This is a genomic window from Marinobacter sp. C2H3, from assembly GCF_037080155.1.
Taxonomy (GTDB): domain Bacteria; phylum Pseudomonadota; class Gammaproteobacteria; order Pseudomonadales; family Oleiphilaceae; genus Marinobacter.
The window spans coordinates 688,770-734,716 of record NZ_JBBBNZ010000003.1 but is presented as its reverse complement, the minus strand read 5'-3'; the positions used below and the strand labels follow the sequence as shown (position 1 = coordinate 734,716).

Genomic DNA, 45,947 nt, shown 5'->3' with positions numbered 1-45,947 from the left:
TACCATGATCAAAAACCAGGAATCATGGCGGGGTGAAATGGCTTAATTTATGGAATTGACACCACAGTCACTTGTTAGCTGACTACCTGTTGAGTGTGGGCGTGAAGTAAGCAATGAGAAAGTGCTCCATAAAACGCCGAATTTGCTCATTTGGCACTTGCACAAAACGAACAAAGCAATGTTCTTCCAAATATTTACGTGCTTCCGGATTGTCAGCACAAACGCCAGTTTCCATGAGGCCCTTCTTTATCCTTGCACTAGATGGCGCCCCAGAAAGGTGATATGAGGTGAGCCTTGCTCGGAGATTACCAGTGGTCGTTCGGCCTACGTAAATTACCACGGGTTCTTCGTTCACATGATCGGTAACTACATAAACACCTGGTACCTCTGGAATATTTGGAGCTGACTCCTTGCGCATAGGTAGCGCCTTCATACCGTTAATGGTGCGCACAGCCGCTAGATATTCGTTTTTATATTTCATGCGCCGACCTTTCAGCTAACGCCTGCGGTAACCGGCGCCGGAGCGCCAGCGGAGGGAACCAAAAGCGCCACGCTTTTGGCGTCCGGTTGACTGCCTTGTTAGTGGCTTAGGCAACATCCACCTCTTTGATCCCTGGCTCTTGGTCAAAGAGCCCTTTGAAAAATAGAAAGCAATCGTCGGTATCAGTCATCTTGTTCTGACCAAGCAGCTTCTCTTTCAGGCTACGGTGCTTATGGACCTGAAAGACCCACTCGATTTCTGATGTCGGATCTTCACCTTTCTCGAAAAACGCACAGGCGCCGATCAGGTAATTGTTGCCTTCATATTCGAGCTCACTAAACCAGCCCCAATCCTCTGCATCGGGCTCCGTAATATCCATCCTGCCTTCGAGCTTTTTCCTCAACCATTCCAGAAGTGAAAGCCCATATATCGGGTTTATGGGATTCTCCTTCTCCTTTGAGACATCAAACATCGATGTTTTGAAATGGATTGCCTTGTTCATAGCTCTCCTTGGCCACTAACGCCTGAATAAGCCGCCAATTTGGAGCGGCAGCGGAAAATTGGTCGGCTTAATTCACTGGTTAACTGTTTACTCTGCTTCTTCGTCGTAGATTCTTGAGAAATCGCCAAACTCCGTGCCTTTCAGGTCCTTTTCTATTACTTCTTTGGCGATTTCGAAGTCGACTACAAAACAACAAACCTCCATTGTCCCACTCCCAATACTGCCGCCATCGCAATTTCCCAGGCCAGTCCAACCTAAGGTTTCATTCATCCTGTCCTCGAGGCGATGGCGCTTCTCCACATCCTCCTTCGATCCCATGCCATCGACCGGATACTCTATAAGAAGCGTGAACTCTTCATCTGCCGGTCTAAACCCGGCAGCGACCCTTTCATCCACTTCTTTCTGGATCATGGTTTCAGGCTTCTTGAGCAGCCCGCCTTTGATCTCTTTGCTTTGGCCATGGGTTCCCAACTTACCCCAGTGGACAGTGTGGGTGCCGTCTCCGTTGTCCCATGTTTCCCAATAATCCTTTTTTGACCCGGCTAATCTATAAAGCTTTAGCACTTTGCTTCCTTTTACAGTTAACATTTGTATATGAGTCTCCAAGACCATTTCTCCGATGACTCATATCTCAATTTCCGATCCTTCCAAAACTAGGCAGAAAACCCCGACAGGTCAAACACTTCCTCCAGTTTTGCCACCTCGTTCCAAAAATAAAAACAATCATTAAGACGCCTATCTCAAACCCCGCCGATGGCACCTATCTACCTGTTTTACCGAAATAATTTACCAATTTGGCAAAGTGCTCCCAGTTAATGGTCACTTTGATCGCTTTTCCATTGCACCCAAGCTAACCTGAACATAGACTGTACATTCATACAGTATTTAGAAAAGGCCACCGTCATGGACGACATCCCAACGCCCCTACCGGCAACTCCCGTTCGCTTCATGGACCGCTTTCGCGCGTTTATCCGTGCCCGCCAGCTGGCGTACCGCACGGAGAAAACCTACTGCTTGTGGGTTCGGGAGTTCATTCGCTTTCACGGCTCCCGCCACCCAGAAACGATGGGGCCGGAGGAAGTGAACGCCTGGCTGAGCCATCTGGCCAATAATCGCAATGTGTCTGTGAACACACAGAAAACCGCCCTGAACGCGGTGGTGTTTCTGTACCACCAGTTCCTGGGGCGGGAGCTTGGCAAGCTGCAGTTTGCCAACACCACCCAGCCTCGCCGGCTGCCCACGGTGTTCAGCCACGATGAGGCCATGGCGGTGTTGGGGAACATGCAAGGGGTTAGCAAGCTGGTGGCCAGCCTGATGTACGGTTCCGGGCTGCGGGTGATGGAGGCCACGCGGCTGCGGGTTCAGGATGTGGACTTTTCGGAGCAGTGCCTGTTTGTTCGGGAGGCCAAGGGCGATAAATGGCGCAGAACGCTGCTGCCAGCCGCGCTGACCGAAGGCTTACGGAACCAGGTAGCCTTCGCGCTCGCATTGCATCAGCAGGACCTGGACGACGGCTTTGGGGAGGTGTATCTGCCGAACGCGTTGTCTAAGAAGTACCCGAACGCGGCCCGCAATCCGGCCTGGCAGTATGTGTTTCCGGCCTCTCGTCTGTCGGTGGATCCGCGCTCCGGAGTGCACCGCCGGCATCATCTGGGGGAGCAGCAGGTTCGGCGCTCGGTGAACGCCGCCATCCGGGCGGCGGGCATTCGCAAGAAGGCCAGTTGCCACACGTTCCGCCATAGTTTTGCGACCAACCTGCTGAAAGGCGGTACAGACATCCGCAGTATTCAGGAGTTACTGGGCCACAACGATATTTCCACCACGCAGATCTATACCCATGTGATCGGCACGCATCAGCGGGGTATCAGCAGTCCGCTGGATGCCTGACTATCCCTCGGGCCGGGCTTGCCTGGAGACACCGTAAGCCACCGCCGGCCTACCCTTCCGATCTTCGCAGCGCCGTCCCCAACGATTGGAAATACCCCTGAAACGCCGCGTTGATGCGCGTCCGTTCTTCGCCCTGGGGGTAGAGCCCCAGCCGGGCTTCCTCCGTTTCTTTGGTGCCTTTCACCAGAAAGGCGTTCTTGCAGGGCGCGTCCTGGATGAAGGCTTCGAAGGCGCGGGCACAGAGTTCTTCGGGTTGGCTGTAGTAGTGCACGCCGGCGGCTTTGTCGGCGCTGGCGGAGGCTCGGAACAGGTCGCTGGGCTGGTTGCCGGTGGCGTCCAGCAGGACGGCGCGGTAGCAGGCCTGCAGGCGGTCGTTAAGGGGGTGGCTGATGGGGTCTTCGCGGGTCAGCCAGAGGCGGGAGCCGAAGTCGCCCTTGGCGACGCCGGGGAACAGTTTGTCGGCGATGTAGTGGTCGAAGGCGTGGAACCATTCGTGGGCGATGCTGCCTGGGCCGGCGTTCTTGGCCAGGGCGAAGCTGCGGGTGGCGGGCGTGTAGTGGGCGGAGACGCCCGGTCGGCCGCCGATACCGTATTGCAGGGCCAGGGTGCCCCGCAGGGAGATCAGTGGTTCGGTGCCGCCGAGGTTGGTCATCAGGTCGCACAAGGCGTCGTAGAACAGCCCGGCGCTGCGCTGCTTTTCCGGTTCGGTCACCCAGCGGCCGATTTCCACGCTGCGGAAATTGAACCGGCGGCGCACGTCCAGAAAGGTGGCGGGGGCGCCGGCGCGGTGGTCCGGGCCCCGTCGGTAGAAGGTGGTTGGCATGGCTGCCAGTTTACCACTCCAGCTGCGCCCCGGTCTGATACTCGATCACCCGGGTCTCGAAGAAGTTCTTCTCCTTGCGCATCGTCGCCTGCTCGTCCAGCCAGGGGGAGACGTTCTTCGCTCCCGGGAACGGCTCTTCCAGGCCCACGGTGCGGGCCCGGCGGTTAGCGACGAAGCGGAACTGTTCGCTGTGGTACTCGGCGGAGTAGCCGAGGATGGGGTCCCGCAGGATGTAGTGGGCGTAGGCGGTTTCGGCGGCTTCCGATTCGTCCCACATCTCGCGCACGGCTTTCGGGTCGAAGGTGATGTTTTCTTCCTCGACGATCTGGTTGACCACTTTCAGGCCGAAGGAGAAGTGCATGGCTTCGTCCCGCAGGATGTACTGCAGCTGTTCGCCGGTGCCGCGCATCAGGCCCCGGCGCTGCAGGGCGAAGATGGGGCTGAAGCCGTTGTAGAACCAGGTGCCTTCGAACACCGCGGCGAAGAACAGGTAGCTCATGATGAACTGCTGCAGGTCGTCGCGGTTGCGCAGGTTCATGTCCGGGCGCATGGCGGCGTCCAGGCGGCGGTTGGCGATCTGGATCTTGCCGTTGATGGCGGGCACCACGCGGTAGCGGTTGTAGATTTCGCTCTGGTCCAGGTTGAGGGTTTCGATGCAGTGCTGGTAGGCCCAGGTGTGCATGGCTTCTTCGTACACCTGGCGGGCCTGGTAGATCTGCAGTTCCGGGGCGCTCATTTTTTCCATCACGGCCAGGCCGATGTTGCGCATGGCGAGGATGTCGGAGGTGGTGAGGTAGGCCAGGACGTTTTCGTACACGTGTTTTTCCGCCGGGGTAAGGCGGTGATGGTAATCCGAGACGTCCTGGGCCATGTTCACGTCCAGGGGGGTCCAGTGGTTTTTGTTGGCGTTCATGAAGTACTCCCAGGCCCAGGGGTACTTGAACGGCGCCAGCTGGTTGATGTCGGTCTCGCCGTTGATGACGCGCTTGTCGTCCACGTTCACCGGGGCGGGGCCCTGGTGGTTGGTGGTTTTGGTTTCGGTGGTTGGTTCGTCGTCCCAATCGAGCATTTTTTTGCCTCCGCGTTCTTTGTTTCACAGCCTGCCTGGCTTGAGGGTGGAACCTGTCTGGTACACCCTCCCGAAAAACGCCCGTGAATACGTCCCTGTAGGGCTTGGCTGTGGCCATCCATGGCCACAGACATTTTCGGGAGGGTGTACCAGCCCGGTTCTGCAGGCTGGGGAGTTATCGTTCGTTGGTCGGATGATGGCTTCATCTGATCCGACCTGCCTTTACCGCTGCGTTACTGGCACGCCTCGCAGTCTGGATTGTCGATGCTGCAGACCTGCGGTTGCGGGGCCGCCACCGGGGTGGTTTTTTCAGCGCCGGTGGCGCCGAGGGAGCGGAGGTAGTAGGTGGTTTTCAGCCCCCGCTCCCAGGCCAACTGGTACAGCGCGTCCAGTTTCTTGCCGCTGGGTTCGGCCATGTAGAGGTTGAGGCTCTGGGCCTGGTCGAGCCATTTCTGGCGCCGGGCGGCGGCTTCCACCAGCCAGCGTGGGTCGATTTCGAACGCGGTGGCGTAGCGTGCCTTCAGCGGCGCCGGGATGCGCTCGATCTGCTGTACGCTGCCGTCGTAGTACTTGAGGTCGTTGACCATCACCGTGTCCCACAGGCCTTCGGCTTTCAGGTCCCGCACCAGGGCCGGGTTGACCACGGTGAACTCGCCGGAGAGGTTCGATTTCACGAACAGGTTCTGGTACGCCGGTTCGATGGACTGGGACACGCCGACGATGTTGGAGATGGTCGCCGTGGGGGCGATGGCCATCACGTTGCTGTTGCGCATGCCGTTCTGGGCAATCAGCTCGCGCACCGGGGCCCAGTCCAGGCGGGCGTTGGTGTTTACCGCCAGGTCGCCTTCCCGCCGGGCGTCCTGCAGCAGCGAGATGGAATCGATGGGCAGGATGCCCTGCTGCCAGAGGGAGCCTTCGTAGCTGTCATAGGCGCCGCGTTCGCCGGCCAGGGTGGCGCTGGCGCGCAGGGCGAAGTAGCTGAGCTGCTCCATGGCCACGTCCGCGAACTCCACCGCTTCCGGGCAGGAATACGGCAGGCCGAGGGCGTAGAGCGCGTCCTGGAAGCCCATCAGGCCCAGGCCCACCGGGCGGTGCTTCAGGTTCGAGTTCCGGGCCTGGGGCACGGCGTAGTAGTTGATGTCGATGACGTTATCGAGCATGCGCACGGCGGTGGTCACGGTGCGCTCGAGCCGCTGCACGTCCAGTTCGCCGTCTTTGATGTGGGCCGCCAGGTTCACGGAGCCCAGGTTGCACACGGCGATTTCGTCGGCGCTGGTGTTGAGGGTGATTTCGGTGCACAGGTTGGAGCTGTGCACCACACCCCGGTGCTGCTGGGGTGAGCGCAGGTTGCAAGGGTCCTTGAAGGTGATCCAGGGGTGGCCGGTCTCGAACAGCACGGTGAGCATCTTGCGCCAGAGCTGTTTGGCCGGAATCGTTTTGAACAGCGTGATCTTGCCCTGGGCCGCCAGGGCTTCGTAGTGCTCGTAGCGTTCCCGGAAGGCGTTGCCGTACAGGTCGTGCAGGTCCGGCACGTCGCTGGGGGAGAACAGGGTCCAGTCCCGGTCTTCGCGCATGCGTTCGATCAGCAGGTCCGGCACCCAGTTGGCGGTGTTCATGTCGTGGGTGCGGCGGCGCTCGTCGCCGGTGTTCTTGCGCAGCTCCAGGAATTCCTCAATGTCCAGGTGCCAGCTTTCCAGGTAGGCGCACACCGCGCCCTTGCGCTTGCCGCCCTGGTTCACCGCCACGGCGGTGTCGTTGACCACTTTCAGGAAGGGCACCACGCCCTGGCTCTGGCCGTTGGTGCCTTTGATGTGGGAGCCCAGGGCGCGCACCGGCGTCCAGTCGTTGCCCAGGCCGCCGGCCCATTTGCTGAGCAGGGCGTTGTCTTTGATGGCGCCGTAGATGCCTTCCAGATCGTCCTGCACGGTGGTCAGGTAGCAGGAGGACAGCTGGGAGTGGCGGGTGCCGCTGTTGAACAGCGTGGGCGTGCTGGCCATGTAGTCGAAGCTGGAGAGCAGGTTGTAGAACTCGATGGCGCGGGCATTGGGATCGTCTTCCCGCAGCGCCAGGCCCATGGCCACGCGCATGAAGAACACCTGGGGCAGTTCCAGGCGGGCCTGGTTCCAGTGCAGGAAGTAGCGGTCGTAGAGGGTTTGCAGGCCCAGGAAGCCGAACTGGTGGTCCCGCTCGGGTTTCAGGGCGGCGCCCAGCCGGTCCAGATCGAAGGCGGCCAGGGCTTCGTCCAGCAGGTCGTAGCGGATGCCCGCGTGAATAAAAGCGCTCAGGGCCTGGGGGTAAAGGTCCGCCAGCGGCTCATGGCGGGGCAGCGCCAGCGCGGTCGCGGTTTCCAGGCGCAGTTGTTCCAGCAGCAGGCGGGCAGTCACGGCGCTGTAGTCCGGCTCCCGTTCGATGCGGCCCCGGGCGGTCATCACCAGGGCGGAGAGCACGTCGGTCTCGGCGATGCCGTCGTAGAGGTTGCGCAGGGCGTCTTCGACCAGGGATTCGCCTTCGATGCCCTCCAGGCCGGCGGCGGCCTGCTCCACCTGCTGTTTCATCAGGCCGAGGTCCAGGGGGGCCACGGTGCCGTCGGCTTTTTTCACGGTCAGGTGCGGGTGGGCTTCCATCGGCTCGTCGATGGCCCGCTGGCGGGCGTGCGCCTCCCGGTACAGCACGTAGGCACGGGCGACTTTCTGTTCCTCGGCCCGCATCAGGGCCAGTTCCACCTGGTCCTGGATGTCTTCGATGTGCACTTTGCCGCCGGCCTGCAGGCGCCGGCGGATGGCCTGCACCACCTGGTCGGTGACCTGGCGCACGGCGCCGTTAAGGCGGGCGGAGCCGGCAGCCTGGTCGCCTTCCACCGCCAGGAAGGCCTTGGTAACGGCGACGGAAATCTTGGACGGGTCAAAGCCAACGAGGGTGCCGTTGCGTTTGATCACCTGCAGGGATTCGGTATCGGTGTGAGCGGTCGGCCGGGGTTCGGCCAGGGCAGAGGCGGACATGGGGCGTTCTCCTGAATACGCGTTGGGTTCCTTTCACCTTCGCATACGCAGGACGAACCGGCGGCACAGGGCCAGGGAAACTGGCAGGCGTGCGTGGCCATGTTCGTTTGCTGCTCACCTTGATGGGCCGAATGCAGGCGCCTGAGTCGCGAAGGTGCAGTCGCGCTGGCTCCGGTTGGCTGGAACCAGCACGTCCCTGGCAGGTCTTCGGACTCAGGGGCGTGGATCGTTCGATCCGGCCTTGCGTGGCGACTTCCCGGCGCTGTTGATCGCCAGTGTCATCATTGCCACGCTCGTTCCCCAATACCGCTGCGCGTCAGTTCCGGAGTCTCACCGGATTCCCGTCTACCGTGGGTGTGGTTACAAAACCATCACAACATCTGGTAGTTGACCAAGGACCAAAACACTATATACACGATACTCCGCGAGAACAAGCCGCCCATAAAAAAGGCCCCTCGCGGGGCCAAACACGTGACAACAGATCGGGGCGGCGGCCCCGGCGCCTAGTGGCTGATCATCCAGGGCCGCATGGACGGGAACATCTTCTTCCCGTCGGCGGTGTAGAACAGCATGTGCTTGCCGTCCGACGGCTTCTTGCAGCCGCAGCGCTGGCGGTGCTCAGCGTCCCGGGCCCGCTGGTCGGCAGTGGAGACGATCGGCTCGTGCCGAGCCTTTTCATTGCGAGCCTCCGCCTGCCGGCGGGCCGGGTCCATACCCAGCACCTGGGGCGGCAGCGCAATCACCCGGGCCGAGAGCGCCTTGCAGGTGGGGCACTCGGCGGGCTTGCCCGGCTCCGCCATGGTGCCCAGCTCCTGAAACAGGCCGTGGTCGCGGCACTTGTAGTCGTACAGGGGCATGGATTACTCCTTGTCCGGGGACAGCGGAACGTCGGTGCCCGGGGTGACCTTTTTAGTCGGTCCTTCCGCCGTCGGGTTGATGTCGAAATCGAAGATCTCGGTAGGCAGCCAGAGGGTCGCGCAGGCGTTGGGCACGTCCACCACCCCGCTGATGTGGCCCTCCACCGGCGCACAGCCGAGCAACGCGTAGCCCTGGGCCTTGGTGTAGCCGAACTTGGTGAGGTACTCGATGGCGTTCAGGCAGGCCTGGCGGTAGGCCACCTGCACGTCCAGGTAGTGCTGCTTGCCCTGCTCGTCCACGGAAATGCCTTCGAAGATCACGTAGTCCTCGTAGCGCGGCTTGATGGTGCTGGGCTTGAACACCGGGTTCTTGATGCCGTATTTGGCCACGCCGTCCTTGATCAGGTTGACCCGCAGGTGAATCCAGCCGGCCATTTCGATGGCGCCGCAGAAGGTGATTTCGCCGTCACCCTGGCTGAAGTGCAGGTCGCCCACGGACAGGCCCGCGCCTTTCACGTACACCGGGAAGTACACCTTGGAGCCGCGGCTCAGGTCCTTGATGTCACAGTTGCCGCCGTGCTCCCGGGGCGGCACGGTGCGGGCAGCCTCACCGGCGGCGGCCTTGGCCGCCTCGCCCGCCAGCTTGCCCAGGTGCGCGGTGTCGGCGAACGGCAGGTTGGCCAGGCCCGGTACACGCTCCGGATCGGTATCAAACAGTTCTTTCTCCCGCTTGTTCCACTCCGCCAGCATCTCCCTGGAAGGCAGGCAGCCGATCAGGCCCGGGTGAATCATGCCGGCGAATTCCACGTTCGGGATGTGACGAGACTTGGTGAACATGCCGTTGAAGTCCCAGATGGACTTCTGGGCCTCGGGGAAGTGCTCGGTCAGGAAACCGCCGCCGTTCTTCTTGGAGAAAAAGCCGTTGAAGCCCCACTGGCTCTCCTGGAACGCGCCGATGTCGAGGATGTCCACCTCCAGCAGGTCGCCGGGCTCGGCGCCTTCCACGCCCACAGGGCCGGTCAGGAAGTGCACCTGGGTCAGATCCACGTCGCGCACGTCGTCGGCGCTGTCGTTGTTCTTGATCTGCCCGCCGGTCCAGTCGTAGCACTCGAGGATGAAATCGTCCCCCGGCTTGACGGTCACGGCCATCGGAATGTCCGGGTGCCAGCGGTTGTGGATGTGCTCGTTCTCGTACGCGGATTTGCTCAAATCGATCTTGATGAGTGTTTCGGCCATGGCGGTCGCTCCTCGGTTCTTGGCGTTCGGCGTCTGTGCGATAAAGCGCAGAGCCGGGCGGCCGCTGCGCTGACGGAATTCACTATCAACCATCCCCCGGCGCCGGGGTATTCGCGAAATGCCCCCGGCGCCTACGTCATTCGACGTAGGGCCCAACCACCTCACCACGGATCGCGACGCCACAAACAAAAACCGGGCCTGAGGCGGCCCGGTTCTGTTCAATGGATTCCCGGTTGGCTTCCAGCCGTTCATTGATAAACGGCATCAACGCCTCCCGGGCTTACGCCCCCGCGGATTTTTCCTTGCCGTCGAACGGCAGCTCCCCCACCGGGCATTCGGCGGTGCCCACGGTCTTGCGGGTCATCGCCTCCACGTTCTCCTGCGCCTTCTGCGCGTCCATCACCCAGGTGCGATAGAACTCGAACGGACAGTCCGCCACGCCCTTGTCGCCATCGCCGGACGCGTGCACCCCGGTGTACCCCCGGTGCAGCAGCTTGAACAGGTGATTCTGGGACTGATCGTTGGCGCGGGCATCGCGAATCTGGCTCACGGACAGCTGCGCGTACTGCACGCCCATGTCCTCCTCGCCGCACTCCCCCAGCGTCCGGCCGTCAAAGCCGATGATCGCCGAGTGGCCAAAGTACGAGTACACCCCATCAAACCCGGACGCGTTGGCCACCGCCACATAACAGTTGTTCGCCCAGGCCATGCTCTTGGCCATCATGATCTGCTGCTCCTTGGCGGGATACATGTAGCCCTGGCAGCGCACAATCAGCTCCGCCCCCTTCATGGCGCAGTCCCGCCAGATCTCCGGGTAGTTCCCGTCGTCGCAGATGATCAGGCTGATCTTCATGCCCTTCGGCCCTTCGGTCACGTAGGTGGTATCGCCCGGATACCAGCCCTCGATCGGACACCAGGGAATGCACTTCCGGTACTTCTGGACAATCTCGCCCTCGTTGTTGATCAACACCAGCGTGTTATAAGGCGCCTTGTTCGGATGGTCCTCGTGGCGCTCCCCGGTCAGGGAAAACACCCCCCAGGTATTCGCCTCGCGACAGGCGGCAGAGAAAATGGCGGTCTCATCGCCTGGCACCGTGGCGGCGGTCTCCATCATCTCGGCGTTGTCGTACATGATCCCCATGGTGCTGTATTCCGGGAACACCACCAGATCCATCCCCGGCAGTCCCACCTTCATACCCTTGATCATGTCCGCAATCTTGCGGGCGTTATCCAACACCTCGGCCTTGGTATGCAACCGCGGCATCTTGTAGTTCACCACCGCCACGCCGACGGTATCGTTACTGCTGGAAATATCACCGTGTCTCATAAGAAGCTCCCAGGAAGGTCTACTCAGAAGTTCGGGCCTGAGCAGCGGGGGCGGTCTCTCGAAACCGTATGCGCCAGGGATGGCGCATCCGAGCCTACATGGACGTATTCACGGCGTGTTTCGAGAGACCGCCCCCGCTGTTCAGGCGTGCACCAAAGTCAAACAGCCAGATATCGAGCGATTTCCTCTTGGTTGGCCGTTTTCCCGTCCTCTTCATGCACAATCGCGCCCTTTTCGATCACCATCACTCGATCGGCCACCGCCATCGCGAAGCTCAACACCTGCTCCGACACCACAATGCTGATCTTCCGCATCTGCTTGATCTCATTCAGGTTCTTGGCCAACTGCTTGATGATCGACGGCTGAATGCCCTCCGTCGGCTCATCCAGCAGCAACACCTTCGGATCCGCCGCCAGCGCCCGCCCAATGGCCAGCTGCTGCTGTTGCCCCCCGGACAGGTTGCCCGCCTTCCGATGCCGCATGTCGTGCAGCACCGGGAACAGATCGTAAATATCCTGCGGAATCTTCCGGGCCCCGGTCGCCTCCAGGCCCGTGGCAATGTTCTCCTCCACCGTCAGCGTCGGAAACACCAGCCGACCCTGGGGCACATAGGCAATCCCCCGCTTCACCCGCTGGTACGGCTTGGCCGCCGACACGTCCTCGCCCCCCAGGGTGATCTGCCCCTGGCAGGGCAACACCCCGATCAACGACTTGAACAGCGTGGTCTTGCCCATGCCATTGCGGCCCATGATGGTCAGCGTCTCGTTCTCGCCCACGTCCAGCGACACCCCGTGAATGACCTCACTCATGCCATAGCTGACGCGCAAATCCCTGGTACTGAGCATGTTCTGATCTCCTGCGCCGGCGGCGCCGTTAGTGCCCCAGATAAACCTCAATCACCCGCTCGTTCTTCTGAACGTCCTCCATCTTGCCCTCCGCCAGCAGCTTGCCCTGGTGGAGCACCGTCACCTTGTGGGCGATGTCCTTCACAAAATCCATGTCATGCTCGATCACCAGCACCGACCGGTTCTGGCTGATGGTTTTCAACAGCTCCGCGGTGCGCTCCCGCTCCACCACGCTCATCCCCGCCACCGGCTCATCCAGCATCAGCAGCTCCGGGTCCTGGATCAGCAGCATGCCGATCTCCAGCCACTGCTTCTGGCCGTGGCTGAGCAGCCCGGCGCTCTTGTCCAGGTCCTCGTCCAGATAGATCTGCCGGGCGATGTCCCGCACCCGCTCGGTCACCGCACGGGTGCGCCGGAAGAACAGGCTGCCAAACACCGTGCGCCCGGCCGGGTACGACAGCTCCAGGTTCTGGGCCACGGTCAGGTTCTCGTAGATGGACGGGGTCTGGAACTTGCGGCCCACGCCCCGGTGCACAATCTGGTTCTCCGCCAGTTTGGTCAGCTCGATGTCCTTGAACTTGATGGAACCACCGGTGGCCCGGGTCTTGCCGCAGATCAGGTCGAGCAGCGTGGTCTTGCCGGCGCCGTTCGGGCCGATCACCACCCGCACTTCATTGCGCTCCACGTACAGCGAGAGCCCGTCCACCGCCTTGAAGCCGTCAAACGACACGGTCAGGTCTTCCACCGCCAACAGAATGGGTGTGTTCATCCGTGGGTCTCCTGTGCAGAGCCAACGGCCACGTCCTTACGGGTGGCCGGCTGGCGGGTTTCCGGGGCCGCGGGTGCCGGCACGGGCTCCGGGTTGGACGGTGCCTTGCGGCCAAAGCGGCTCGCCAGGCGCTCGCGCAGGGGGGCGGCGTAATCCGACACCAGGCCCGCCAGGCCCCGCGGGAACAGCATCACCACCGCGATGAACAGGGCGCCCATGGCCACCACCCACAGCTGCGGGAAACTCTCCGAGAGCGAGCTCTTCGCCAGGTTGACCAGGAAGGCACCGTAAGCGGCACCGATCAGCGACAGGCGACCGCCCACCGCGCAGAAAATCACCATCTCAATGGACGCCACCGTGCCCACGAAGGACGGCGACATGAAGCCCACCTGCAGGGTGAAGAAGGCGCCGCCAATGGCCGAGAACACCGAGGCCACCACGAACACGAAGATCTTGATGTTGGCCACGTCGTAGCCCGAGAACCGCACCCGGTCCTCCTGGTCGCGCATGGCAATCAACAGTTGCCCGTACCGGCTGTTCAGGATGAACTGTCCCACCAGCAGGCACAGGATCAAGCCGCCGCAGCAGGCGAAATACAGCACGTACTTGGCAAAGTCGGTCTGGATGCTCCAGCCCATCAGCGTGCGCAGGTCGGTAATGCCGTTGATGCCGCCGGTGTAACCCTGCTGGCCGATGATCAGGATGGTCATGATCGAGGCAATCGCCTGGGTGATGATGGCGAAGTACACCCCGCCCACCCGGCGCTTGAACATGGCAAAGCCGATCAGGAAGGCGAACAGCGCCGGCACCGCCACGATCAGCAGCAGCGTGGCCGTAAAGCTGTGGAACGGCTGCCAGAACCAGGGCAGCTCGGTGAGCTGGTTCCAGTCCATGAAGTCCGGAATGCCCGGGGTACTCTGAATCGCCGTGTTCTCCGGCGACGAGGCCTCCAGCTTCAGGAACATGGCCATGCAGTAGCCGCCCAGGCCAAAGAAAATCCCCTGCCCCAGGCTCAGGATGCCGCCGTAGCCCCAGCACAGCACCAGGCCCGCCGCCACAAAGGCGTAGGTGAGGTACTTGCCGTAGAGATTCAGGCGGAAGATGTCCGCCACCATGGGCAACACGCCCAGGATCAGGACCCCGATGATCAGGATCTGGATCAGTTTTCCCCGGCCGCCGAACTTGTCCATCCAGCTGGCCTTGACTGCGGGTTGAGTGCTCATTGTCATCTCCTCGTATCAGCCGCGCTCAGCGCCGGACCTTGCTGGCGAACAGGCCCTGGGGCCGGAACATCAGGATGCCCACCACCGTCATCAGGGTGAGGACCTTGGCCATGGAGCCGGACAGGAAGAACGACAGGATGGACTGGGCCTGCGCGATGCCGAAGGCCGAGGCCACGGTGCCCAGCAGGCTGGCCGCACCGCCGAAGACCACCACCAGGAAGGTGTCCACGATGTACAGGGAGCCGGTGGTCGGGCCGGTGGAGGCGATGGTGGTGAAGGCCGCGCCGGCGACGCCGGCAATGCCGCAGCCCAGGGCAAAGGTGAGCCGGTCCACCCGCTCGGTGTTGATGCCGGCCGCGTTGGCCATGGTCCGGTTCTGGGTGGTGGCCCGCACCTTGATGCCCCAGCGGGACTTGTACAGCAGAATGAACACACCGACCGTCAGCACCAGGGTGATGCCCACCACCAGCAGCCCGTTCAGGGGAATGTCCACCATGTCCGTGGCCTGGTAGGAGCCCATCAGCCAGTCCGGCATGACCACGCTCTTCTCCCGCGGGCCGAACACGGAGCGGAACACCTGCTGCAGGATCAGCCCGAGGCCCCAGGTGGCCAGCAGAGTGTCCAGCGGGCGGTTGTAGAGGTAGCGGATCAGGAACCGTTCCACCAGGTAACCCAGCACGAAGGCCCCGAGAAACGCCAGGATGATGGCCACGGGAAAGTAGTAATCGAGAAAGGACGGCCAGACATCGGACGCCAGGTACGACACCAGGTAGGTGATGTAGGCACCCAGTGTCAGGAATTCGCCGTGGGCCATGTTGATCACGCCCATCTGGCCAAAAATGATGGCCAGTCCAAGGGCCATCAGCAGGAACACGCAGAACAGACTCAGGCCGCTGAAGCCCTGCATCAGAAAGATTGCGGTGAGTTCCTCTCCGGAATAACCACCCATGATCAGTCCTCCCTCGGACCCGGCGCCCGGCTATCCGGGCGCCCTGCTCGTTGTTACCGGTTGCGAAAGGTGTCGTGTTGAAACAATCGGGATGCCAGGGGCGGGACCGCCCGGCGGGGGCCGGGCGGCTCCGGCCTTACTGGTAACCTTCCGGGAACGGGTTCGGCTTGATCACATCCGATTCCCAGACCACGTCGGCCTGGCCGTCCGCCTTCCACTTGCCGATGCGGGTGCGCATCCACAGGTGGTGGTTCTCATCCACTTTCAGGTAGCCGTGGGGGGAGTCTTTCCACTCCATGTTCGGAGAGGCGGCCACCACCTTGTCCACGTCGAAGCTGCCGGCGGCTTCCACCGCACGCTTCCACAGCCAGGGGCCGAGGTAGGCAGATTCGGTAACGTCACCGATGACGGCGTCTTCGCCGTACTTCGCCTTGAAGGCGTCAACGAAGGCCTTGTTGCCCGGCAGGTCGAGGCTCTGGAAGTACTTCATGGAGGAGTACAGGCCTTCGACGTTCTCGCCGCCGATGCCCAGCACTTCATCCTCGGTCACGGAGATGGTCAGCATGGGCTGCTTCTTGAAGGTCAGGCCGGCGGCGTTGAGCTGCTTGAACCAGGCCACGTTGGAACCGCCCACCACGGCGCCGAACACCAGGTCCGGCTTCTTCAGCTTGATCTTGTTGATCAGCGAACCGAACTGGGTGCTGCCCAGCGGGTAGTACTCTTCACCCACGACCTTGCCGTGCAGCACGTTCTCGATGTGCTTGCGAGCGATTTTCATGGAGGTGCGCGGCCAGATGTAGTCCGAACCCACCAGGTAGAAGGTCTTCGCGCCCAGCTCCTTGCTGGCCCAGTTCAGGCCCGCAAGAATCTGTTGGGTGGCTTCCTGGCCGGTGTAGAACACGTTGTGGGACTGCTCCAGCCCCTCGTAGAAGGTCGGGTAGTACAGCAGGCCGTTGTCCTTCTCGAACACCGGAAGCACGGCTTTCCGGGACGCGGAAGTCCAACAGCCGAACACCGCCGCCACCTTGTCCCGCTCCAGCAGCTTGTGGGACTTCTCGGCGAAGGTCGGCCAGTCCGAGGCGCCGTCTTCCTGAATGATCTTGATCTGCCGGCCCAATATGCCGCCCTGGGCGTTGATCTGCTCGATGGCCAGCTTCTCCGCCTGCACCGAGCCGGTTTCGCTGATCGCCATCGTGCCGGTCAGGGAGTGAAGAATGCCGACGGTGACGGTGTCGTCCGTCACCGCGAGCCCGGTGGTGTTCACCTCCGCCGCGTTGGCGGTGGAGGCCATCATCACCGATGCGGCCAGAGTCATCAGGCTCCGACGGAGCCCAGCGCGTTTGCCCGTGTGCCGCCATCCGGCGGCGTTCGTTGTGGTTCCCATGGTCGTTCCTCGCAGAGTTGGATAGCCGGAGCGGGCCTGTCGATCAGGACCCATTGCCCACCGTTGCATTCTGTCGAGGCCCGGGAACGGCGCCCATTCGGCAATCACCCCACCGGACTACGTTATTTGACGCATGGTGGTGGGCCGCCCCCACCGGTACAACGCAGGCAGGGCCGGGCGGATCGGCACACCCCGTGGCACGATCCTTGAAGATGGATTGGAGGGATCTCCCAAAGACGGTGCGCCCGGGTTTTGACGCACCACGCCGGTGCACAATCAACGCAGGGCTTGCCGTTGTGGCCACGAAACAGACCATTTTCCGAGTGCGGCGCCGGTACAATCAGTGGGTGGCCAACCAGACGCTGGAAGACTTCGCCCTGCGCTTCACCGCCCAGCGGGCGCGGCGCTGGTCCGCCGGACGGGTCGCGCTCACGGCGCTCGGCGCCATATCCTTCCTGGCCCTGGAAGCCATCGGTGGCACCATCACCCTGCACTACGGCGTGACCAACGCGGTACTGGCCATTGTGGCCGTGGGGCTGGTCATCTTCCTGACCGCCATCCCCATCAGCTACTACGCCGCCCGTTACGGCGTCGATATCGATCTGCTGACCCGGGGCGCGGGATTCGGCTACCTCGGGTCCACGATCACCTCGCTGATCTACGCGTCGTTCACCTTCATCTTTTTTGCCCTGGAATCGGCCATCATGGCGATGGCCCTGGGGCTGCTGTTCGGCATTCCCCTGGTGCTGGGCTACCTGCTCTGCGCCCTGGTGATCATTCCCCTGGTCACCCACGGCATCACCACCATCAGCCGCTTCCAGGTCTGGAGCCAGCCGCTGTTCCTGGTGCTGCAGTTGCTGCCGTTCGTGTTCATTCTCTACACCAACGCCGCCGCCATCACCGATTGGCAACAGTTCTCCGGCGCGCTCGAGACCGACCCCGGCCACTTTGACGTGCTGCTGTTCGGCGCCGCCGCCGGGGTCGTGTTCTCGCTGATCGCCCAGGTGGGCGAGCAGGTGGATTTCCTGCGATTCCTGCCCGCCCCGACCACGCCGGGCCAGCGCCGGCGCTGGTGGGCCGCCGTACTGGCGGGCGGACCCGGCTGGATTCTGGTGGGCATGCTGAAGATTCTGGCGGGCTCCTTCCTGGCGGTGCTGGCCCTGAACCAGGGCGTGGCCAGCGCCGACGCGGCGGACCCGACCCGGATGTACATCGTCGCTTTCAACTACCTCACTCACTCCCCGGAGGTGTCCCTGGCGGTGGCCGGGCTGTTCGTCATCCTTTGCCAGATCAAGATCAACGTGACCAACGCCTACGCCGGCTCCATCGCCTGGTCCAATTTCTTTTCCCGGCTCACCCGCAGCCACCCCGGGCGGGTGGTCTGGCTGTTTTTCAACGTGGCCATTGCCCTGCTGGTGATGGAGCTGGGGGTTTACCAGGCGCTCGAGCAGACCCTCGGCTTCTACGGCATTGTCGCCATTGCCTGGGTGGGCACCCTGGTCGCGGACCTGGTGATCGCCAAACCCCTGGGCTGGAGCCCCGCTTACATCGAGTTCAAGCGGGCGCACCTGTACGACATTAACCCGGTGGGTGTAGGCGCCATGCTGATCGCCTCGGTGGCGGGCATCGCCTGCCAGGCGGGGCTTTGGGGGCCCCTGCCCCAGGCCCTGGCCCACTTCATCACCCTGGGCGTGGCGCTGGTGGCAGCGCCCGCCATCGCCCGGCTGACCCGGGGCCGGTATTACATCGCCCGCCCGTTCGAGCTGCTGGCCAGCGACCACCAGCCATTGGCCTGCGCCATCTGCGAAAACGCCTTCGAACCGGAGGACATGACCCACTGCCCGGCCTACGACGGCGCCATCTGCTCGCTCTGCTGCTCCCTGGACGCCCGCTGCCACGATCAGTGCAAGCCCGGCGCCAGCTACCAGGAGCAACTGGGCACGGTGCTGGGGAGGGTGATTCCCCACCGGATTCTCGGGCTGTTCCGGTCCCGGCTCGGGCATTTTCTGACGCTGCTGGTGCTGATCAACGGCATCAGCGGCCTGATGCTCACGCTGATCTACCACCAGACCCTGGTGGCCTCGCCGGAGGAATCGGTGCTGCTGGCGGTCACCCTGTGGAAGGTGTTCTCGGTGCTGGTCATCATCACCGGCGTGGTCTGCTGGCTGTTCGTGCTGGCCCATGAGAGCCGGCGCATGGCGGAAGACGAATCCCAGAACCAGACCCAGCTGCTGATGGCGGAAATTGACGCCCACGAGCGCACCGACCAGGCGCTGCAGGCGGCCAAGGAGCAGGCGGAAGCCGCCAACGGCGCGAAAAGCCGCTACCTGACCGGCATCAGCCACGAACTCCGCTCGCCCCTGAACGCGATCCTGGGCTACGCCCAGCTCATGGAAAACGACGCCGCCCTGCCGCCACACCGGCAGGAAGCGGTGGGGGTGATTCGTCGCAGCGGGGAATACCTGGCGGACCTGATCGAGGGCTTGCTGGACATTTCCAAGATCGAGGCCGGCCGGCTTGACCTGCACCGGGACCAGGTGCGCATCGGCCTGCTGATGGAGCAGATCGTCACCATGTTCCGCCTGCAGGCGGAGGAAAAGGGGCTGGCGTTCGAGTACCACTGCCCGAACCCGCTGCCGGCGGTGGTCACCACCGATGAGAAGCGGCTCCGGCAGATCCTCATCAACCTGCTGTCCAACGCCATCAAGTACACCGACCAGGGCCGGGTGAGCCTGACCCTGCGCTACCGCAACCAGGTGGCGGAATTCACCGTGCAGGACACCGGTGAAGGCATTGAGGCAGCGCACCTGGAGCGCATCTTCCGCCCCTTCGAGCGCATCCGCCGGCCCGGCCAGAGCCGGGTGGGCACCGGGCTGGGGCTGACCATCACCCGCCTGCTCACCGACATCATGGGCGGCGACATCTCGGTCACCAGCGAGCCGGGCCAGGGGAGCGTGTTCCGGGTGTCGCTGATGCTCTCCAGCCTCCATGGCGCCGCACCCCGGTCGCCGGCGGCGCCCCGGCGGCGCATCTACGGCTACCACGGGCCGCGCCGGAAACTGCTGGTGGTGGACGACGACGATTCCCACCGTCAGGTCATCCGGGCGCTGCTGGCCCCGCTGGGGTTTGAGATTGTGGACCTGAACAACCCGTTGGAGGTGACCGCAGCGCTGGAGCAGCACCGGCCGGACCTGATGCTGCTGGACGTGTCCATGCCCGGCCGGGACGGCTGGGAGGTGCTGGAAGAGGTGCGCGCCCGCAAATCGGCGTTGCCGGTGGTGATGGTGTCCGCCGACGCCCAGGAAGGCCAGCACGGCCCGGACACGCCCCGCCATCACGACGACTACCTGATCAAACCGGTACGCCTGGATGCCCTGCTGGACAGCCTGGCCCGGTTGCTGGCCCTGACCTGGCGGTTTGAGAAAAGCCCGGACCCTCTGGCCCGGCCGCCGGTGCCCACCGCCGGTGAGCTGGCCCTGCCGGGCCCCGACATCTGCGCCCGCCTGGCCAGCCTGGCCCGCATTGGCCATCGCAAGGGGCTGCTCGAGGTGCTTGACGAGCTGCGGCAACAGCCCGATGCCCCGACGGCCTTCCTGGAGGCGGTCACCCGCCTGACCAACGATTTCCAGTTCGACCGGATACTCCGATTACTTGAGGTAGAGGACTATGAAGTCTCCTGACAACCAGCAGACCGTGGTGCTGGTGGTGGACGACGCCATCGACTCCATCCGCATGATCAGCGACGCCCTGGAAGCGGCCGGCATGACCGTACTGGTGGCCCTGGACGGCGGCCAGGCGCTGACCATCAGCCAGAACATCACCCCGGACGTGGTGCTGATGGACGCGCTGATGCCCAACATGGACGGGTTCGAGACCTGCCGCCGGCTGAAGGAAGTACCGGCGTTTACCGACGTTCCCATCCTGTTCATGACCGGGCTCTCGGACACCGAGCACGTGGTCATGGGCCTGAACGCCGGCGGCGTCGACTACGTCACCAAGCCCATCAACACCGCCGAGCTGCTGGCCCGCATTGACGTGCACCTGACCAACGCCCGCATGGCCCGCAGCGCCCGCTCGGCCCTGGATTCGGCGGGCCAGAACCTGTTCGCGGTGGACCGCCAGGGCCAGCTCCTGTGGGCCACACCCCAGGTCAGCCGTTGCCTGCCGCCCACGCCGTCCAACGAGGCCGAGGGCCTGCGGAACCAGCTCGGCCAGTGGCTGGACCACGCCCCGGAGCCGGGCCACAGCCTGCCGCTGACCCTCGACGGCACGCCCCGGTCGGTGGAGTTCCTGTCCCTGGTGGACCACCGGGAGTACCTGCTGCGACTGAAAACGCCACAGAACCAGAACAGTTCGGCGGCCCGGCTGCGGGACCGGTTCCAGCTCACCCTGCGGGAATCCGATGTGCTGCTGTGGATCGCCAACGGCAAGACCAACCGGGAGATCGGGCAGATCCTGGACATGAGCCCGCGCACCGTGAACAAACACCTGGAGCAGGTGTTCCGCAAACTGGGCGTGGAGAATCGCACGGCGGCGGCCGCCATCGCCATCCGGTTGCTTGCGGTTGCCTGAGCTTCGTGTCAGCGTTGAGCCCTGTTCCTGACGTCCCACGGAGACACCCCATGACCCGGACCCAACGCGCCGTTCTGTGTCTCGGCCTGTCCCTCAGTGCGCTGGCGCTGGCGGCGCCGGCCGTTATCCCGCCCTTCTCGGAGCTCACCGAACTGACCGGCAAGGACAGCGGCTGGGAGCCCCTGGAGTTTCCCAACATTTCCAAACACACCCGCTATGCCCTGGTCACCGAAGGCGATCAGCAGGTGGTCCGGGCCGAGGCCAACGGCGGCGCGTCCGGGCTTATTGCGCGGTTGTCCCTGGCCCCTGGGGACACACTCACCCTGTCCTGGCGCTGGAAGGTCTCGAACGTGTTCGAGAAGGGGGATGCCCGCACGAAATCCGGGGACGATTACCCGGCACGGGTGTACGTGGCGTTCGAGTTTGAACCGGACAAGGCGGGCTTTTTCGAGCGGGCCAAGCGCAAGGCAGCGGAGGTGCTGTTCGGGGAAACCCTGCCGGGCAAGGCGCTGAATTACGTCTGGGCCAACACACTGCCCAAGGGCACGTTTGTGCCCAACGCCTACACGGAGGACACCATGATGGTGGCGGTGGAATCCGGCGGCGATCAGGCCGGCCAGTGGCGCACCGAATCCCGGGATCTGGTGGCGGATTACCGGAAGGCGTTTGGCGAGGCACCGCCAAACATTGTGGGGGTGGCCATCATGACCGATTCGGACAACACCGGGGAAACCGCCACCGCCTGGTACGGCGATCTGTCCCTGGGCCAGTAACCGGCCCGCGCTAGCGGTAGGCCGGCGGGAAGCCGGGAATACTGTAACCCGGCCCGGCCACCCGGTTGGGCGGGATCTCGCCCTTCTGAACCAGCCGCAGGAAAGCGTCGTCGAACGCCTCCCGCAGAATCGCCGCCCGGGGGCTCGCGAGGGAATACAGCCAGGCCGCGTCCCGCTCGCGGATGCGCACTTCCTGCAGGCCCCGGGCCGGCTCGGCGCTGAGAATCTCGCGCACCGGCTCCCGGTAATCCAGCACATAGTCGCCCCGACCCCGCTTCAGCATGTCCATGGCGGAGCGGTGATTGGGCGCCTCTGTCACCCGGACCTGCTGGTTCTCCACCAGCCATTGCAGCAACCCGCCGTAGGTGTAGCCGCCAATCACGATCAGTGTTCGCCCCCTCAGGTCCCCCAGCTGCGCCGGTGCCGGCGTGCCCTGCTCAAACCAGGCGCTCAACTGCACGGTCAGCGGGCTGGCCCAGCTCTCCAGCACCTGCCCCTCCAGCTCCGGGATGTTGGTCAGGCCCGGCCACAGGTCGATGGTGCCGTTCTTCAGGTACAGGTAGATGCGGCTCACCGGCAGCAGCTCGAACCGGGGTTCGTAGCCGGCCTCCCGGGCCACTTTACGGGTCAGCTCAATGATGGAGCCGGCGGCCTGGCCGTGCTGATCCTGGTACTCGATGGGGGGGAACTGGGTGTAGGCAATGCGAACCACCGGGCGGCCGTTGACGGTCTCGGTTTCAGCGGCCGCCGCCCATTCCGTCGCCAGGGCCAGCAATACCGCCAGCACCAGGCATGGCCAGGCCGCCCGGCGTCGCGGGCGACACGGGGAAACGGAACGGACCGTGGCGCACAGAAACTTCATCGATAGCGGCTCAGCAGTGGATAAGTGCCTTACAGACAGAATATCAGACCCTTGCCAACCTGCACGGCGGCGATGTCACACCTTGGGGCAATTCAGGCCATTTCCGTCCATATCGGGGCGGTTTCCGGCGCCAGCCCGATCACACGGCGCTGGTCACCAGGTACAGACCCAGTCCGCCCATCACCAGGGTGTAGGGCAGCGCCATCCACACCATACGCCCGTAGGACAACCGGATCAGCGGCGCGACCGCCGAGGTCAGCAGGAACAGGAACGCGGCCTGGCCGTTGGGGGTAGCCACGCTGGGCAGGTTGGTGCCGGTGTTGATGGCCACCGCAAGGGCCTCGAAGTGATCCCGGCTGATGGCCCCGGCGTCCAGCGCCTGCTTGACCTCGCTGATGTACACCGTGGCCACGAACACGTTGTCGCTGATCATCGAGAGCAGGCCATTGGCCAGGAAGAACATGCCAGGCTGCTCGTCGGTGGGCAGGGTCAGGACATAGTCGATGATGGGCACAAACAGATGCTGCTCGTGAATCACCGCCACCACCGCGAAAAACACCACCAGCAGTGAGGTGAAGGGCAGGGATTCCTCGAACGCGTGGCCAATCTGGCCCTCGTCGGTGATGCCGTTGAACGAGGTGATCAGGATGATCACCAGCAGGCCGATCAGACCCACTTCGGCCAGGTGGAACGCCAGCCCGATCACCAGGATCACCGCAGCCACCGCCTGAACCCACAATTCTGCCGTCTGCGCCTTGGTGCGCTTGGCCTGTTCGTCCCGGGCGTAATCCTTGAGCACCTGGCGCACCGGAACCGGCAGCTTGCCGCCGTAGCCAAACCAGCCCAGGGTTTCCAGGGCCCAGCAGGTGGCCAGCCCGGCAAACAGCACGGGCACGCTCACCGGCGCCATACTCAGGAAAAACTCGCCGAAATTCCAGCCCACCACCTTGGCAATCAGCAGGTTCTGCGGCTCCCCGACCATGGTGGTCACGCCGCCCAGGGCGGTGCCGACCGCGCCGTGCATCAGCAGGCTGCGCAGGAACGCCCGGAACTGCTCCAGATCCTCCCGGTGCAGCCCGATCACGCCGTCGTCGTCCTGGGTGTTATGGCCGTCGTGGTGGTAGCCCTTACCAGAGGCGACCTTGTGGTACACGGAGTAAAAGCCCACCGCCACGGTGATGATCACCGCCGTTACCGTCAGCGCGTCCAGGAACGCCGACAGCAAGGCCGCCACCGCCGAGAACATCATCGACAGCACCGCTTTCGAGCGGATGCCCAGCAGGATGCGGGTAAAGGTGACCAGAAGCAGGTCCTGCATGAAGTAGATCCCCGCCACCATGAACATCAGCAGCAGGATCACCGGGAAATTGTTCAGTACCTCGTTATAGACCGCGTCCGCCGAGGTCAGGCCGATCAGCAGGGCCTCCACCGCCAGCAGGCCGCCGGGCAGCAGCGGGTAGCACTTGAGCGCCATGGCCAGGGTGAAGATGAATTCGCCGATCAGCACCCAGCCGGCGGTGACCGGCCCGAGGGTGTACAGAATCAGGGGATTGATCACCAGGAACAGCACGATCGCGCGCTTGTACCAGATGGGGGCATGGCCCAGGAAATTGTGTCCGAAACTTGCCAGTACGGTGTTGGGCATCGTGGGTGCCTTTTTTTCTCGTGATGTTCGTGTGTTCCAACAGAGCGCGAGGGCAGTGTACCCGATTCTGGCGATGGGCGTCGGGCATGGTGGCGGGCCCCATGCCCGGCGGAGGCGCCGCGTACATTTTAATAGCAACATATTGACATAATATTCAAAGCGGGACTAGATTGAAAACAGGCGTAACACGGCCTTCATTTCAAGTTATAACCAAATACAACGCAGAAATCGGGTTTAAGGAGGAAAAATACTATGGAAACGGCCATGATCCTGCCCGGAGCGCGACGCAACGCCATGGTGGCTATCGGCGCCTGGAAAGACAACATCATTACCGATTATTTGAAGGCCGCCCTGGACAACCACCCCGACCGCCCGGCGGTGGTGAGCTACCAGGTCGCCACCGACACCCGAACGGTACTGACGTACCGGGAGCTGGACCAGACCGCCACCCGCATGGCGGTGGCCCTGGCCAGCCTCGGCATTGAGCGCGGCGATGTGGTGGCCTGCCAGTTGCCGAACGGCTGGCAGATCACCGCCCTGCACCTGGCCTGTGTGCGCATTGGCGCCATCCTGAACCCGCTGATGCCGATCTTCCGGGAGCGGGAGCTGCGCTTCATGCTGGCGCATTCCGAGGCCCGGCTGCTGGTGATCCCCAAAGTGTTCCGGGGGTTTGATTACGAGGCCATGGTAGACGGCCTGCGGCCGGAGCTGACGGGACTGGAAACGGTTCTGGTGATTGGCGGTGATGGCGAGCGGGACTTCCAGCGCCGGCTGCTCAACGACGCCTGGGAAGAGACCGTGGATACTGACGCCCTGTTCCGGGAGCGGCAGCTCGGGCCGGACGACGTGGTGCAGATTCTGTACACCTCCGGCACCACCGGCGAGCCCAAGGGCGTGATGCACACCGCCAACACCCTGTTCGCCAACGTGGGCCCCTACGCCGACCGGCTGCATCTGACCGCCGACGACTCGGTGCTGATGGCGTCCCCACTGGCCCACCAGACCGGCTTTCTGTACGGCCTGATGATGCCCATTTACCTTGGCTCCACCGCCATCCTTCAAGACATCTGGGACGCGGACTACGTGTGCCGGGTGATCGCCCGGGAAAAACCCGCCTTCACCATGGCGGCCACGCCGTTCCTGGCGGACCTGGTAAAAACCGCCCCCAAACACGAGGGCGAGCTGGATTCCCTGCGCCTGTTCGTGTCCGCCGGCGCGCCCATTCCCAGCGCCGTGGTGGAACAGGCCGGCCGGGTGCTCAAGACCCGGGTGCTGTCCGCCTGGGGCATGACCGAAAACGGCGCCGTCACCCTCACTTGCCCGGAGGATCCGCCGGCCCGGGCCAGCCAGTCCGACGGCCGGGTGCTGCCGTTCATGGAACTGCGCATCGCCGATTTTGAGGGCCATGCCCTGCCCGCGGGCGAAGAGGGCAACCTGTGGGTGCGCGGCGCCAGCCAGTTTGTGGGTTACCTGAAGCGCCCGGACCTCTACAGCACCGACGCCGACGGCTGGTTCGCCACCGGCGACCTGGCCCGGATGGATGAAGACGGCTACATCCGCATCACCGGCCGCACCAAGGACGTGGTCATCCGCGGCGGTGAGAACATTCCCATCGTCGAGGTGGAAAACCTGCTGTACCAGTACCCCGGGGTTGCCGACGTGGCGCTGGTGGGTTGCCCGGACGACCGTCTCGGGGAACGGGTGTGCGCCTACGTCACCCTGAGTGCCGAGGCCCCGGACCTGACCCTGGCGCAAGTCAACCGCTTCCTGCTCGACCAGAAACTGTCCAAAAGCTATCTGCCGGAATACCTGGAAGTGATCGAGGCCATGCCCCGCACCGCCTCCGGCAAGATCCAGAAATTCAAGCTGCGGGAGCAGGCCAAAGACCTGCGCCTGGCCCCGGCCAAACGCGGCTGACGACCACCCCAACGCAACAGGAGGACGCCCGATGAGAGGCCTGACTGGAAAAACCGTGATCGTCACCGGGGGCGGCGGCGGCATCGGCCGCGCCGTCAGCCGGCGCTTTGCTGAGGAAGGCAGCCGCGTGGCGGTGCTCGACCGTGACGCGGGCGCGGCCCAGGCCACCGTGGACGCCATCACCGGCGCCGGTGGCGAAGCCCGGGCCTACGCCGCGGACATTACCGATTACGCCGCCGTTGCCGAGACCGTCGCCGCTATCGAACGCGACCTGGGCGTGCCGACGGTGCTGGTCAACAATGCTGGCTTCGACCGCTTCATGCCGTTCCTGAAAACGGAGCCCGCGCTCTGGGACCAGCTGATCGCCATCAACCTGACCGGCGCCCTGAACATGCACCACGTGGTGCTACCAAAAATGGTGGCCGCCGGCGGCGGCAAGGTGATCAACGTGGCCTCCGACGCCGCCCGGGTCGGCTCCTCCGGGGAGGCCGTCTACGCCGCCTGCAAGGCCGGTCTGGTGGGCTTCAGCAAAACCGTCGCGCGGGAGCTGGCCACCAAAAACGTGTGCCTGAACGTGGTCTGCCCCGGCCCCACGGACACCGCCCTGCTCAAGGGCGTGGCGGACACGGCGCCGAACCCGGAGAAGCTGCTGGAGGCGTTTCGCAACGCGGTGCCCATGAAACGCCTGGCCCAGCCGGAGGACTACCCCGGCGTCATCGCCCTGCTCGCCAGCGACGATGCGAACTTCATAACCGGCCAGGTGATCAGCGTGTCCGGCGGCCTGACCATGGCCGGCTGATCGCCGGCCCTCACCCGACAGGAGATTCCCATGACCTACGACGACATCCTCTACGACGAAACCGACGGCGTGGCCACCATCACCATCAACCGGCCGGAACGCTACAACGCCTTCCGGGGCCAGACCTGCATGGAGCTGATCGACGCCTTCCACCGGGCCGGCTGGAACAAGGACATCGGCGTGATCGTGCTCACCGGCGCCGGCGACAAGGCCTTCTGCACCGGCGGCGACCAGGGCGCCCACGAAGGCCAGTACGACGGCCGGGGGCTGATCGGCCTGCCGGTGGAAGAGCTGCAGCGACTGATCCGGGAGGTGCCCAAACCAGTGATCGCCCGGGTCAACGGCTTTGCCATCGGCGGCGGCCACGTGCTGCACGTGATCTGCGATTTGACCATCGCCTCCGAGACCGCCGTGTTCGGGCAGGTCGGCCCGAAGGTGGGCTCGGTGGACCCGGGCTTCGGCACCGCCTATCTGGCCCGGGTGGTGGGTGAAAAGCGCGCCCGGGAAATCTGGTACCTGTGCCGCAAGTACAGCGCCCAGCAGGCCCTGGACTGGGGTCTGGCCAACGCCGTGGTGCCGCCTGAGAAGCTGGACGAGGAAGTGCGCCAGTGGTGCGACGAGATCCTCGAGAAGAGCCCCACGGCGCTGTCCATCGCCAAGCGCTCGTTCAACGCCGACAGCGACAACATCGCCGGCATCGGCGCCCTCGGCATGCAGGCCCTGAGCCTGTACTACAACACCGAGGAGTCCCGGGAGGGCGTCAACGCCTTCAAGGAGAAGCGCAAGCCCGACTTCCGCAAATACCACAAGTAGCGATCACAGCCAGCTATCACAAGTAGCGATCACAGCCAGCTATCACAAATAGCGATCGCAACGAACGATCACGAGTAACCCCGCCCGGCGGCGGCGCGCCGCCGGGCAACCGATCCTCCCTGGAGAACACCATGCATTTCGGATTCAGTGACGAACAGAACGCCATCCGCGAGGTGGTCGCCCGCTTCAGCGCCGAGGTGCTGGCGCCGGGCTATCGCAAGCGTGACCAGGCGGGCGTGATTGAGAAAGACGTGATCCGCCAGCTCGGCGACATGGGCCTGCTCGGGGGTGAGCTGCCCGAGGCCTTCGGCGGCAGCGGTATGGATTGCGTCACCAGCGGCCTGATCATCGAAGAAATCTCGAAGGGGGATTTCAACGTGGGCTACGTCCCGCTGCTGACCTCCCTGAACGGCCAGATCATCGCCAGCCACGCGGCCCCGGAGCTGGCCACGGAATGGCTGCACGCCATGACCGCCGGCCGGGCGCTGGCGTGCATCGCCCTGACCGAGCCCCACGGCGGCTCCGACGCCGCCAACCTGCGCCTGAAGGCGCAGAGAAAAGGCGACGTCTATGTGCTCAACGGCGAGAAAACCTCCATTTCCATGGCCGACCAGGCCGACGTGGCGGTGGTGTTTGCCCGCACCGGCACGGTGGAGCAGCGCGCGGCCGGCATCAGTGCCTTCCTGGTGCCGATGGATGCTCCGGGCATCACTACCTCCCGGTTCGAGGACAACGGCCAGCGGGCCATCGGCCGGGGCTCGATTTTCTTCGACAACGTGGCAGTGCCCGAAAGCCACCGCCTCGGGGACGAAGGCAAGGGCTTCAAACAGGTGATGCAGGGCTTTGATTACAGCCGGGCGCTGATCGGCCTGCAGTGCCTGGCGGTGGCCCAGCAGTCCCTGGATGAGACCTGGCAGTGGCTGACCCAGCGCACCGCCTTTGGCCAGAACCTGTCGGCGTTCCAGGGCCTCACGCACCCGCTGGCGGAGTACCAGACCTACGTTCATGCCGCCCGCCTGCAGTGCTACCATGCGCTCTGGCTCAAGGACAACGGCCTGCCCCACAACGCCGAGGCCGCCATGAACAAATGGTGGGGGCCCAAGCTGGCCTTCGATGTGGTAAAACAGTGCCTGCTGGCCCACGGCCACACCGGCTGGGGCGAGGACCTGCCCTTCGCCCAGCGCCTGCGGGATGTCCTTGGCCTGCAGATTGGCGACGGCACCGCGCAGATCATGAAGAACATCATCGCGCGCGAGTACCTTCCATGACGAGCATTCTCCATGACGAGCACCTTCCATGACGCATACCGTCCCCGACAGGAGCACAGATGAGCGTTGACGAGTCCGGCGGCATTCCCAACCGGCTGTTTTTCCGGCTGTTCCAGACCGGCAACATCCTGCAGCGCCAGGTCCAGAATGAAATGGGCATCAGCGCCGTGCAGTGGGCGGTGCTGGGGGCGCTCTCCCGGGAAGGGTTTGAAGGCGGCACCTCGTTCAACCTGCTGAAGGAATACCTGCACGTGAGCCGCCAGAACCTGGACGGCGTGCTCAAGCGGATGGAACGGGATGACCACGTGGTGCGGGTGCCGGATCCGCAGGACCGCCGGGCCCGGCTGGTGGTGCTCACCGACACCGGCCGGCAGTTCTGGAACGGCCTGCAGGCCACCATCGCGGAATTTTACCAGCAGGCACTCGAGGGGCTGAGCTTCGACGACAGCGTCAGCCTGCTGCATCTGCTCAAAAAGCTTCAGCACCGACTGCTGGACGTCGATCTGTCCGCCGAAAACGTGCCGCCCCTGTCCGGCTGACCTGCCCGGCGCCTCTCAGGCCGGGTGCAACAGCGCGGCCCGGAACGCACGGTACCGGATCAGCGCGGCATCCGCTCCGACTGCCCGCAACCGAACGATTTCCCCTGGCGCGCACTGGGCCAGGCGGGAGGCCGCCAGGGGCGTCAGGGCGCCCAGGCGCGGGTAGCCGCCGATGGTCTGGCGGTCGTTCAGCAGGGCAATGGGCTGGCCGTCCGGGGGCACCTGCACGCTGCCCAGGTTGATGCCCTCAGACACCAGGGAGCGCACGTCGCTGAACAGCCGGGGGCCGGTCAGTCGAACCCCCATGCGGTCGGCCCGGGTGTCCACCTGCCAGTCGGCGTTGAAGGCATCGTACAAGCTGCGGCCGGTGAACGAGCCCACCTGCGCGCCCGGGATCAGGTCCAGCACCACGGGTGCGGACCAGTCTATGGCCACGCCCGGGGGTGCCGGATCCAGCCGCTCTGCTCCGGTCGCCGGGCCCACGCTCAGGGTGTCATCCACCGCCAGCGCCCGGCCTTGCCCATCGAGACCACCCAGTTGTTCCCTCACCACGCAGGCCACGCTGCCCAGTACCGGTTCGGCGTCAATGCCGCCGGCCACCGCAAGATACGCCCGCAGGCCGTGAACCGGCGTGCCGAACGACAGGGTCTGACCGGCTTTCCAGGGGACCGGCCGCCACAGTGGTAAGGGCTGGCCATCCAGGGTGGCGCCCAGGTCCGCGCCGGTCACCGCCACGGTCAGGTCCCGCTGGGCCTCCAGTGACAGGCCGCCGAGGGTGACCTCCAGCGCGGCCGCGCCCCAGTCGTTGCCCGCCAGCCGGTTGGCCCAGGCCCAGGAGTACTGGTCCGCCGGGCCGCCCTGGGTGACCCCCAGATGGCGGACGCCAAAGCGGCCGGCGTCCTGCAGCAGGGCCAGCGGGCCGGCTCGGGTCACGCGGATGTCGGCGGCGGAGGCGGACGTCGGTTTCGGAGAAGTCATGACACACGCTCCCTGGCGGACCCGGCCGCCGGCTCCATGGGGGTGGTATCGCCCCCCTGTTGTTCGAATGCCTCCCGGCTGACGGACACGAACCGCACCCGGTCGCCCACCTTGAGGAGGCTGAAACCGTCCCGGTTCCGGTCAAACAGGCGGGCGCTGGTGCGGCCCAACAGGTTCCAGCCGCCGGGAGTCGCAGCAGGGTAAGCGGCGGTCTGGCGCCCGGCCAGGGCCACGCTGCCCACCGGCACCCGCTGACGGGGCGTGTCCAGGCGGGGGCAGTCAAGCGCCGGTTCCACCAGGCCCATAAACGCGAACCCCGGCGCAAAGCCCAGGGCAAATACCCGGTAGCAACCGGCGCTGTGGCGCTCGATCACCTCGGGAACGGAGAGGCCGGAGTGAGCGGCCACTCGCGCCAGATCCGGCCCCACGCTGGGGTCATACCAGGTGGGTAGCTCGTGGATCTCGCTGTCGACCGCGTCCTCATGGGGCGCCAGGTCCCTCAGCGCGGCGGTCAGGGTCCGGCGGGCCTCGGCGGGGGACACCTTTATGGGATCAAACACCACCAGCAACGTGGTGTAGGAAGGCACCAGGTCCACCAGGGCCTCGCCAAACGCCTTCTGGCAGCGCGCGCTCAAGGCGGAGAGCCAGGCCAGGTTGCCTTCGTCAATGTCGTCGAACAGGCGCACGATCCAGCCGTCGAGGCCGGCGGATTCGATGCGGGGGACCGGGGTACGGGCGGGGGTGCCGCTGGGCGTTTTTGGGGAGGGCGTCCGTGAAGGCATGGCGTTCTCCTTGGCGATCCGGGACTCAGGGTTCCGGATCGCGGGTGTGGATAGGAAGGTGGCCGCCGGCGCTTCGGTAGCGCCACTGGCTCACCAGGAACAGCAACAGGCTGACCAGGACAGACGCCAGCAGGGACGCCAGAAACGTGGCCATGGGCGGCAGCCAGTCCACGGTCCAGGCCAGCACCGCAGCGAAAGCCACCAGGCTGAGCATGCCTTTCTGGGCGATGCCCACGGTGGCCCGGGCGACGTCCGCTCCGTAGCGCTGGTGCAGAGTCCAGCCGATGGTGAACAGGCCCACCGGAAAACCCACCAGGATGCCGGACAGCATGGGCCCGGAGCCGGCCGCCACGGTGGTGGCCACCGCGACGACCACGCCCGCCAGCAGGCCCCGCAACACCAGGTCAAACCAGCCGGCCCGGGCCACCACCACGCTCTGGCGCAGCCGCAGGGCCCAGCGGATGGTCTCGGCCGCCAGTAGCGCGGCGGCGTACACCAGCAGCGCCACCGTCACGCCGCCCGGCAACAGGGACAGCCCCAGGGCCAGCGGCAGCCAGCAGGCGCTGGCCAGGGCCAGGCTGGCGGCCAGGCCAAAGCGCCCGGTGGCGGTAATGAAACAGGCGCTGAACGCCAGGGTCGCCACCAGGGCGTGCAAGGTGGCCAGCGCCGCCTCCTGCAAAAACGGCACGGACCGTTCCTGCAACATAAAGTAGTACCCCGGCCCCAAAATAATGGGCGTGCCCGCCAGGATACCCCCGAGGCGCGGGCCCAGCCGGCCCACCGACAGGGACACCCCGATGACCACCAGCGCGGTGGCCACCAGTTTGGTGATCAGGACGCTCAGCATGGTGGCCTCAGCGCCGGCCCCGGGGCCGGTCCATGGGCGTCACGCTGGCGCGTCCAGGGCCTGCAGCGCCTCCCGGATGGCGCGCACGGCGGCAATGGATTCCTCGTTGTCCCCGTGCACACACAGGGCCTGGGCGGTCAGCACCAGTTCGCTGCCATCGCTGGCGGTCAGGGGTTCACCCCGGGCGATGCGCACGGCCTGGTCGATGATGGTCTTCGGGTCATGGTGCACGGCGCCCGGCTCCCGCCGGGACACCAGGCGGCCGTCTTTGTCGTAGGCCCGGTCGGCAAACGCCTCGTACCACAGGGGCACGCCCACCTTGTCGGCGATGCCCTGCTCCATGGACGTGTCCCGGGCGGCCATGGTCATCAGCGGCAGGGACGGATCAAACGCCTTAACCGCCCGGGCCACCGCCTCGAACAGCGCCGGGTCCCGGGCCATGTCGTTGTACAGGGCGCCGTGGGGTTTCACATAGTGCAGGCGGGTGCCCTCGGCGGCGCAGATGCCGGCCAGCGCGCCCATCTGGTAGAGCATGAGGTCTTCCACCTCCGCCGGCGAGCAGGCCATGGACCGGCGGCCAAAACCCACCAGGTCCGGGTAGGCGGGATGGGCGCCCAGGCGCACCTGGTGCTGCACCGCCAGGCGAACGGTGCGGCGCATCACGTGGGGGTCGGAGGCGTGGAAGCCGCAGGCCACGTTCGCCAGGTCGATCCAGGGCATCACCTGCTCGTCGAGCCCCATCACCCAGGGGCCGAAGCTCTCGCCCATGTCGGCGTTCATCATCAGCGACGGCATGTTGATTCTCCCGATAGGTTGTCAGCGCCGGCCGCCCAGGCGGCCCGGCGCGTCAGAAAATGTTGGACCGCTCGTACTGGGGCGGCCAGGCCATGTTCCGGGCCTTCAGCGTGGCCGCCGCCCGCAGCGGCCAGGCCGGGTCCGCCAGCAGGGCGCGGCCCAGGATCACCAGGTCCGCCTGGCCGTTGGCCAGCACCGATTCCGCCAGATCCGGGCTGTGGATCAGCCCCACGGCGCCGGTGGCCAGGCCGGTTTCCGAGCGCACCCGCTGGCTCAGCGGAATCTGATAGCCCGGATGAATGGGGATCTGCTGGCGCGGATCGTTGCCCCCGGAGGAGCAATCAAGCAGGTCCACCTGGCCCTCGGCTTTCAGGCGCTCGGCCAGGCGCACGGTGTCGTCGTCGGTCCAGCCGCCGTCCACCCAGTCGGTGCAGGACAGGCGCACGAACAGGGGCAGCTCGTCCGGCCATTCTTCCCGGGTCACGGCAATGGATTCGAGCAGGTAACGGACGCGATGATCAAAGCTGCCGCCATAGGCGTCGTCCCGCTGGTTACTCAGAGGCGAGAGAAACTGATGGATCAGGTAACCGTGGGCGCCGTGCAGCTCCAGCGCCTGGAAGCCCGCCTCCCGGGCCCGGCGCACCGCCGATTTGAGCGCCTGCAGCGAGGCCTGGATATCGTCGACGGTCATCGCCCGGGGTGTCGGCCAGCCGCTGGCGTAGGGCAGCGCGGACGCCGCCACCTGGTCGTCCCAGCCGCCCTCGGCCGGGGTCAGCGGCCGTGAACCTTCCCAGGGCCGGCCCACGGAGGCCTTGCGCCCGGCGTGGCCCAGCTGGATGCCGGGCACCGCGCCCTGGGCGCGGATGAACGCGGCGATGGGCGCCAGGGCGTCCCGCTGCTCATCGTTCCACAGGCCCAGACAAAACGGCGTGATGCGGCCCCGGGGTTCCGTGTGCACCGCCTCGGTGAACACCCAGCCGGCGCCGCCGATGGCCCGGGCGCCCAGGTGGACCCGGTGCCAGTCGTTGGCGACACCGTCGGTGGCGGAGTACTGGCACATGGGCGAGAGCATGATCCGGTTGCGGGCCTCCACGGAGCGAAACCGCACCGGGCGGAACAGGTGCGGGTTCGGGTCCCGCCGCAGGATACGGCGGCCATCTTCACCGCCGGAGCGGGAATCGGTGGCGGTGCCAGGGTTACGGTCAGACATGATCAGTGGTCTCCAGGGGCAGCGGATCCGGCAGCGCCCATCAGCGGTTCCAGGCTGCGCGCCAGGGCCAGCAGGCGGTGGTCGTGGCCGTTACGGCCCACCAGCATCAGCCCCGTGGGCAATCCACCCGGCTCGTGGTTGGGCAGGGAAATCGCACACAGGTCCAGCAAGTTGGCGACTGTGGGGTTGCGCAGCACGAGCAGGTTCAACCGGGTGTAGGCGTCGTCGTCGGCCAGTTCGGCGAACGTGGGCGGCTCCAAAGCCACGGTCGGCGCCAGCAGACCGTCGTACGACGCCAGCCACCGATCGGCCTCCGCCGCCCGAACCCGGCGCCGCTCCAGCAGGGTCAGGTAGTCGGCAGCGGTGATGGCCGCGCCCCGGGCAATCCGGGAGCTGACTCGCGGATCGTAGTCGTCGCCGTGGTCCGCCAGCCACTGGCGGTGCACGTAGTAGCTTTCCGCCGCGGTGAAACCACCGCCGGCCAGCAGCTCCGGCAGGGTATCCAGCACCGGCACGGGCACTTCCTCCACCACCGCGCCGGCGTCTCGCAGCCGGCGCAGGCTGGCGTCAAAGCGCAGGGCCACCAGGGGCGACAGATCGGCCATCATGTGGTTGGTCGGCACTGCGAACCGGCGGCCCTGCAGCGGCAGCGCGGTGGTCAGCGCGCGATCTTCCCCTGCCAGCACGGCGTCCAGGCGGTCGCAGCAATCCACGGTGCGGGCGATGGGACCGATGGAATCCAGGCTGTCGGACAGCGGCAGGGTGCCGCCCCGGGGTATCCGTCGCTGGGTGGGCTTGAAGCCCACCAGGCCATTGAAGGCGGCCGGAATGCGCACCGAGCCGCCGGTGTCGCTGCCAATGCCGGCCACGGACAGGCCCAGGGCCACCGCCACCGCCGCGCCGGAGGACGAACCCCCGGGGATGCGGCCCGGCGCCAGCGGGTTGTCCGGGGTACCGTAATGGGGGTTGAGCCCGAGCCCGGAATAGGCGAATTCGGTCATGTTGGTGTGGCCGGTGAGCACCGCGCCCGCCCGGCGCAGGCGCTGGACGATCACCGCGTCGGCGGTGGCCGGCGCCATCCAGCCTTTGGAGCCGGCGTGGGTGACCTGCCCGGTCACGTCGAACAGGGCCTTGAGGTTGATCGGCAAGCCGGCCAGCGGCGCCATGGGCACCCCGGCCTTGCGGAGCCCGTCGGCGGCTTCGGCCTCAGCGCGGGCCGTGGACTCAAACCGCGTCGTGTACACCTGATTGCCCCGGTCATCGTGACGGTCGGCGTTGCCATAGCAGGCGCTCAGCAGATCCTCCGCCTGCCATCGGCCGGATTCCAGACCCGATAACAAGGAGGACAGGGGCCGTCGGGCAACGTCCCGGGTCAGATCATGGGCGCTCATGAAACCACCGGCAGGGAATCAATCTGATAACGATGGCTGAGCCGCCGGTTGCGCACCGGGTCGGTGAGCGACACGGTCAGCGCCTCGGCCGGGCGAACGTGGCCGCCGATCACCGGCAGGGTGCCGCACAGCATGGCCACGCCCGGGGCCAGCCGGGGCTGGTCCAGGCCAAACCGGGCCAGCAGGTCCCGGGGGTGCAACAAGCCGGTCACGCCGCCGCGCTGGTAGGCCTGCTCCTCGCCGTCGATGAGGGCATCCGAGGCCAGGGTGAGCTGATCCCAGTGGTCAATCACGTCCTCCAGCCACCAGGCCGCCTGGCTCACCGGCTTGGCGCAAACCTGCTTGGAATGGGCCACGGACCAGGCCTCCGCCTCCCGGTCGGTGTGATCGGAACCGATGGCCACGAGCGTGCCCTGTTCGGTGCCTATCAGCACCACTTCCACCTCGCCGCTGGATTCGTTGCCCAGCACCTGGATGCGCTCGGCCTGTGTCAGCAGGTCTGCGGACACGCGGTAAAACAGGGGCGTGGCGGAGGGCGGCTTGACCCCCAGGGCCCGCAGTTCCTCGATGTGCTCGTCAATGCCGGCCTGCTCCCGGCCGGCCCAGCCGGCCACAATCAGCTCCCGCACGGTCACGTCTACGGCGGTGCCGGTATCGTCGAGGGTAAAGCGCGTCATCGTGGGTCTCCAGACAGAGTGGTTGGGGCGGCCAGCCCCGTCGGCGGGCCGCGTCAGTCAGTTAGCCCAGCAGGCCGGGCAGGTACAGGGCAATGGTCGGGAACAGCACCAGCAGCAGCGCCATGATCAGCATCATGCCGACGTAGGGCATGGCCCCGATCATCACGTCGTTGAACGGCCCGCCCTTGCGCACGCCCTGCACCACGTACAGATTCAGCCCCACCGGCGGCGTGATCAACGCCATCTCGATCAGCAGGATCAGCAGGATGCCGAACCAGACCGGGTCGAAGCCCAGGCTGATGATAATGGGCGCGACGATAGGAATGGTGATCACCATCAGCGACAGGGTCTCAATAAAGAAGCCCAGCACGATGTACATCACGATGATCAGCAGCAGCGTCAGGTAGGGTCCGAAGCCGGCCTCCGCCAGGAAGCTGCTGAGCTCCCGGGTGATGCCGGTGGACGCCAGCACGAAGTTCAGGAAGTAAGACGCCATGATGATCAGCATGATCATGCCGGTGGTGCGCATGGTGCCCTCCAGGGCCTCGATGATCACGCTCCAGGACAGCTTGCCCATGCTGAGGGCAATGATCAGGGCGCCGATCACGCCCAGGGACGCGGCTTCGGTGGGCGTGGCCCAGCCGGCGTAGATGGAGCCGACGACAATGCCAAAGAGGGTCAGCACCGGCACCAGGTTTTTCAGCCCGACGATTCGCTCGCGCCAGCTGTGGTGGGTGCTGGGGCCGCCCAACGACGGCTTCCACAGGCACAGCAGAGCACTGCCCAGCACGAACAGGCCCGCCAGCAGCAGCCCCGGCAGCAGGCCGGCGGCGAACAGCTGGGGAATCGAGGTTTCCGTGAGAAAGCCGTACACGATCAGGTTGATGGACGGCGGAATCATAATGCCCAGGGTGCCGCCGGCAGCGATCGATCCGGTGAACAGCCGGGGGTTGTAGCCCAGGTCCTTGCCCTGGGGAATGGCCACGGTGCCAATGGTGGCGGCGGTGGCCACGCTGGAGCCTGAGGTGGCGGAGAACAGGGTGGCGGTGGCGATGTTGGCGTGCAGCAGCCCCCCGGGCAGCCAGGACAGCCAGCTCTCCAGGGACCGGTAGGTGCCCCGGGCAATGCCGGTGCGCACCAGGATTTCCCCGAGCAGGATGAACAGCGGAATGGCAATCAGCAGGAAGCTGTCCGAGGCGGACCAGAGCACGTCCCCCATGGCGTTGATCAGCGGGAACGGCGAGAAGAACTGGTCCAGGAACAGGGCCAGCACCATCAGAGTGGCCGCCACCGGCACACTCAGCAGCAGCAGAACCAGCAGTACGGCAAGCGCGGTGAGTATCATCAGTCGGTGTCCTTGCTTTCTTCGCGGATCTGCTCGTCCAGGGTGGGGCTGCCCGCCACGGCCTGAACCTCGTCCAGGCGCCAGCTCAGCAGGCCGGTGAGGACCCGGACGGTCATCAGCACCACGGCAATGCTGAACCACAGCAGACCCAGCACCCACAGGCTCTGGGGAATCCACAGGGGCGTGGCCAGCGGGGTGTTGGCGTGGGCATCGGCGCTGTAGGCGGCCTCGGCCACCTCCAGGGCGGCGCCCACCACCAGCACGCAGAACAGGGCCAGCGCCAGCAGCGCCAGCAGGTCCAGCACCGCGCGGGCGGCACCGGGCAAATTCAGGTAAAGCGCGTCAATCCGGATGTGCGCCTTGCGCACCAGGGTGTAGGCGAACGCCCAGCTCGAGCTGATCGCCATCACGTAGCCGGTCAGCTCGGTGGAGTGCAGGCCGGATCGGCCCAGGAACTGTCGGGACAGCACTTCCAGGGTCACCAGCACCACGGTCAGCAGGATCATCACGCCGCCGGCGCGGGCGAGCCAGAGCGAGCCCCGGTCAACGCCAACCAGCAGCCGATCCAGCACGCGGTTCACTTGTTGCAGCATGTTCGCCTCCTGGCCGGGCCGCACTGGGCGGCCCGGTCAGCTTCGGTGGGTCTTCCGGTTACTGACGTTTCCGGTTATTTGGACGCGGTCAGGCCAGTGACCTTACCGATGGTGTCGTTCCAGCGGTCCACCCAGGTCTGGTCCACGCGCTGGGCCCAGGCCGGCAGCACGTCGTCCACCAGGTACTTGTGAACGTTCTTGAAGTCCTCGTCGGTGGCTTTCACCAGGGTCATGTTGCCCGGCTTGCCGCGGGAGCACTCGCCGTTGCCGGTCAGGCAGGCAATGCCTTCCTTGGTTTCATCCACGGCGGAGGCCCAGACCGGGTCTTCGTAATTGGTCTCGATCTGCCGGGTCAGCCACGCCTTGGTGTCGGCGGACAGGCTATCCCATTTCTTGCCGTTCATGGCGGTGATCACGTAGTCCCAACCGCCCACCGGCAGCGGGTACAGGTGGGTGGACACTTCGTGCCAGCCGGAGCTGTAGCCAGACAGGGAACCGGTCACCGCGCAGTCGATAACGCCGCGCTGGAGTGCGCCCGGCACTTCGCTGAAGTTCAGGGTGATGCCTTCAGCACCGAGGGCTTCCAGGAACTCGGCGGTGGTACGGCCGCTGGCGCGAACCTTCATGCCGGCGAGGTCAGACAGACCGCTGATCGGCTTGTTGCAGAACACCATCTGGGACGGATACGGCACCACCGCCAGCAGGTGGGCGCCGTTGAAGCGCTGCTTGAACACGTCGGCCAGCACCGGCTTGTAGGCGTTGGCCACCTTGCGGGCGGTGTCCACGTCCGGCGCGATCATGGGCATGTCCAGGCCCTCCAGTTCGGGGGCGTCTTCCACCGCGTAGTCCGCCACGGTCGAGGTCACCTCGATGACGTTCTTGGCCATCAGCCGGTACACCTCGCCACCGCCCAGACCCATCTGGTCAAAGGTGGTCACCGTGGTGGAGATCTTGCCGTCGGACGCTTCGGGAATGTGGGTTTCCCAGAACGGCTTCTCGAAGTTCTTGTACAGGGACAGGCTGCTCCAGCTTCCCACGTAGGACAGGCTGGTGGTGTCCAGGTTCTCGGCGGCAGCCGGGAGCGCGCCAGCCATCAGGCTGGCCGCCAGTACGGAAGCAAGGGTGGTTTTTGTCGTCATTGTGGGCATCCTCTGGATGGTTCCTGGGTCGTGTTCGGGTCGTTATTGACCGGTACCGCGGTTACAACAGTGCCACCTGGCTTTCCGGAATGTCGGTCACCAGCATGTGGCCCGGGCTGTGGGTAATGGCAAACCCCACGCCGGCATCCAGCAGAACCTGCTGGGGCGTGACCCCACAGGCCCAGAACACCGGCAGTTCATCGTCCGCCACGGTCACGGCATCGCCGTACTCCGGGGCGTCCAGCTGTTTGATCCCGATCAGGGACGGGTCGCCCAGGTGCACGGGCGCACCGTGGGCCTGGGGAAACCGGGTGGTGATCTGGACGGCGCGGATGGCGTCCGCCGCCCGGAACGGCCGCATGGAGACCACCATGGTGCCATCGAAACCACCGGCCGACACCAACGGGATGGAGGTCCGATACATGGGCACGTTACGGCCCTGATCAATGTGGCGCACGGGCAGCCCGTACTGGCTGAGGGCGTGTTCAAAACTGAACGAGCAGCCCAGGGCAAAGGTCACCAGATCGTCCTGCCAGAGGTCAGAGACGTCGTGCCGGCTGCCATCGTGGGCGCCGTTGCGGTAGACCCGGTATTCGGGCACATCGGTGGCGATGTCGAGGTCCTCGCCCAGCAAGGCGCAGCCGCGTTCACCGGGCTCGCTGACCGCCAACAGGGGGCAGGGTTTGGGATTGGCCTGGCAGAACCGCAGGAAGCCGGCAGCGTCGCGGGCCGGCAGAATCACCAGGTTCACCTGCACGTATCCCTTGGCCATGCCGGCGGTCGGCCCCGTGAGCGCACCGGTGCGCGCCTGACGCCGTACCGCGGCGGCCGCCGTGTCGATATCGCTGGAGAACGTCGAGGAATTTGCGGATTGAAACGTCATTGTTGTTCTGCCGTAAGGTGTTTTCTTCAAGTTAAGGCAGAACCATTGATTAATTCAAATCGATATTTAGGATCGAAATTGATCGAAAAAAATGATGTCTCTGTGAAATCAGGGAGTTAACTGTTCAGGTTTTAACCAGATCCAGGGTCAAACCCGCCACGGCCCGGGCGACATGCGCCCCCGGCGCGGTCAGGTAGGCCACGTTGAACACGAGGTCCGGCAGGGTGGCGTCCACGGTGAATTCCCGCAGCTTCCCGGTCTCCAGCTCGTTGGTGATGATCTCCCGGGGCAGCGCACTGACGCCGATGCCGTCACAGGTCATGCGGATGATGGTGGAGAGGGACGAGCTGGCGTGCATCTGGATGGAATGGCTGACGGGGTAGATCAGCGAGCGGATGTTGGCGTGGGGCTCGCTCATGCGGGGATAGGTGATGATCGGCAGCTTGGCCAGCGCCGCCAGGCTCAGGGGTTCCGGCGGCAGCGACAGCGTGGGGCTGGCCACCCAGATCAGCGAGTAACGCCAGAAGGGCACGGTCACGAAGCCTTCGTGGTGGACTTCGCCGATCAGAAAGGCGATGTCCAGCTCCCGGCGGGTGAGCTTATCCGCCAGGTTCACCGAGATGTCGATGTCCATTTCGAGGTTGATGGCCGGATAGGTCTCATTGATGCGCTCGATCAGCTTCGGCAGCCAGGTGTAGGCCACGGTTTCTGCCACACCCAGGCGGATGGTGCCCTGGATGGCCTCCGGGTTGGCGACCTTTTCCAGCAGCTCCGAGTGCAATTGCAGGATTTTTTCCGCGTAGACCAGCAACTGCCGGCCCTGAGCGGTGAGCACCGCAGTACGGCCGGAGCGATCGAACAGGGCCACGCCCAGTTCGTCCTCAAGCCCGGAGACCCGGGCCGAGATGGTCGGCTGGGAAGCATAGAGCTTTTGCCCGGCCGCCCGGAAACTGCCAAGTTTGGCAATCCAGTAGAAGGTTTCCAGGGACCGGATATTCATAGCCTTTATTCCACGGTGACGCTCTTGGCGAGGTTCCGGGGCTGGTCCACATCGGTGCCCTTGAGTACCGCCACGTGGTAGGCCAGCAGCTGCAGCGGCACCGTGTAGACGATGGGCGCGGTGATCGGGTGCACCGACGGCAGCGGTATCACATGCACGCCCGGCTCCGGGCGGACGTCTGCCTGGCGGTCGGCAAACACGAACAGCTCGCCGCCCCGGGCCCGGACTTCTTCCAGGTTGGACTTGAGCTTTTCCACCAGCTCGTTGTTGGGGGCCACGGTGACCACTGGCATCTCGCTGTCCACCAGCGCCAGCGGGCCGTGCTTCAGCTCGCCGGCCGGGTAGGCCTCGGCGTGGATGTAGGAGATTTCCTTGAGCTTGAGGGCGCCTTCGAGGGCCACCGGAAACTGAGAGCCGCGGCCCAGGAACAGGCTGTGGTTCTTGTCCATGAAGGCCCGGGCCATCTCGGCAATGGCCTCGTCCAGGGCCAGCGCGTCCGCCACCTGGCCGGGCAGGGCCCGGATGGCGGCCACAATGTCCGCTTCCCTGGCGGCTTCCAGGCCGTTGTGGCGGGCCAGGGCCAGGGTAAAGATCAGCAGGGCGGTGAGCTGGGTGGTGAATGCCTTGGTGGAGGCGACACCGATCTCCGGGCCGGCCTGGGTCATGATCACCAGGTCGGATTCGCGCACCAGGGAGCTGCCGGGCACGTTGCAGATGGCCAGCGCGGCCCGGAACCCGGCCTGCTTGGCCTGGCGCAGGGCGGCCAGAGTGTCGGCGGTCTCACCGGACTGGGAAATGCACAGGAACAGGGTGTCCGGTTGGATTACGTGCTTGCGGTAGCGGAACTCGGAGGCCACCTCCACCGAGCAGGGCACGCCGGCCAGTTCCTCGATCCAGTAACGGGCCACCATGCCCGCATGGTAAGAGGTACCGCAGGCAATGATCTGCACGTGACGCACGTTTTCAAGCAGGCGGCCGGCCTCGGTGCCCAGAGCCTGCTCGAGGACACGGCTGTCGGTCAGCCGCCCTTCCATGGTGGCCTGGATCACCCGAGGCTGCTCGTGGATTTCCTTGAGCATGTAGTGGCGGTACTCGCCTTTGTCGGCGGAATCGGCGCCGTGCTCGAAGCGGCTGATGGGGCGCTCGACGGCCTCGCCGCGGCGGTTGTGCACGGTCACTTTGTCTTTGCGGATGTCGGCCAGGTCGCCCTCTTCCAGGAACATGAACCGGTCGGTCACCGGCAGCAGAGCCAACTGGTCCGAGGCGATGAAGTTCTCGCCGATGCCCACGCCCACCACCAGCGGGCTGCCTTCCCGGCACACCACCAGGTGGTCCGGCTCATCCGCGTGCAGTACCGCCAGGGCGTAGGCGCCCCGGAGGTGGCCAATGGCGGTCTTCACCGCCTCGTACAGGTCGCCGAGGGCCTGGTAGTGCTTGCCAATCAGGTGCGCTACCACCTCGGTGTCGGTCTGGGAGGTGAACTCGTAGCCGTCGGCGATCAGCCCTTCCCGCAGCTCCAGGTAGTTTTCAATGATGCCGTTGTGGACAATGGCCAGGCGCTCGCCGGACATGTGGGGATGGGCGTTCACCTGTGATGGCTGGCCGTGGGTGGCCCAGCGGGTATGGGCAATGCCCAGGTGGCCGTCCAGGGGTTGGCGCTCAATGGCGTCCGCCAGGGCCGCCACCTTGCCCACCTCCCGGGCCCGCTGGATGGCGCCCGGGCCGTCCAGCACCGCCATGCCGGCGGAATCATAGCCCCGGTATTCGAGCCGTCGCAGTCCCTCCAGCAGAATGCCCTGGACGTCCCGTTCCGACACTGCTCCCACAATTCCACACATGCGTCTGTTACCTGTCTGTCCGTAATGAGTGTTCGATCTGCGCTAGGATTTCTTCGGCCGTTCCCAGCCGGCGATGTTCTTCTGGCGTCCCCGGGCCACCGCCAAGTCGTGGTCGTCCACGTCCCGGGTGATGGTGGAGCCGGCGCCGATGGTGGCCCCTTGGCCCAGGGTCACCGGTGCCACCAGCGAAGTGTTTGAGCCGACGAACACGCCGTCGCCGATTTCGGTCCGGTGTTTGTTCACCCCATCATAATTGCAGGTGATGGTCCCTGCACCCACATTCACATGACGGCCAAGCAACGCATCGCCCACGTAACTCAGGTGGTTGATCTTGCTGCCCTCGCCCACCACGGCCTTTTTGGTTTCCACAAAATTGCCGACCTTGGTGTGGGCGGCCAGCTCGGTGCCAGGCCGCAGGCGGGCAAAAGGGCCAACCTGGGCATCCGGTCCGACGGACGCGCCTTCAATCACGCTGTTGGCGTGGATCACCGCGCCCTCGGCGATGACCGCATCCCGGATCAGGCAGTTGGGGCCGATGGTGACCCGGTCGCCCAGGCGCACCGTGCCCTCGAACACCACGTTCACGTCGATCCACAGGTCGTTGCCGGTGGTCACGGACCCGCGAACGTCCACCCGGGCCGGGTCCGCCAGGCTGGCGCCGTTGATCATCAGGGTCTCCGCCTGGCGCTTCTGGTACCAGCGCTCCAGTTCCGCGAGCTGGACCCGGTTGTTAACGCCCTGCACCTCAAAGGCGGTGGCGGGCTGGGTGGCGGTCACCGTGAGGCCGTCATCCACCGCCTTGGCGACGATATCGGTCAGGTAGTACTCGCCCTGGGCATTGGCGTTGGACAGGGCCGGCAGCCAGCGCTTGAGGTGCCCAGCGGCCACCGCGAGAATGCCGGTGTTGATCTCCCGGATCGCCTGCTGGGCCGGGCTCGCGTCTTTCTGCTCAACAATGGACCGAATGCGGTCCTGGTCGTCCCGGACGATGCGGCCATAGCCCTGGGGATGGTCGAGGGTGACGGTAAGCAGCGCCAAGCGGGTGTCATCCAGGCGGTCTACCAGTTGCGCGAGGGTATCAGCGCCGGTCAGCGGCACGTCGCCGTACAGCACCAGCACCCGGGCGTCGTCTGGCAGGTCCGGCAGAGCCTGGGCCACCGCGTGCCCGGTGCCCAGCTGCTCGGCCTGGAGCACAAAATGAACGTCGTCCGCTTCCAGGGACGCCCGAACCTGCTCCGCGCCGTGGCCGATCACCGTATGGATCCGCGCCGCGCCCAATTGCCGGGCGGTCTCGATCACGTGGTGCAGCATGGGTTTGCCCGCCACCGGGTGCAGGACCTTGGGCAGCGACGATTTCATCCGGGACCCCTGGCCGGCGGCCAGGATCACAACGTGCAAGGGGCTCATGGGCTGTTCGGCTCCCGCTGGGGGTTAAAAAAAAACCGCATCCCTCAAGGTCGGCCGTCAACCAGATGCGTTGACGCCCAACCGCTCAGGATGCGGCTTCGGTGTTCGACAACTCCGATGCGGTTTAGCGCATCTTGTTGCGCAGCTGCTGGATGGTCCGCAGCTGTGCCGCTGCTTCGGCCAGTTCGACCGCCGCACGGGAGTATTCGAATTCACCGGTCTTGTTGGCCAGTGCCTGTTCCGCCTGCTTCTGGGCTTCCAGGGCAGCCGCTTCGTCCACATCCTTGGCGCGAACGGCGGTGTCTGCCAGCAGCGTCACCACGTTCGGCTGCACTTCCAGATAGCCACCGGAAACGTAAAGAATCTCTTCCTCACCGCCCTGCTTGATGATGCGCACAGGGCCCGGCTTCAGGGCCGTCAGCAGCGGCGCGTGGCCGGGAGCGATACCCACATCGCCCTCGGACGCCGCAGCGATCAGCATTTCCACCAGTCCGGAAAAGATCTTGGTTTCGGCACTTACCACGTCACAATGTACGGTCATAGCCACTTCGGTTGCCTCTTTGATCGGTCCGGAAATCAGCGTGCAAAGGGTAAGTAATTACTTACCCTTGCGCTTCATTTCCTTCGCTTTCTCGACCGCTTCCTCGATGCTGCCGACCATGTAGAAGGCCTGCTCGGGCAGATCGTCGTAGTCGCCGTTGAGGATGCCCTTGAAGCTGCTGATGGTTTCCTTCAGCGGAACGTACTTGCCCGGCGCGCCGGTGAACACTTCCGCCACGTGGAACGGCTGGGACAGGAAGCGCTCGATCTTCCGGGCCCGGTCCACGGTCAGCTTGTCTTCTTCAGACAGCTCGTCCATCCCCAGGATGGCGATGATGTCCTTCAGCTCCTTGTAGCGCTGCAGGTTGGTCTGCACGCCACGGGCCACGTCGTAGTGCTCGTGACCGATCACCAGCGGGTCCAGCTGACGGGAGGTGGAGTCAAGCGGATCGATCGCCGGGTAGATACCCTTGGAGGCGATGTCACGGCTCAGTACCACGGTCGCGTCCAGGTGCGAGAAGGTGGTCGCCGGGGACGGGTCAGTCAAGTCATCCGCCGGCACGTAGACCGCCTGGACAGACGTGATGGAGCCGTCTTTGGTGGAAGTGATCCGCTCCTGCAGCTGGCCCATCTCTTCGGCCAGGGTCGGCTGGTAGCCTACCGCGGACGGCATCCGGCCCAGCAGTGCCGACACCTCGGTACCCGCCAGGGTGTACCGGTAGATGTTGTCGACGAACAGCAGAACGTCACGGCCTTCGTCACGGAACTTCTCGGCCATGGTCAGGCCGGTCAGCGCCACGCGCAGACGGTTTCCGGGAGGCTCGTTCATCTGGCCGTAGACCATCGCGACTTTATCAAGGACGTTGGAGTCCTTCATTTCGTAGTAGAAGTCGTTACCTTCCCGGGTCCGCTCACCGACACCGGCGAATACGGAGAGACCGGAGTGCTCTTTGGCGATGTTGTTGATGAGCTCCATCATGTTG

42 protein-coding genes and 1 riboswitch (1 of these 43 only partly in view) are annotated in these 45,947 nt (G+C 64.9%); of the genes, 9 read left to right on the top strand and 33 right to left on the bottom strand.

The genetic code is table 11. The features are described 5' to 3' along the window. Positions 1-82: 82 nt before the first annotated feature. The 3 genes from V3388_RS12680 to V3388_RS12670 form a co-directional block, all read right to left on the bottom strand. Complete coding sequence (locus V3388_RS12680; RefSeq protein ID WP_336367917.1) at positions 83-481, bottom strand: hypothetical protein; 399 nt, start codon at positions 479-481, stop codon at positions 83-85. A 106-nt stretch (positions 482-587) separates the two neighbouring features. After that, positions 588-983, bottom strand: coding sequence for a hypothetical protein (locus tag V3388_RS12675; protein WP_336367916.1), 396 nt, complete (start codon positions 981-983; stop codon positions 588-590). Positions 984-1,070: 87 nt separating this feature from the next. Then, positions 1,071-1,571, bottom strand: a complete 501-nt coding sequence (locus tag V3388_RS12670; protein WP_336367915.1) for a hypothetical protein — start codon at positions 1,569-1,571, stop codon at positions 1,071-1,073. Between the two features lie 315 nt (positions 1,572-1,886). Here V3388_RS12670 and V3388_RS12665 point away from each other — a divergent pair, with 315 nt between their 5' ends. Then, positions 1,887-2,870, top strand: coding sequence for an integron integrase (locus tag V3388_RS12665; protein ID WP_336367914.1), 984 nt, complete (start codon positions 1,887-1,889; stop codon positions 2,868-2,870). A gap of 49 nt (positions 2,871-2,919) precedes the next feature. On the opposite strand, the gene V3388_RS12660 is transcribed toward V3388_RS12665, so the two are convergent. The 12 genes from V3388_RS12660 to urtA all read right to left on the bottom strand — a co-directional run bounded on the left by V3388_RS12660 (position 2,920) and on the right by urtA (position 16,282). Continuing rightward, the gene (locus V3388_RS12660) at positions 2,920-3,693 is read right to left on the bottom strand and encodes a CLCA_X family protein (protein WP_336367913.1); all 774 of its coding nucleotides are present in this window, start codon (positions 3,691-3,693) and stop codon (positions 2,920-2,922) included. A 10-nt stretch (positions 3,694-3,703) separates the two neighbouring features. Beyond that, positions 3,704-4,762 (bottom strand): ribonucleotide-diphosphate reductase subunit beta, encoded by a 1,059-nt coding sequence (locus V3388_RS12655; protein WP_336367912.1) that lies wholly within the window; start codon positions 4,760-4,762, stop codon positions 3,704-3,706. A 233-nt stretch (positions 4,763-4,995) separates the two neighbouring features. Next, positions 4,996-7,761: a ribonucleoside-diphosphate reductase subunit alpha gene (locus tag V3388_RS12650; protein WP_336367911.1), complete on the bottom strand. Its 2,766-nt coding sequence runs from the start codon at positions 7,759-7,761 to the stop codon at positions 4,996-4,998. 181 nt (positions 7,762-7,942) lie between these two features. Continuing rightward, positions 7,943-8,129: riboswitch (cobalamin riboswitch) on the bottom strand. A 135-nt stretch (positions 8,130-8,264) separates the two neighbouring features. Then, a complete protein-coding gene (locus V3388_RS12645; protein ID WP_336367910.1) occupies positions 8,265-8,618 on the bottom strand; it encodes a zinc ribbon domain-containing protein in 354 nt (117 codons plus the stop codon). A gap of 3 nt (positions 8,619-8,621) precedes the next feature. Continuing rightward, a complete protein-coding gene (fmdA, locus tag V3388_RS12640) occupies positions 8,622-9,854 on the bottom strand; it encodes a formamidase (RefSeq protein WP_336367909.1) in 1,233 nt (410 codons plus the stop codon). Positions 9,855-9,990: 136 nt separating this feature from the next. After that, positions 9,991-10,119 carry a hypothetical protein gene (locus tag V3388_RS12635; protein WP_336367908.1) on the bottom strand — a complete coding sequence of 43 codons (129 nt, stop codon included), beginning with the start codon at positions 10,117-10,119 and terminating at the stop codon, positions 9,991-9,993. 15 nt (positions 10,120-10,134) lie between these two features. Continuing rightward, positions 10,135-11,181 (bottom strand): aliphatic amidase, encoded by a 1,047-nt coding sequence (locus V3388_RS12630; RefSeq protein WP_336367907.1) that lies wholly within the window; start codon positions 11,179-11,181, stop codon positions 10,135-10,137. 158 nt (positions 11,182-11,339) lie between these two features. Further along, entirely contained in the window at positions 11,340-12,026 is a 687-nt protein-coding gene (gene urtE, locus V3388_RS12625; protein ID WP_336367906.1) for an urea ABC transporter ATP-binding subunit UrtE, read from the bottom strand. A 28-nt stretch (positions 12,027-12,054) separates the two neighbouring features. Continuing rightward, the gene (urtD, locus tag V3388_RS12620; protein WP_336367905.1) at positions 12,055-12,795 is read right to left on the bottom strand and encodes an urea ABC transporter ATP-binding protein UrtD; all 741 of its coding nucleotides are present in this window, start codon (positions 12,793-12,795) and stop codon (positions 12,055-12,057) included. Beyond that, complete coding sequence (gene urtC / locus V3388_RS12615; RefSeq protein WP_442915645.1) at positions 12,792-14,018, bottom strand: urea ABC transporter permease subunit UrtC; 1,227 nt, start codon at positions 14,016-14,018, stop codon at positions 12,792-12,794. The genes urtD and urtC overlap by 4 nt, the downstream gene beginning before the upstream one ends. A gap of 25 nt (positions 14,019-14,043) precedes the next feature. Further along, entirely contained in the window at positions 14,044-14,967 is a 924-nt protein-coding gene (gene urtB / locus V3388_RS12610; protein WP_336367904.1) for an urea ABC transporter permease subunit UrtB, read from the bottom strand. Between the two features lie 136 nt (positions 14,968-15,103). Next, positions 15,104-16,282: an urea ABC transporter substrate-binding protein gene (urtA, locus tag V3388_RS12605; protein ID WP_442915650.1), complete on the bottom strand. Its 1,179-nt coding sequence runs from the start codon at positions 16,280-16,282 to the stop codon at positions 15,104-15,106. A gap of 365 nt (positions 16,283-16,647) precedes the next feature. Here urtA and V3388_RS12600 point away from each other — a divergent pair, with 365 nt between their 5' ends. Genes V3388_RS12600 through V3388_RS12590 form a run of 3 tightly spaced genes read left to right on the top strand, consistent with a single transcriptional unit; the run spans position 16,648 to position 21,696 of the window. Then, positions 16,648-20,031: a hybrid sensor histidine kinase/response regulator gene (locus V3388_RS12600; RefSeq protein ID WP_336367903.1), complete on the top strand. Its 3,384-nt coding sequence runs from the start codon at positions 16,648-16,650 to the stop codon at positions 20,029-20,031. After that, on the top strand, positions 20,018-20,923 hold the full coding sequence (locus tag V3388_RS12595; protein ID WP_336367902.1) for a response regulator: 906 nt from the start codon (positions 20,018-20,020) through the stop codon (positions 20,921-20,923). Before V3388_RS12600 ends, V3388_RS12595 begins: the two co-directional genes overlap by 14 nt. A gap of 50 nt (positions 20,924-20,973) precedes the next feature. Next, positions 20,974-21,696, top strand: coding sequence for a DUF3047 domain-containing protein (locus V3388_RS12590; protein WP_336367901.1), 723 nt, complete (start codon positions 20,974-20,976; stop codon positions 21,694-21,696). 10 nt (positions 21,697-21,706) lie between these two features. Here the strand turns inward: V3388_RS12590 and V3388_RS12585 are convergent, their stop codons facing one another. Further along, on the bottom strand, positions 21,707-22,558 hold the full coding sequence (locus V3388_RS12585) for a substrate-binding periplasmic protein (RefSeq protein WP_336367900.1): 852 nt from the start codon (positions 22,556-22,558) through the stop codon (positions 21,707-21,709). Between the two features lie 139 nt (positions 22,559-22,697). Beyond that, complete coding sequence (gene nhaB / locus V3388_RS12580; RefSeq protein ID WP_336367899.1) at positions 22,698-24,203, bottom strand: sodium/proton antiporter NhaB; 1,506 nt, start codon at positions 24,201-24,203, stop codon at positions 22,698-22,700. Between the two features lie 252 nt (positions 24,204-24,455). Between nhaB and V3388_RS12575 the strand changes: the two genes are divergently transcribed. The 5 genes from V3388_RS12575 to V3388_RS12555 all read left to right on the top strand — a co-directional run bounded on the left by V3388_RS12575 (position 24,456) and on the right by V3388_RS12555 (position 29,539). Further along, the gene (locus V3388_RS12575; protein WP_336367898.1) at positions 24,456-26,120 is read left to right on the top strand and encodes an AMP-binding protein; all 1,665 of its coding nucleotides are present in this window, start codon (positions 24,456-24,458) and stop codon (positions 26,118-26,120) included. Between the two features lie 31 nt (positions 26,121-26,151). Then, positions 26,152-26,919 carry an SDR family NAD(P)-dependent oxidoreductase gene (locus V3388_RS12570; RefSeq protein ID WP_336367897.1) on the top strand — a complete coding sequence of 256 codons (768 nt, stop codon included), beginning with the start codon at positions 26,152-26,154 and terminating at the stop codon, positions 26,917-26,919. A gap of 30 nt (positions 26,920-26,949) precedes the next feature. Continuing rightward, positions 26,950-27,732, top strand: a complete 783-nt coding sequence (locus V3388_RS12565; RefSeq protein ID WP_336367896.1) for an enoyl-CoA hydratase-related protein — start codon at positions 26,950-26,952, stop codon at positions 27,730-27,732. A 131-nt stretch (positions 27,733-27,863) separates the two neighbouring features. Continuing rightward, positions 27,864-29,000 (top strand): cyclohexanecarboxyl-CoA dehydrogenase, encoded by a 1,137-nt coding sequence (aliB, locus tag V3388_RS12560; RefSeq protein WP_336367895.1) that lies wholly within the window; start codon positions 27,864-27,866, stop codon positions 28,998-29,000. Positions 29,001-29,059: 59 nt separating this feature from the next. Continuing rightward, on the top strand, positions 29,060-29,539 hold the full coding sequence (locus V3388_RS12555; protein ID WP_336367894.1) for a MarR family winged helix-turn-helix transcriptional regulator: 480 nt from the start codon (positions 29,060-29,062) through the stop codon (positions 29,537-29,539). A gap of 15 nt (positions 29,540-29,554) precedes the next feature. Here V3388_RS12555 and V3388_RS12550 read toward each other — a convergent pair whose 3' ends face one another. The 16 genes from V3388_RS12550 to atpD form a co-directional block, all read right to left on the bottom strand. Next, entirely contained in the window at positions 29,555-30,517 is a 963-nt protein-coding gene (locus V3388_RS12550) for a biotin-dependent carboxyltransferase family protein (protein ID WP_336367893.1), read from the bottom strand. Continuing rightward, positions 30,514-31,299: a 5-oxoprolinase subunit PxpB gene (gene pxpB, locus V3388_RS12545; protein WP_336367892.1), complete on the bottom strand. Its 786-nt coding sequence runs from the start codon at positions 31,297-31,299 to the stop codon at positions 30,514-30,516. Before pxpB ends, V3388_RS12550 begins: the two co-directional genes overlap by 4 nt. Before the next feature lie 25 nt (positions 31,300-31,324). Next, a complete protein-coding gene (locus tag V3388_RS12540; protein WP_336367891.1) occupies positions 31,325-32,146 on the bottom strand; it encodes a hypothetical protein in 822 nt (273 codons plus the stop codon). Between the two features lie 39 nt (positions 32,147-32,185). Then, the gene (locus V3388_RS12535; protein WP_336367890.1) at positions 32,186-32,941 is read right to left on the bottom strand and encodes a 5-oxoprolinase subunit PxpA; all 756 of its coding nucleotides are present in this window, start codon (positions 32,939-32,941) and stop codon (positions 32,186-32,188) included. A gap of 52 nt (positions 32,942-32,993) precedes the next feature. Then, on the bottom strand, positions 32,994-34,151 hold the full coding sequence (locus V3388_RS12530) for an NADH:flavin oxidoreductase/NADH oxidase (RefSeq protein WP_336367889.1): 1,158 nt from the start codon (positions 34,149-34,151) through the stop codon (positions 32,994-32,996). 2 nt (positions 34,152-34,153) lie between these two features. Beyond that, positions 34,154-35,542, bottom strand: a complete 1,389-nt coding sequence (locus V3388_RS12525) for an amidase (RefSeq protein ID WP_336367888.1) — start codon at positions 35,540-35,542, stop codon at positions 34,154-34,156. After that, positions 35,539-36,219, bottom strand: a complete 681-nt coding sequence (locus tag V3388_RS12520) for a DUF2848 domain-containing protein (RefSeq protein ID WP_336367887.1) — start codon at positions 36,217-36,219, stop codon at positions 35,539-35,541. The genes V3388_RS12525 and V3388_RS12520 overlap by 4 nt, the downstream gene beginning before the upstream one ends. A gap of 61 nt (positions 36,220-36,280) precedes the next feature. Then, entirely contained in the window at positions 36,281-37,564 is a 1,284-nt protein-coding gene (locus V3388_RS12515; protein WP_336367886.1) for a TRAP transporter large permease, read from the bottom strand. After that, positions 37,564-38,157 carry a TRAP transporter small permease subunit gene (locus tag V3388_RS12510; protein ID WP_336367885.1) on the bottom strand — a complete coding sequence of 198 codons (594 nt, stop codon included), beginning with the start codon at positions 38,155-38,157 and terminating at the stop codon, positions 37,564-37,566. Before V3388_RS12510 ends, V3388_RS12515 begins: the two co-directional genes overlap by 1 nt. A 74-nt stretch (positions 38,158-38,231) precedes the next feature. Continuing rightward, a complete protein-coding gene (locus V3388_RS12505; protein WP_336367884.1) occupies positions 38,232-39,296 on the bottom strand; it encodes a TRAP transporter substrate-binding protein in 1,065 nt (354 codons plus the stop codon). A gap of 61 nt (positions 39,297-39,357) precedes the next feature. Continuing rightward, a complete protein-coding gene (locus tag V3388_RS12500; protein WP_336367883.1) occupies positions 39,358-40,179 on the bottom strand; it encodes a putative hydro-lyase in 822 nt (273 codons plus the stop codon). Between the two features lie 124 nt (positions 40,180-40,303). After that, a complete protein-coding gene (locus V3388_RS12495) occupies positions 40,304-41,179 on the bottom strand; it encodes a LysR family transcriptional regulator (RefSeq protein WP_336367882.1) in 876 nt (291 codons plus the stop codon). Positions 41,180-41,184: 5 nt separating this feature from the next. Further along, positions 41,185-43,017, bottom strand: coding sequence for a glutamine--fructose-6-phosphate transaminase (isomerizing) (gene glmS / locus V3388_RS12490; RefSeq protein WP_336367881.1), 1,833 nt, complete (start codon positions 43,015-43,017; stop codon positions 41,185-41,187). 42 nt (positions 43,018-43,059) lie between these two features. Continuing rightward, entirely contained in the window at positions 43,060-44,424 is a 1,365-nt protein-coding gene (gene glmU, locus V3388_RS12485; protein WP_336367880.1) for a bifunctional UDP-N-acetylglucosamine diphosphorylase/glucosamine-1-phosphate N-acetyltransferase GlmU, read from the bottom strand. 124 nt (positions 44,425-44,548) lie between these two features. Further along, the gene (locus tag V3388_RS12480) at positions 44,549-44,971 is read right to left on the bottom strand and encodes a F0F1 ATP synthase subunit epsilon (protein WP_336367879.1); all 423 of its coding nucleotides are present in this window, start codon (positions 44,969-44,971) and stop codon (positions 44,549-44,551) included. A 51-nt stretch (positions 44,972-45,022) separates the two neighbouring features. Beyond that, positions 45,023-45,947, bottom strand: partial view of a F0F1 ATP synthase subunit beta gene (gene atpD, locus V3388_RS12475; protein ID WP_336367878.1) — the 3' portion only. Its footprint extends 467 nt past the window's final position; the window shows 925 of its 1,392 coding nt (coding positions 468-1,392); the start codon falls outside the window, past its right edge; it ends in the stop codon at positions 45,023-45,025.

Excerpts from the sequence above, each read along its gene's own strand:
- V3388_RS12665 (WP_336367914.1), top strand. The coding sequence starts at position 1,887 with ATGGACGACATCCCAACGCCCCTACCGGCAACTCCCGTTCGCTTCATG.
- urtB (WP_336367904.1), bottom strand. The coding sequence starts at position 14,967 with ATGGGTGGTTATTCCGGAGAGGAACTCACCGCAATCTTTCTGATGCAG.
- aliB (WP_336367895.1), top strand. The coding sequence starts at position 27,864 with ATGCATTTCGGATTCAGTGACGAACAGAACGCCATCCGCGAGGTGGTC.
- V3388_RS12650 (WP_336367911.1), bottom strand. The coding sequence starts at position 7,761 with ATGTCCGCCTCTGCCCTGGCCGAACCCCGGCCGACCGCTCACACCGAT.
- V3388_RS12660 (WP_336367913.1), bottom strand. The coding sequence starts at position 3,693 with ATGCCAACCACCTTCTACCGACGGGGCCCGGACCACCGCGCCGGCGCC.
- V3388_RS12530 (WP_336367889.1), bottom strand. The coding sequence starts at position 34,151 with ATGTCTGACCGTAACCCTGGCACCGCCACCGATTCCCGCTCCGGCGGT.
- pxpB (WP_336367892.1), bottom strand. The coding sequence starts at position 31,299 with ATGCCTTCACGGACGCCCTCCCCAAAAACGCCCAGCGGCACCCCCGCC.
- V3388_RS12550 (WP_336367893.1), bottom strand. The coding sequence starts at position 30,517 with ATGACTTCTCCGAAACCGACGTCCGCCTCCGCCGCCGACATCCGCGTG.
- V3388_RS12515 (WP_336367886.1), bottom strand. The coding sequence starts at position 37,564 with ATGATACTCACCGCGCTTGCCGTACTGCTGGTTCTGCTGCTGCTGAGT.
- V3388_RS12510 (WP_336367885.1), bottom strand. The coding sequence starts at position 38,157 with ATGCTGCAACAAGTGAACCGCGTGCTGGATCGGCTGCTGGTTGGCGTT.
- glmU (WP_336367880.1), bottom strand. The coding sequence starts at position 44,424 with ATGAGCCCCTTGCACGTTGTGATCCTGGCCGCCGGCCAGGGGTCCCGG.
- urtD (WP_336367905.1), bottom strand. The coding sequence starts at position 12,795 with ATGAACACACCCATTCTGTTGGCGGTGGAAGACCTGACCGTGTCGTTT.
- V3388_RS12595 (WP_336367902.1), top strand. The coding sequence starts at position 20,018 with ATGAAGTCTCCTGACAACCAGCAGACCGTGGTGCTGGTGGTGGACGAC.
- V3388_RS12635 (WP_336367908.1), bottom strand. The coding sequence starts at position 10,119 with ATGCCGTTTATCAATGAACGGCTGGAAGCCAACCGGGAATCCATTGAA.
- urtE (WP_336367906.1), bottom strand. The coding sequence starts at position 12,026 with ATGCTCAGTACCAGGGATTTGCGCGTCAGCTATGGCATGAGTGAGGTC.
- V3388_RS12655 (WP_336367912.1), bottom strand. The coding sequence starts at position 4,762 with ATGCTCGATTGGGACGACGAACCAACCACCGAAACCAAAACCACCAAC.
- V3388_RS12670 (WP_336367915.1), bottom strand. The coding sequence starts at position 1,571 with ATGTTAACTGTAAAAGGAAGCAAAGTGCTAAAGCTTTATAGATTAGCC.
- V3388_RS12500 (WP_336367883.1), bottom strand. The coding sequence starts at position 40,179 with ATGACGTTTCAATCCGCAAATTCCTCGACGTTCTCCAGCGATATCGAC.
- glmS (WP_336367881.1), bottom strand. The coding sequence starts at position 43,017 with ATGTGTGGAATTGTGGGAGCAGTGTCGGAACGGGACGTCCAGGGCATT.
- V3388_RS12505 (WP_336367884.1), bottom strand. The coding sequence starts at position 39,296 with ATGACGACAAAAACCACCCTTGCTTCCGTACTGGCGGCCAGCCTGATG.
- V3388_RS12590 (WP_336367901.1), top strand. The coding sequence starts at position 20,974 with ATGACCCGGACCCAACGCGCCGTTCTGTGTCTCGGCCTGTCCCTCAGT.
- V3388_RS12675 (WP_336367916.1), bottom strand. The coding sequence starts at position 983 with ATGAACAAGGCAATCCATTTCAAAACATCGATGTTTGATGTCTCAAAG.
- V3388_RS12645 (WP_336367910.1), bottom strand. The coding sequence starts at position 8,618 with ATGCCCCTGTACGACTACAAGTGCCGCGACCACGGCCTGTTTCAGGAG.
- V3388_RS12555 (WP_336367894.1), top strand. The coding sequence starts at position 29,060 with ATGAGCGTTGACGAGTCCGGCGGCATTCCCAACCGGCTGTTTTTCCGG.
- V3388_RS12585 (WP_336367900.1), bottom strand. The coding sequence starts at position 22,558 with ATGAAGTTTCTGTGCGCCACGGTCCGTTCCGTTTCCCCGTGTCGCCCG.
- urtC (WP_442915645.1), bottom strand. The coding sequence starts at position 14,018 with ATGAGCACTCAACCCGCAGTCAAGGCCAGCTGGATGGACAAGTTCGGC.
- V3388_RS12520 (WP_336367887.1), bottom strand. The coding sequence starts at position 36,219 with ATGACGCGCTTTACCCTCGACGATACCGGCACCGCCGTAGACGTGACC.
- V3388_RS12540 (WP_336367891.1), bottom strand. The coding sequence starts at position 32,146 with ATGCTGAGCGTCCTGATCACCAAACTGGTGGCCACCGCGCTGGTGGTC.
- V3388_RS12680 (WP_336367917.1), bottom strand. The coding sequence starts at position 481 with ATGAAATATAAAAACGAATATCTAGCGGCTGTGCGCACCATTAACGGT.
- V3388_RS12630 (WP_336367907.1), bottom strand. The coding sequence starts at position 11,181 with ATGAGACACGGTGATATTTCCAGCAGTAACGATACCGTCGGCGTGGCG.
- V3388_RS12565 (WP_336367896.1), top strand. The coding sequence starts at position 26,950 with ATGACCTACGACGACATCCTCTACGACGAAACCGACGGCGTGGCCACC.
- urtA (WP_442915650.1), bottom strand. The coding sequence starts at position 16,282 with ATGACTCTGGCCGCATCGGTGATGATGGCCTCCACCGCCAACGCGGCG.
- V3388_RS12525 (WP_336367888.1), bottom strand. The coding sequence starts at position 35,542 with ATGAGCGCCCATGATCTGACCCGGGACGTTGCCCGACGGCCCCTGTCC.
- V3388_RS12495 (WP_336367882.1), bottom strand. The coding sequence starts at position 41,179 with ATGAATATCCGGTCCCTGGAAACCTTCTACTGGATTGCCAAACTTGGC.
- V3388_RS12535 (WP_336367890.1), bottom strand. The coding sequence starts at position 32,941 with ATGCCGTCGCTGATGATGAACGCCGACATGGGCGAGAGCTTCGGCCCC.
- V3388_RS12570 (WP_336367897.1), top strand. The coding sequence starts at position 26,152 with ATGAGAGGCCTGACTGGAAAAACCGTGATCGTCACCGGGGGCGGCGGC.
- fmdA (WP_336367909.1), bottom strand. The coding sequence starts at position 9,854 with ATGGCCGAAACACTCATCAAGATCGATTTGAGCAAATCCGCGTACGAG.
- V3388_RS12575 (WP_336367898.1), top strand. The coding sequence starts at position 24,456 with ATGGAAACGGCCATGATCCTGCCCGGAGCGCGACGCAACGCCATGGTG.
- nhaB (WP_336367899.1), bottom strand. The coding sequence starts at position 24,203 with ATGCCCAACACCGTACTGGCAAGTTTCGGACACAATTTCCTGGGCCAT.